Genomic DNA, 55274 nt, shown 5'->3' on the forward strand with positions numbered 1-55274 from the left:
GGCAGGGGCTCGAAGATCGAGGTCCACACCGAGTTGTAGTTGACCGAGGAGGCCATGACGGCCACCAGGGCCTCGCCCGGGCCGAGTTCCGGCACGGGGACGTCGTCGAGGTGGATCGACTTGCGCGGGTCCTTGTCGCGGGTCTGAAGGCCCGCGAACATCTCCGTCTCGTCCTTGTGCACGGTGATCGCGCGGTACGAGTCGGGGAGCGGCAGGGCGGCGAAGTCGGCGGACGTGGCGTCCTTCGACTGGATCGCGTCCAGGATGTCCTTCACGGTCACGGTGTTGCCTCCGGCGGTGAGCGCCCTGAGGGAGGGGCGCTGAGGGTTCGTCGGTGCTGCTGCTTGGGAGTGCTGCTGAGGGTTTTGGGGGAGGTGCCGTCGGTTCGGCCCGGTGGTGCTTCGGCAGCGCTTTGTGGCGCGGGAGGGTGCCTGTGACGCAGGCGTCCGGGCGTGGGGGCCATGGCCCTTGGGGACAGCCGGCGAGCGAACGGTCTCTGCTCGCCGGCCGCCCGGACCCCTTCAACGTATGACACCGCGTGTCAGGTGACAAGGCACTGAGTGCCAGAACTTGAGCTCAGGTGAAATCTTTACGTAACAGATGAGCGATGATCGATCGAACGGCGCTTGAAATCTGCTGGAAAACGGGCCCTGACATGGCAAAACGGCCACCCGGTCGGGTGGCCGTCGTCACAGTGGGGGAGCGAGGCTCGGCGCTCCTTCCGAGCCTCGCTCAGCGCTCTTTCAGCGCCTCCTCGATGGTTCGCATGACCTCGTCCAGCGGGGCGTCGGTGCGGGCGACCGTGACGAGCACCTCGCCGTGCGCGGAGGCCGTCGCCGGGGCGGTGGCGGCCGGCGTGGGGGCCGAGCCGCGTCCGGCGCCGATGCCGGTGCCGAACGTCTTCCGGACGATCGCGAAGGCGTGGTCGAGCTGCGCCTCCACGTCGCCCTGGCCGCCCGCCCGCAGCCAGCGCCTGAGGACGTGGTTGTGGGCGGTGACGACGGCGGAGGCGGCCACCTCGGCCAGCAGCGGGTCGTCGTTGGCGTCGTCGGCGTGCGCGTGCTCGTCGAAGTGGCCCAGGAGATAGCGGGTGAACAGGCGCTCGTACCGGGCCACCGAGGCGATCTCGGCCTCCCTGAGGGTCGGCACCTCGCGGGTGAGCTTGTAGCGGGCGACCGAGATCTCCGGGGCGGCGGCGTACATCCTCATGACTTCCTTGATGCCGCGGCACACCGTGTCGAGCGGGTGCTCGTGCGCGGGGGCGGCGTTCAGGACCGCCTCGGCGCGGATCAGGGTGTCGTCGTGGTCCGGGAAGATCGCCTCTTCCTTGGAGCGGAAGTGGCGGAAGAAGGTGCGGCGGGCGACTCCGGCGGCGGCCGCGATCTCGTCGACGGTGGTCGCCTCGTACCCCTTGGTCGCGAACAGCTCCATCGCTGCGGCCGCCAGTTCTCGGCGCATCTTGAGCCGCTGGGCGGCGGCGCGACTGCCTGCGGCACTTTCCGGCGCGTCGGGCGTAGCTGGTGTACGTGAGGACTTGGCGGGCTGGGACATGACCCGAACGTACTGCATGTGCCCAGTTCGGTGCGCGGGTGAGGGGTTTTCCCCGCCCCGGCGGCCCGCCTCCGCCGGGGAGCCTCCCCCGCCCCAGGAGGGCGGGGGAACGTCCACCGGGCCGAGCAGTCCGCCCCAGTCCGTCTCCGCGTGGGACCAGTCCCCGCCGCCGTCAGCGGCGGGCATACTCGCGGAAGCCGCGGCCGGTCTTGCGGCCGAGGCAGCCCGCGGCCACCAGGTGCTCCAGCAGCGGGGCCGGGGCGAGGCCGGGGTCGCGGAACTCGCGGTGCAGGACCTTCTCGATGGCCAGCGAGACGTCCAGGCCGACCACGTCCAGCAGCTCGAAGGGGCCCATCGGGTAGCCGCCGCCGAGCTTCATCGCCGCGTCGATGTCGTCCAGGGACGCGTAGTGCTCCTCGACCATCTTGATCGCGTTGTTCAGGTACGGGAACAGCAGCGCGTTGACGATGAAGCCGGCACGGTCGCCGCAGTCCACCGCGTGCTTCTTGATCTTGGCGCAGACCTGGCGGACCGTCGCGTGGACGTCGTCGGCGGTCAGCACGGTCCGCACGACCTCGACCAGCTTCATCGCCGGGGCCGGGTTGAAGAAGTGCATGCCGATGACGTCCTGCGGGCGCGAGGTGGCGCGGGCGCAGGCGACGACGGGCAGCGAGGAGGTGGTGGTGGCGAGGACCGCGCCGGGCTTGCAGACCTTGTCCAGCGTGGCGAACAGCTGCCGCTTGATCTCCAGGTCCTCGGCGATCGCCTCGACGGCCAGGTCGACCTCGGCGAAGGCGTCGTAGGACCCGGCCGGGGCGATCCGGTCCAGGATCTGGGCGGCGGCCTCGGCGGTCAGCCGGCCCTTGTCGACAGAGCGCGAAAGCGACTTGCCGATCCGGGCCTTGGCCGCTTGGGCCTTCTCCTCGCTGCGGGCGGCCAGCACGACGTCGTAGCCCGCCTTGGCGAACACCTCGGCGATGCCGGAGGCCATGGTGCCGGAGCCGGCGACGCCGACGGAGCGGACCTCGCGCCCCTGGGCCGTCGCGCCGTCCGCCGCCGGAGTCAGCGCGTCCGGCACGACCGTGGCGCTGCCCGGCGCCTCGTACGTGTAGAAGCCGCGCCCGGACTTGCGGCCGGTCAGGCCCGCCTCGCTGAGCTGCTTCAGGATCGGGGCCGGAGCGTGCAGCCGGTCGCGGGACTCGGCGTACATGGCCTCCAGGACCGTACGCGCGGTGTCGATGCCGATCAGGTCCAGCAGCGCGAGCGGGCCCATCGGCAGGCCGCAGCCGAGCCGCATCGCCGCGTCGATGTCCTCGCGGGAGGCGTAGCTGGCCTCGTACATCGCGGCGGCCTGGTTGAGGTAGCCGAAGAGCAGGCCGTCCGCGACGAAACCGGGGCGGTCGCCGACCGCGACCGGCTCCTTGCCCAGCTCGATCGCGAGATCGGTGACGGCGGCGACGGCGCCCGGCGCGGTCAGCACCGAGGAGACGATCTCGACCAGCTTCATGGCCGGCGCCGGGTTGAAGAAGTGCAGGCCGAGCACGCGCTCGGGGCGGGCCGAGTCGGCGGCGAGGCGGGTGACGGACAGGGCGTTGGTGCCGGTCGCGAGGATCGTCTCCGGGCGGACGACACCGTCCAGCTCGCGGAAGATCTGGTGCTTGGTCTCGTACGACTCCGGGGCCACCTCGATGACGAGGTCGGCCTCGGCGGCCGCCGACAGGTCGGTGGCGGTGCGGACCCGGGCCAGGGCGTCGGCGCGCTCCTGCTCGGTGAGCCGGCCGCGCTCCACGCACTGGGCGGTGCGGGCCTCCAGGGCGGCGACACACCTCGCGGCCTGGGCCTCGCTGATGTCGATGCCGATCACCTCGCGGCCCGCCTTGGCGAGGACCTCGGTGATGCCGGTGCCCATGGTGCCGAGGCCGACGACGGCGATCGTCTTGAGGGGGGACAGGCTTGAGTCGGAAAGGGGAGTGGCCATCGCGGGACTCCAGAAATGAGGGTGACGACGAGGAGCGCGCCGGGTGCGCCGGGAGGGCGCACCGCGGAGCGGAGAGAATTGCGGGTGTTTTCCGGGCTGCGAGCGCACACGCCCGGTGCTGCCGGGTGCCACGGGCGTTGCACACGCCCGCCGACGGCCATCGGCAGGGAATCCGACCGGCCCTGTCCCGGAGCCGGGTCGTACTGCGGTACGTCGTACCGAACCGACAACGCTCACAACGGCTGCGTCACCAAACCGTCGCCAGCGGAAGTGCGAGTGGGTAACTCGCTCGTCTGAGCTTAACCCGCGAGTAACGAGCGCGCCAGAGCTGAGTCCGGGCGGACTTTGTGATGTAGCTCCCTCCGGCCCCGCCACCCGCCTACGCTGGACTTCGTGGACGAAGAGTTGCGATCGCTCACGGAGCGCTTACGGCAGGAGTCGCACGGCTCGGCGGCGTTCGACCGGTTGCTGGCGACCGAGGACCACGACGAACTCGCGGAGGTGCTCACCGCGCCCGGGCAGCCGCTGTGGGCCAGGGAACTGGCCGCGTTCCGGCTCGGCCTCGCCGGCGACCGGCGCGCCTTCGAGTCCCTGGTGCTCCTCCTCAACCACCGCGACGCCCCGCGCTGCGCCTCCGCCGCCCATGCCCTCGCCCGCCTGGGCGACCCCCGCACGGCCCGCGCCGCGGCGGCCCTCGCCACCAACGAACTCCGCGTCGCCTACGCCCTGCACCCGGTGCGGCTGCTGACCGACCTGCGGGCCCCGGAGTCCGTGCCCGCCCTGATCACCACCCTGGAACGCCGGCTGCGGCCGCACGACCCCTACCGCCGCGTCGCCCTCGCCTGCGTGGAGGGCCTCGGCGCCCTCGGTGACCCCCGCGCCCGCCGCGTCCTGAAGGAGGCCCTGGCCCATCCGGCCCTCGCTCAGGCGGCGGTACGGGCGCTGGCCCTCATCCCGCGGCAGAGGGAGGCGAGGTGACGCCCCGCCGACCGGGCAGCTCCCTGACGTACCGCACCTCGGGCACGGACACACCGCCCGCCTCGGACGGCTCCTCGGCGCCGTCCGGCCGGAAACCGGCGCGCTCGTAGAAGCGGCGGGCCGGGGCGTTGCCGCGCACGACCCACAGATACATGCGCGGGTACGACGAGCACCGCTCGACCGCCTCGGCCAGCAAGGCCCGGCCCACGCCCGCGCCGAGGTGTGCGGGATCGACGTAGACGGCGTACAACTCGGCGTCCCGGGTGCGTACTTCACCGTCCCGGTACGGCCCGCACGCCGCCCAGCCGAGAACCTTTCCCTCCTGCTCGGCCACCAGGTTCACCACCGAGCCGTCCCCCTGGGCGAACCAGGCCCGCCGCCGTTCGGCGTCCGCCTCGACGCTGAGCCCGTCCAGGTACGACTGCGGCATCAGCTCCCGATAGGCGTGCTGCCAGCCACGGATGCGGATCTCGGAGACGCGGCCGCAGTCGGCGAGGGCCATCTCCCGGACGTCCACGGAGGTCACCCGGCCACCACCGCGAGCGCCTCGATCTCCATCAGGAACTCCGGGGCCACCAGCGCGGCCACCTGGACCGCGGAGGATGCCGGGAGGCGGTCGTCGGGTATGTGGGCGGCACGGGCCGCGCGGATGGCCGGGAGGTGGGCCGTGTCGGTGACGAAGTAGGTCAGCTTCACCACGTGTTCGAAGCCGGCGCCGGCCGCGGCGAGGCAGCGCCTGAGGTTCTCGAAGACCTGGCGGGCCTGGGCCGCGGGGTCGCCCTCACCGACCAGCTTGCCGTTCTCGTCCAGGGCGAGCTGGCCGGAGACGGCGACGAAGCGGCCGGTCGCCGAGACGACGTGGCTGTACTGGGTCGCGGGGGCCACGCCGTCGGGGGCGGGGATGCGGGTCGGCTCGGTCATGGCTCCATGATGGAGCACGCCGCTGACAACCCCCGACGGGTCCCGGAGCCCTCCTGCCGGCGGACCCCCTTCCTAGCGGCGGAAGCCCAGCAGGCCGTGCAGCGCCGAACCGCGTGCCGACGTCGACGCCGCCTTCGCCGCCAGGGGTTTCGGGTCGGGCGACTTCGCGCAGACGGCGTCGGCGACCCCCTTGCCGCGCGGCACCCTGCCGTCCGTCAGATACGCGGCCAGGTACCTGTCCAGGCAGGCGTTGCCGCTCAGCGTGATGCCGTGGTTGCCGCCGCCCGCCTCGACCACCAGGCTGGACCGGGCGAGCAGCCGGTGCGCCGTGACACCGCCGGCGTACGGCGTGGCCGCGTCGTCCGTCGCCTGGAAGAGAAGCACCGGCGGCAGCGCGGCGTTGGCGATGTTCACCGGCTTGCGCCGCGCGGTCGGCCAGAACGCGCAGGGCGCGTTGTACCAGGTGTTGTTCCAGGCCATGAAGGGCGCCTTGCCGTACACCCGCCAGGTGTCCGCGCGCCACCGGGTCCAGCTGCCGGGCCAGTTGGCGTCACGGCACTGCACCGCCGTGTACACGCTGTAGCCGTTGTCCCCCGAGCCGCCCACGGCACCGAGGTTCTCGTACGCCTCCACCAGCGGCCCGGTGTTCCTGTCGCGCACGTACGCCGCGAACGCCTCGGCCAGGTAGGGCCAGTAACCGTCGTAGTAGCCGCCGGGGATGAAGGTGTCCTCCAGCTCCGAGGCGCCCACCTTGCCGTCGGCCGGCTTCTTCGCCAGGGCCGCCCGCATCGCGTACCACTCGGCCGCGACGTCCTCGGGATTGCTGCCGAGGTGGTACGTGGAGTCGTACCGGGCGATCCAGGCCATCAGCGCGCGATGGCGCTCGTTGAAGGCGTAGTCCTGGCCGAGGTTGTCCTCGTACCAGACGCCGGCCGGGTCGACGACCGAGTCCAGCACCAGGCGCCGGACCCGCTGCGGGTACAGCTTCGCGTAGACCGCGCCGAGGTAGGTGCCGTAGGAGTAGCCGAAGTAGCTGATCCGCGGCGCGCCGAGCGCCCGGCGGACGGAGTCCATGTCGCGCACGGCGCTGACGGTGTCGATGTACGGCAGCACGTCGGCGTACGTGCGCCCGCAGGCGGCGGCGAAGGACCGGGCGCGTGCGAGGTCGGTCCGCTCCAGCGCCGCCGTGGCGGGCACGGTGTCCGGGCGCACCGTCTTGAAGTGGCCCGGGGCGCAGACCAGGGCCGGGCTGCTCCGGCCCACCCCGCGTGGGTCGAAGCCGATGACGTCGTACTGTGCGGCCACGCTCCGGGGCAGTGCCGAGGCGACGAACCCGGCGAGCGTCAGTCCGCTGCCGCCGGGGCCGCCGGGGTTGACCAGCAGCGGTCCCTGGGAGGTCTTCGCGGTGTGCGGGACGCGGGAGAGGGCGAGCGTGATCTGCCGGCCCGACGGGTGCGCGTGGTCCAACGGCACCTTCAGGGAGGCGCACTGGAGCGTCGGATAGTCGCCGGTGGGGCACTTCTTCCAGTTGAGGTGTGGCAACGGGGCGGCCCCCGCGGGGGCGGCGGAGAGCGAGCCCGCCAGCAGGGCGGCGGCTGCGCACAGCACGGCTGCGCGTGTTCTCATGCGTCCTCCCGGGACGGAGGTGTCGGCGGACCGCGAGGGCCACATCTTCCGCCGCATCGTCCCGGAATCGGCGCCCTGAAGAACGCGTTATAGGCATAGTTGACCCGTTTGGGTCGCCCGAAGCCCTCGAACGCCCCGAGTTGGGGGAGACGCCCTCACACCGGGGTGGGCCATGCCCTCACAGGAGGGTGAGCTGGGTCGGTTCGGTCAGGGCCGGGGGCTCGGCGGGCTGCGCCGGGCGGATCCGGCGGGCCAGGCCCGGGCGGGAGGGGCCGATGCCGAACTCCTCGGCCAGCTCGTGCACCTGACGGGTGATCCGGCGCTGGTACCACTTGGGTGCGTACGCACCCTCCGCGTACAGCCGCTCGTAGCGCTGCACCAGGTGCGGATGGTGCTGCCCGAGCCAGGCCATGAACCACTCCCGCGCGCCGGGCCGCAGATGCAGCACCAAGGGGGTGACGGAGGTGGCCCCGGCCGCCGCGATCGCCCGTACCGTGGCCCGCAGCCGGTCCGGATGGTCGCTCAGGAACGGGATGACCGGCGCCATCAGCACCCCGCAGCCGATGCCGTGCTCGCCCAGCGTGCGCACGACGTCCAGGCGGCGCTCCGGCGCGGGCGTGCCCGGCTCCACCGTGCGCCACAGCTCGGTGTCGAGGAAGCCGACGGAGACCGAGATGCCGATGTCCGTCACCTCGGCCGCCCGGACCAGCAGGTCCAGGTCGCGCAGGATCAGGGTGCCCTTGGTGAGGATCGAGAACGGGTTGGCGTGCTCGGTCAGGGCCGAGATGATGCCCGGCATCAGGCGGTAGCGGCCCTCGGCGCGCTGGTAGCAGTCGACGTTCGTGCCCATCGCCACGTGATCGCCCTGCCAGCGGCGGGAGGCGAGCTGGCGGCGCAGCACCTCGGGCGCGTTCACCTTGACGACGATCTGGGTGTCGAAGCCTATGCCGGTGTCGAGGTCCAGATAACCGTGCGTCTTCCTGGCGAAGCAGTAGACGCACGCGTGCGTGCAGCCCCGGTAGGGGTTCACGGTCCACTCGAACGGCATGCGCGAGGCGCCCGGCACCCGGTTGAGCACCGAGCGCGCCCGGACCTCGTGGAAGGTGATCCCGCGGAACTCGGGCGTGTCGAACGTGCGGGTGATGACGGCGTCCGCGCCGAACAGCGCCGCCTCCGCGGCCCGGCCGTGTTCGCTCTCGCCCGTGAGGTTCTCCCAGCGCATGACGCCTCCTCGGTAGCACTGCGGCACACAATAGAACATCTGTTCCCATGATCGTGCGAGCCCTGGTGAGGATCCTTGACGGCGACCCCGGATTTGGCGGCCGGGCACCGGGGTGGTTGGCTTTCCCCAACCCCGAGAAACACGGTCCTGGAGGAACGCAATGGCGCAGGTCGAGGCCACTACGGAGCGGGTCGTCGCGGCGGACGCGGAGAAGGTGTTCGACGCCCTCGCCGACTACCGCGGCACGCGGCAGAAGCTGCTGCCCGAGCACTTCAGCGAGTACGAGGTCCGCGAGGGCGGCGACGGCGAGGGCACCCTCGTGCACTGGAAGCTCCAGGCCACCAGCAAGCGGGTGCGCGACTGCCTCCTGGAGGTCAGCGAGCCCACCGACGGCGAGCTCGTCGAGAAGGACCGCAACTCCTCCATGGTGACCACCTGGCGCGTCACCCCGGCCGGTGAGGGGAAGTCCCGGGTCGTCGTCACCACCACCTGGAAGGGCGCCGGCGGCATCGGCGGCTTCTTCGAGAAGACCTTCGCGCCCAAGGGCCTCGGCCGGATCTACGACGCCGTGCTCGCCAGGCTCGCCGCCGAGGTCGAGAAGTAGACCAAAACCCCGCACGGTGAAGGCGGGTTGCCTCCCGGCCGCCCCCTTCACCGGTTCGAGTGGATCCCCCTCTCTTCCGGAATGATGCCGTAACTCACCGCAGTTGTTCACAGTTGACGCTCAATGCGGGAAATGTGACAGGTGCGACGAGGGGAGCGGTACGTGGGCGGGACGACTCTGGTGCGGGACGAGCCGCTCACGGCGCCCCCCGGGGCGCCCGAGGTCCCACCGGCCGAGAGCGCCGAACTCGGCGCGCGCCGCGTGCGGTTGGTGTTCTTCGGGCTGATGCTCGCCCTGCTCCTCGCGGCGCTCGACCAGATGATCGTCGCGACCGCGCTGCCGAAGATCGTCGGTGAACTGCACGGCCTGGACCGGATGTCCTGGGCGATCACCGCCTATCTGCTCACCTCCACCATCGGCCTGCCGCTGTACGGCAAGCTCGGCGACCTCGTGGGCCGCAAGGGCGTCTTCCAGTTCGCCATCGCCGTCTTCGTCCTCGGCTCCGCGTTCGCCGGCCGGGCCCAGTCCATGGACCAGCTGATCGCCTTCCGAGCGGTCCAGGGAGTCGGCGCCGGCGGGCTCATGATCGGCGTGCAGGCGATCATCGCCGACATCGTGCCGCCCCGGCAGCGCGGCCGCTACATGGGCCTGATCGGCGCCGCCTTCGGCCTCGCGTCCGTCGCCGGGCCGCTGCTCGGCGGCTACTTCACCGACCACCTGTCCTGGCGCTGGTGCTTCTACGTCAACGTCCCCTTCGGCCTGGTGACCCTCGCCGTCGTCACGGTCGTGCTGAAGCTGCCCAAACCCGCCGGGCGCGGGCGCTTCGACGTCGTCGGCGCGCTGCTGCTCGCCGCCGCCTCCACCTGCCTGGTGCTGCTGACCAGCTGGGGCGGCACCGAGTACGCCTGGGGCTCACGGCAGATCATCGGCCTCGGCGCCGGCGCGCTCGCCGCCGCCGTCCTCTTCCTCGTCGTCGAGCGCTTCGCCGCCGAACCCCTCATCCCGCTCCGGCTGTTCCGCGACTCCGTCTTCGACGTCAGCGGTCTGGTGGGCCTCGTGATCGGTGTCGCCCTGTTCGGCGCCGCCAGCTACCTGCCGACCTTCCTGCAGATGGTCGACGGGGCCAGCGCCACCGGGTCCGGGCTGCTGATGCTGCCCATGATGGCCGGGATCGTGGGCGCCTCCATCATCGGCGGTCAGCTCATCAGCCGCACCGGCCGCTACAAGATCTTCCCCGTGCTCGGCGGCGCCGTCTCCGCGGTCGGCATGTGGCTGCTGTCCCGCCTCGAAGCCGACACGCCCCGGCTGCACTACAGCATCTGGATGGCCGTGCTCGGCGCCGGCATCGGCATGGTGATGCCCGTCCTCGTGCTCGCCGTGCAGAACTCCGTACGGCCCGCCGACCTCGGCACCGCCACCAGCGCCAACAACTACTTCCGGCAGATCGGCGGCAGCGTCGGCGCCGCGGTCTTCGGCACCCTCTTCGCGAACCGGCTCACCGACGCCCTGCGCAGGCAACTGCCGCCGCGCACCGGGACACGGCTGCCCGACCCCGAGTCCATCACCCCGCAGCTCGTCCACGCGCTGCCCCCGGCGCTGCGCGACGCCTACATCCGCGCCTACGCCGAGGCGATGCCCCGGATCTTCCTCTACCTCGTGCCGGTGCTCGTCCTCGGCCTGCTCATCGCCTTCTTCCTCAAGGAGAAACCCCTGGTGTCCCACCACACCGCCGAAACCGAGCCAGAGACCATGAACACGCCGATCCCGCAGGCCCGTTCGCCCTACGCCGCCGGAATTCCCGTCTGCGGCACCGTCCAGCACCCCGACGGCACCGTGGTGCCCCGCGCGGCGCTCACCCTGATCGACGTCGCCGGGCAGCAGATCGGGCGCGGCGCGAGCGGCGAGGACGGACGGTACGCGCTCAGCACGCCGGGCTCGGGCTCGTACGTGCTGATCGCCGCCGCCGGCGGCCACCAGCCGCAGGCCGTCTCCGTCACCGTCGGCGAACGGCCCGTCGAGCTCGACGTCGTCCTCGGCGGCGCCGGACGCCTCGCCGGCAGCGTGCTCACGGCCGACGGCACCCCCGTGCGCGACGCCACCGTCACCCTCACCAACGTGCACGGCGAGGTCGTCGCCACCACCCGCAGCGGCCGTGAGGGCGGCTACGTCATCACCGAACTGGTCGCCGGCGAGTACACCCTCGCCGCCAGCGCCCCCGCCTTCCGCCCGGCCGCGCTCCCGGTCACCGTGCAGGCCTCCCGGGAGACCCGCCAGGACGTCGAACTCGCGGGCGGCGCCGTGCTGCGGGGCACGGTCCGGGCGAGCGGCGGACGGCCCGTGGAGGACGCGCGCGTGACGCTCCTCGACGCCGCCGGGAACGTCGTCGACACCCTCACGACCGGAGCGGACGGAACGTTCCGGTTCGTCGACCTCTCCTCCGGCGAGTACACCGTCATCGCCGCCGGCTACCCGCCGGTCGCCACCGTGCTGCAGGTCGCGGGCGGCGGCCGTACCGAACGGGACCTGCAGCTGGGGCACGAGGACTGACGCGAGCGCGGGGGCGGCGGCGCCCGCGGGGCGCTGAGCTGCGCGGCGGTGCGATCCGGTGAAACCAATTCCAGGATTGCCACACATCGCGACCGGCCGTCGCCGTACCGTAGTGGCGGGCGGCACAGATCGTTTGCGTACAGCCGTGGGGAGAGAGGGCCTGGGCCATGGACCGTGGCAGCGAACGGGACACACCTCCCGGCCGCGGCGTCGGCGACGCGGCGGGCCGGATTCCACTGGCCGTGGTCGTCGTCGACCGCGCCGGCCTGGTGTCCCACTGGAGCAGTGGCGCGCGCCGTCTGTTCGGCGTCGGCCGGGAAGAAGCCGTCGGGCGTGCCGCGGCCGACCTGCTGCCCGTCTCCGGCGCCCTTCCCGAGGACCTGCGCGGCGAGATGACACCGGACGCCTGCCAGGAGTACGACGGGCTCGGCCCCGACCTGGAGGCCTCCCTCGGCGGGCACACCGCCTACGCCACCGCCGGCCGCGCCCGGCTCTTCCCGCACGAGCCGGCCCCCGACGGCGAGCGGCTCGACGTGCTCTGGTGGGCCTATCCGCTGGTCGGCCCCGGTCCGGCCCGGCTGCTGGTGCTCGCCGCCGACGCCACCCGGCTGCGCGACGAGCGCGGCTACGACGACGAGACCGCCGAACGCATCTCGCCCGGCTTCGCCCGCCACACCGAACTGCCCGCCTCCGAGGAACTCGAACGCCGGCTGCCCGAGATCCTGCCCAACATGGGCCCGGGGCTGAGCGGCCGTATCGTCTCCCAGGTGCTGGAACTGGGCTATCCGGTCCTGGAGTTCAGCCAGTCCGACCGGGTGCCGGTCACCCCGTACTGGGGCGTGCCCCGCCGCGCGGGACGCACCCGCACCGAGGTCGTCGTACCCCAGCAGCGGGTGACGTCGGTCGTCGTCCCGGCCGGTGCCGAGCAGGAACTGGAGTACGCCGCCGTGCGCGAGCGGCTGGAGTTCCTGAACGAGGTCAGCTCCCGCATCGGCTCCTCCCTCGACCTCGGCGAGACCATCCGCGAGGTCACCAGCGCCGCCGTACCCCGCTTCGCGGACTTCGCCGGCACCCATCTGCGCGCGGCCGTCCTCGCGGGCGAGGGCTTCCCGGACGGGCCGCCGGACGCGCACACCGTGATGTTCCGCGTGTGGGTCGAGCACAACGACGAACCGGGCCGCTGGGACGACACCGTGCCGGTCGGCGAGTCCTTCGCCTTCCCCGAACACACGCCGTTCTACAAGTGCATGGTCACCGGCGAACCGGTGCTCATCCCGCGGGTCACCGAGGAGCTGTCCGAGCGCATCTCCGGCGAGTTCGAGAAGCGCGACCTCAGGCCGCTCATCGGCGGCCGCTCCCTGCTGATCGTCCCGCTCAAGGCGCGCAACGTCGTCCTCGGCTTCATGGTGCTGATGCGCCGCCCCGACCGGCCGGGCTTCGACGACATGGACCGCACCACCGGCGCCGAACTCGCCGCCCGCGCGGGCCTCGTGCTCGACAACGCCCGCATGTACACCTACCAGGAGAACGTCGCCGACACCCTGCAGGACAGCATGCTCCCGCAGGTCAACCCGCGGATGGCCGGCTGTGACGTCGCCACCCGGTATCTGCCGGGCACCCGGCTCGGGCGGATCGGCGGCGACTGGTTCGACACCATCAAACTGCCCGGCTCGCGCACCGCCCTCGTGGTCGGCGACGTGATGGGCCACGGGCTCAACTCTGCGGCGATGATGGGCCAGTTGCGCACCGCCGTGCAGACCATGGCCACCATGGAGACCCCGCCCGCCCAGCTCCTGCGCAACCTCGACGACCTGGCCCGTCGGCTCGGCGACAACTACCTCGCCACCTGTCTGTACGCGGTCTACGACCCGATCCGCGGCGAACTGCACCTGGCCAACGCCGGACACATCCCGCCCGTGCTGGTCCGCGCGGAGGACGGCGGCAGCGAACTCCTCGATCTGCCCACCGGCGCCCCCATCGGCGTCGGCGGCGTACCCTTCGAGGCGACCCGGGTCAAGGTCTCGCCCGGCGACCGGCTGGTGCTGTGCACCGACGGCCTGGTCGAGGTGCGCGGCTCCGACATCGGCGAGGGCCTCGCCGCGCTCTGCGAGTCCGCCGCCCACCCCGCCGCCTCCATGGACGACGCCTGCGACACCATCATCCGCGCCCTGAACACGCGCGGCGGCCGCAAGGACGACGTCGCCCTGCTCATGGCCCGCCTCAACGGCATCCCCGACGACCACGTCGCCGAATGGCGGCTCGACGCCGACCCGCGCGAGGTCGCCCGGGCCCGCCGCCTGGTCCGCGAACGGCTCCTCGCGTGGGGTCTGCCGCAGGCCGTGGAGACCGCCGAGCTGCTGGTCAGCGAGGTCGTCACCAACGCCGTACGGCACGCGGTGAGCGAGCCGGTCGGGCTGCGCGTGGTCCGTACCGACGCCCTGCTGTTCGAGGTCACCGACGACGAACCCGGGCTGCCCGAGATGCTCGCCGCCGAGCCCTACGACGCGTCGGGCCGCGGCCTGCGCGTGGTCAGCCGGCTGGCCCGGGAGTGGGGCGCCAGCGCCAGCGGGCACCGCAAGACGGTCTGGTTCGAACAGGCTCTCACCGGAAGGGGATGACGAAGGGGGCGTGCATGCTGCCGGCGCGCGCCCCCCGCAGGCTGTCCAGGGTCCGTACATCCGGTGAAGGTGGCCTCCGGCCCCTTGCCTCGTTCCAGGCCCGCGCGATATTCCGATCACGGAACCGAACCGTGGGGAGATCGCCATGAACGTCTCGGACAAGTACCGCAGCAACTGGGAGAGTTACTGGAGCCAGACCTCCGACGAGGCGGGCGAGGCGATCTGGGACTGCGATCCCGCCCTGTCCGCCGAACCGCACACCGCCCTCCTCCTGCCCCACGCGGACCCCGCACGCACCATCGTCGACCTCGGCTGCGGCAACGGCACCCAGACCCGCTACCTGGCCACCCGTTTCGCGCGCGCCGTCGGCGTCGACCTCTCGCACGCCGCCGTCGAGCACGCCCGCCGCGCCACGCAGGACGACGCCGTCGAGTTCCAGCAGCTCGACCTCACCGACTCCGAGGCCGTGCGTGCCCTGCACGAGCGCCTCGGCGACGTCAACGTCTACATGCGGGCCGTCATCCACCAGAGCGAACCGGAGGCGCGACCCGCGGTCGCCGCCGCCGTCGCCGAGCTCATCGGCACCGAGGGCCGCGCGTTCGTCGCCGAACTCACCTCCGGCTCCCGGGACGTGCTCAGGCGCGCCGCGTCCCAGGAGGGTGGCCCGGGACCCAAGTTGCAGCGTGTCTTCCACCACGGCCTCAAGCCCGCCGACGCCGACGACCCGGAGATCCCGCGGCTGCTCGGCGAGGCCGGGCTGAAGGTCCTCGCCGAGGGGGAGACCACCCTGCCGCAGACCGAGTACCTGACCGACGGCACCCGCATCGACCTGCCGGCCCACTGGTTCGTCCTCGCCGGGGCGCAGTAAGGGGCTTTTGCGGCTTTCCGGGGCCGAGGAGGCGGTCCGTCAGGAGAGGCGGGGCACTTGGGAGACAGGTCGGCAGGGGAGCGCCCGGTGACCGGGCGCTCCGGGTCGTAGCCCGGCCGCTCCGCGGCGCGTAACGTGACGCAGCATGAAGATCCTCATCAGTGCCGACATGGAGGGGGCCACGGGCGTCACCTGGCCGGCCGACGTGCTGCCGGGGACGCCGCAGTGGGAGCGGTGCCGGTCGATGTTCACCTCGGACGTGAACGCCGCCGTGGAGGGCTTCTTCGACGGCGGCGCCGACCAGGTGCTCGTCAACGAGGCCCACTGGACCATGCGCAACCTGCTGCTGGAGCGGCTCGACGAGCGGGTCGAGATGCTCACCGGGCGGCACAAGGCGCTGTCGATGGTGGAGGGCGTGCAGTACGGCGACGTCGACGGCATCGCGTTCGTCGGCTACCACGCGGGCGCCGGCATGGAGGGCGTCCTCGCCCACACCTACCTCGCCAACCAGATCACCGGTGTGTGGCTGAACGACGCCCGCGCCAGCGAAGGCCTGCTCAACGCGCATGTCGTCGCCGAGTACGGCGTCCCCGTCGTCCTCGTCACCGGGGACGACGTGGCCTGCGAGGACGCGCTCGGCTACGCGCCGGAGGCGCTGAAGGTCGCGGTGAAGGACCATGTGTCCCGGTATGCGGCGGTGTGCCGGACGCCCGCGCGCACCGCCGCCGACATCCGCGCCGCCGCCGAGGAGGCCGCCCGGCTCGCGGTGCGTCATGAACCGGTCGAGGCGGGCCCGTTCACCGTCGCCGTCGAGTTCGACGCCGAACACCTGGCGATGGCGGCCACCGTCGTGCCCGGGGTCGCCCGCATCGCGGAGCGGAAGGTGGCGTACACCAGCGCCACGATGTACGAGGGGATCCGGACGTTCAAGACGGTCACCACGATCGTCTCTGCCGCCGTGGAGGAGCAGTATGGCTGAGAGGCCCGCCGACCAGCAGGCCCTGGACGAGGTCGTGGAGTTCACCTCCGGTCTGATCCGCATCGACACCACCAACCGGGGCGGCGGGGACTGCCGGGAGCGGCCCGCCGCGGAGTACGCGGCCGAGCGGCTGGCCGGGGCCGGACTGGAACCCGTGCTGCTGGAGCGGACGCCGGGCCGCACCAATGTCGTCGCCCGGATCGAGGGCACCGACCCCTGCGCCGACGCGCTCCTGGTCCACGGTCACCTGGACGTGGTGCCCGCGGAGGCCGCCGACTGGAGCGTGCCCCCGTTCTCCGGGGAGATCCGGGACGGGGTGGTGTGGGGGCGGGGCGCCGTCGACATGAAGAACATGGACGCGATGATCCTCGCGGTCGTCCGCTCCTGGGCCCGGCAGGGCGTGCGGCCGCGCCGGGACATCGTCATCGCGTTCACCGCCGACGAGGAGGCCAGCGCCGAGGACGGCTCCGGGTTCCTCGCCGACCAGCACGCCGAGCTGTTCGAGGGCTGCACCGAGGGCATCAGCGAGTCCGGCGCCTTCACCTTCCACGACGGCGCCGGGCGGCAGCTCTACCCCATCGCCGCGGGGGAGCGGGGCACCGGCTGGCTGAAACTCACCGCGCGCGGCCGGGCCGGACACGGCTCCAAGGTGAACAGGGAGAACGCGGTGACCCGGCTCGCCGCCGCCGTCACCCGCATCGGCGAGCACGAGTGGCGCATCCGGCTCACCCCGACCGTGCGGTCCGCGCTCACCGAACTCGCGGCCGTGTACGGCATCGAGCCCGACTTCACGGACGTGGACCTGCTGCTGGAGAAGCTCGGCCCGGCGGCCAAGCTGGTCGAGGCGACCGTCCGCAACAGCGCCAACCCGACCATGCTGGACGCCGGTTACAAGCTGAACGTGATCCCCGGCGAGGCGGTCGCCTATGTCGACGGGCGCTGTCTGCCGGGCGCCGAGGAGGAGTTCACCGCCGCCCTCGACCACCTGACCGGGCCCGACGTGAGCTGGGAGTTCGCGCACCGGGAGGTGGCCCTCGAGGCGCCGGTGGACTCGCCGACCTTCGCGAAGATGCGGGCCGCCGTCGAGGAGTTCGCGCCCGAAGGGCACGTCGTGCCGTACTGCATGTCCGGCGGCACGGACGCCAAGCAGTTCTCCCGGCTCGGCATCACCGGCTATGGTTTTACTCCCTTGAAGCTGCCCGAGGACTTCGACTACCAGGCGCTGTTCCACGGTGTGGACGAGCGCGTGCCGGTCGAGGCGCTGCACTTCGGTGTGCGGGTGCTCGACCGCTTCCTGCGGACGGCCTAGGCAAGGGGGGCGAGATGCGGGCGTCGCCGTACGGATCGTGGCCGTCGCCCATCGACGCGGCGCTGGCCGCCGCGCACGACGGGCACCCGGAGTGGGTGGGTTTCGTCGGGGACGAGGTGTGGTGGACCGAGCCCCGGCCGGCCGAGGGCGGACGCCGGGCACTGGTGCGGCGGACGGCACAGGGCGCGGAGGAGGTCGTACTGCCCGCGCCGTGGAACGTGCGCAACCGGGTGGTGGAGTACGGCGGCCGCCCCTGGGCCGGGGTGCCGCGTGACGGCGGACCGCTCGTGGTGTTCACCGACTTCGCCGACCAGCGGCTGTACCGGTACGAGCCCGGCGGCGAGCCGCGCCCGCTGACTCCGGTGTCCCCGGTGGGCGGGGGACTGCGCTGGGCGGACCCGCACGTGGACCTCGCACGCGGCGAGGTGTGGTGCGTGCTGGAGGAGTTCACCGGGGACGGCCCCTCGGACGTGCGGCGGGTCCTGGCCGCCGTACCGCTGGACGGATCCGCCGCCGGGGACCGGTCCGCCGTGCGTGAACTCACCGGCGGCCGGCACCGGTTCGTCACCGGGCCCCGCGTCTCGCCGGACGGCCGGCGGGCGGCCTGGCTGGCCTGGGACCATCCGCGCATGCCGTGGGACGGGACGGAACTGCTCGTCGGCGACATCGGCGACGACGGCACACTGCACACCGTCCGCACGGTGGCCGGCGGCCCCGAGGAGGCGATCGCGCAGGCCGAATGGTCGGCGGACGGCCGTCTTCTGTACGCGAGCGACCGCAGCGGCTGGTGGAACCTGTACCGGGGCGGCGTCCGGCTGTGCCCGCGCGAGGAGGAGTTCGCCGGCCCGTTGTGGAAGCCGGGCCTGCGCTGGTTCGCGCCGCTGGACAACGGTCTGGTGGCGGTCGTACACGGCCGGGGGGCGACCGTACTCGGGATACTGGACACGGAGTCCGGGGAGATCGTCGACGCCGCCGGACCGTGGACCGAGTTCGGCGCCACCCTCGCGGTCCACGGCGGCCGCGTCGTAGGTGTCGGTGCCAGCCCGCGCACCGGGCCCGAGGTGGTCGAACTGGACACCGCCACCGGCCGGGCCCGCGCGATCGGTGCCCGGCACCGGGACGCCGTCGACCCCGCGTACTACCCGGAGCCGCGGATCCGCGTCTTCGCCGGCCCGGACGGCCGCGAGGTGCACGCCCACGTCTACCCGCCGCACCACCCCGAACGCACCGCCCCCGACGGCGAGTTGCCGCCCTACGTCATCTGGGCGCACGGCGGCCCCACCGGCCGGGTGCCGCTCGTGCTGGACCTGGAGATCGCCTACTTCACCTCGCGCGGCATCGGCGTGGCGGAGGTGAACTACGGCGGCTCCACCGGGTACGGCCGGGCCTACCGCGAGCGGTTGCGTGAACAGTGGGGCGTGGTCGACGTCGAGGACTGCGCGGCCGTCGCCCGCGCCCTCGCCGACGAGGGCACCGCCGATCCCACCCGGCTCGCGATCCGGGGCGGCAGCGCGGGCGGCTGGACCGCCGCCGCCTCCCTGACCACGACCGACGTCTACGCCTGCGGCACCATCATCTACCCGGTCCTGGACCCGGTCACCTGGGGGCCGGGAACCCACGACTTCGAGTCCCGCTACCTGGAGTCGCTGATCGGCCCGCTCGCCGAGGTGCCCACCCGGTACGCCGAGCGCTCGCCGAGCACCCACGCCGACCGGCTCACCGCGCCGTTCCTGCTCCTCCAGGGCCTGGACGACGTGATCTGCCCGCCCGCCCAGTGCGAACGCTTCCTCGCCCGGATCGCCGGCCGGGACGTGCCGCACGCCTACCTCACCTTCGAGGGAGAGGGGCACGGGTTCCGGCGGGCGGAGACCATGGTGCGTGCCCTGGAGGCCGAAATCTCCCTGTACGCCCAGGTGTTCGAACTGGACGTGCCCGATGTCCCGAGACTGGAGCTGCACACGTGAAGGAACTGACGCGCCCGGAGCGGCTGGCTCCGGGCGCCCGTGTGGCCGTCGTCGCCCCCAGCGGGCCGGTGCCTGAGGAACGGCTCCAGGCGGGGCTCGACGTGCTGCGCGGCTGGGACCTGGATCCAATCGTGGCACCCCATGTGCTCGGCCGGCACGAGGAGTTCGGCTACCTGGCCGGCCGGGACGCCGACCGCGCGGCCGACCTCCAGAACGCCTGGTGCGACCCGTCCGTCGCCGCGGTGCTGTGCGCCCGCGGCGGGTACGGCGCCCAGCGCATGGTCGACCTGCTGGACTGGGACGCGATGCGGGCGGCCGGGCCCAAGGTGTTCGTGGGCTTCAGCGACGTCACCGTGCTGCACCAGGCGTTCGCCACCCGGCTGGGCCTGGTCAGCCTGTACGGACCGGCCGCCGCCGGGGTCGACTTCGTCAAGAGCGCCCGCGCACAGGATCATCTGCGCTCCACCCTGTTCGCTCCGGAGAGCGTGCGGACCCTGACCTCGACCGGGGCCGGGCTCGCGCCCGGCCGGGCCCGGGGGATCACGCTCGGCGGCTGTCTGACCCTGCTGGCCGCCGACCTCGGCACCCCGTACACCCGGCCCGGTGCCCGGGGCGGGCTGCTGCTCCTGGAGGACGTGGCCGAAGCGCCCTACCGCGTCGACCGGCTGCTGACCCAGTTGCTGCGCTCCGGCTGGCTCGACGGGGTCGCCGGGATCGGGCTCGGCTCCTGGCGCGACTGCGGCCGTGACGAGGAACTGCGCCCGGTCCTCGCCGACCGGCTCTGCGGACTCGGGGTGCCGGTGGTGGAGGAGCTGGGATTCGGGCACTGCGACGACGCGGTGACCGTCCCGTTCGGTGTGCGGGCCGAACTCGACGCGGACGCGGGCACCTTGACGCTGGAGCAGCCCGCGCTGCGCTGACGGCACGCACTGAATCCCGTGTGCCCCGACCGGCGCCCCGCCGCGCGCGAGCCACGACGCCTACTTCGGGCAACCGGGGGATCAGGCCGGTCACCGTGCTCAGCACCCCGGGGACACCGGGGTGCTGCGACTACCGGTCGTGAGCGGCTGAGCCGGGGATGGCGGGTTCCGGCAGTGGGTCCGGGGGCTTGGGGCAGCGGGACGGGGCCGGTTCCGGGGTCGGCCCGGGGGACTTCGAGCAGCTGGGCCCTGCGGATGCCGGGTGCCGGTTCGGGGGGATCGGCTGGAGTCGGGCCGGGCGGGTTCCGGTGCCGGTTGGGGCGAGCTCGAGGTACTGGCCCACGCTGATCGGCTGGATCCCGACCGGGTGGATGCCAGGAGCAAGCTGGGCGGATTCCATGTGCTGGTCGGGGCGGGTTCGAGGTGCCGGCCCGGGCGGTTTGGCTGGGCAGCCAGGCGGGGCGGGTTCCAGGCGCTGGTGCGGGGGACTTCGGGCAGCCGGGCCGGGAGAATTCCGGGAGCCGGGCCGGGGGGGGGCCAGGAGCAAGCTGGGCGGATTCCATGTGCTGGTCGGGGCGGGTTCGAGGTGCCGGCCCGGGCGGTTTGGCTGGGCAGCCGGGTGGGGCGGGTTCCGGGCGCTGGTGCGGGGGACTTCGGGCAGCCGGGCCGGGAGAATTCCGGGAGCTGGGGCCGATGGGCTGGGGAGCCGGCCGGGTGGACGCCAGGAGCCCGGCCGGGTGGATGTCAGGAGTCGGGGCGGGCGCCTTCGAGGTGTCGGCCCAGGCGGTTCCTGGAGTCGGCGTCGGTGAGTTCCCGGAGACGGCGCGGGCCGGTTTCCGCAGACGGCGTGGGCGGGGACGCCGTACCCTGGCCCGATGCCGCACACCGCGCCCCGTTACCTCGCCGAAGGCCCCCGCGTGGGCATCCGTCACTTCGCCCTCGGAGACGGACCCGAGTTCACCGCGCGGACCCGCGAGAGCAAGGACCTGCACCGGCCCTGGCTGTTCCCGCCGGACAACGACGAGGCCTACGCCGCCTACGTGCGCCCGCTGATCGAGGACCCGACCAAGGCCGGCTTCCTGGTGTGCGAGAAGGACAGCGGGGAGATCGCCGGGTTCATCAACATCAACAACATCGTGCGCGGCGGCTTCCAGTGCGGCGCCCTGGGCTACGGGGCCTTCGCGCACGCCGCCGGGCGCGGCCTGATGCGCGAGGGCCTCGACCTGGTCATCGGATACGCCTTCGGCCCGCTCGGACTGCACCGGCTGGAGATCAACGTGCAGCCCGAGAACACCGCCTCGATCGCGATGGCACGCGGCGCCGGTTTCCGGCTGGAGGGGTTCTCCCCGGCCATGCTCCACATCGACGGCGCCTGGCGCGACCACGAACGCTGGGCACTCACCGCCGAGATGCGCGACCCCACCGCCTGAACACACCCTTTGCGCAATCCTGACCGGCACATCCCCTGGCCGACTCGACGCACGCCGGGTTCCATGGTGATCGTGACGAGGATCCGACGTGAGGTACTGACGCTGCCCGCCGCGCAGTTGGGACCCGACAACCCCCTGCCCCCGCTGCGCCCGCTCGACGAGGTCCACCGCATCGAGGACCGCGACCGGGACGGCATGCCCGGGGACATGGCCCGCCAGCTCGCCTACGAGCCGCTGCACAGCCTGCTCCCGGTCCGCGTCCGCGACGGCTACGACAGAACCCGCGAACCCCGCCCCCTCGACGCCCTGGTGATCGAGAACGACCGGCTGCGCGCCACCGTCCTGCCCGGCCTCGGCGGCCGTGTCGCCTCCCTGATCCACCTGCCCACCGGACGCGAACTCCTCTACCGCAACCCGGTGTTCCAGCCCGCCAACTTCGCCCTCAACGGCGCCTGGTACTCCGGCGGCATCGAATGGAACATCGGCGCCACCGGCCACACCACGCTCTCCTGCGCACCCCTGCACGCCGCCCGCGTCCCCGCCCCGGACGGCGGCGAGATGCTGCGCCTGTGGGAGTGGGAACGACTGCGCGACCTGCCCTTCCAGGTCGACCTGTGGCTGCCCGACGGCTGCGACTTCCTCTACGTCGGCGTCCGCGTCCGCAACCCGCACGAGCGCCCGGTGCCGACCTACTGGTGGTCCAACATCGCGGTGCCGGAGGAGTGCCGGGTCCTCGTCCCCGCCGAGGAGGCCTGGCACTTCGGCTACGAGCGCCGCCTGCGCCGCGTGCCCGTCCCGTCGTACGACGGCATCGACCGCACCCACCCCCTCGACAGCCCCTACGCCGCCGACTACTTCTACGACGTGCCGGACGGCAGCCGCCGCTGGATCGCCGCGCTGGACGCCGACGGGCACGGCCTGGTGCAGACCTCCACCGACACCCTGCGCGGCCGCAAGCTCTTCGTCTGGGGCCATCTGCCCGGCGGCCGGCGCTGGCAGGAGTGGCTCACCGAACCCGGCACCGGCGGCTACTGCGAGATCCAGGCCGGGCTCGCCCGCACCCAGCTGGAACACGTCCGGCTGGACGCCGAGAGCGAGGTGTCCTGGCTGGAGGCGTACGGCCCGCTCGACGCACCCCCGGAAGGGGAGTGGACCGGGGCCGTCCAGGGCGCCGGGGAACGGCTGGAGTCCGCCCTGCCGCGCGCCCGGGTCGAGGAGGCGTACGCGGCCTGGCGGCCGTGCGCCGACACCGAACCCGGCGAGATCCTGGCCGCCGGATCCGGCTGGGGCGCCCTCGAAGTGCTGCGCGGCGACTGGAAACTGCCCGGCACCCCGTTCCCCGAGTCCACCCTCGGCGAGGCACAGGCGCCCTGGCGGGAACTGCTGCTCACCGGCTCCCTGCCCGAGCCGCGCCGGGTACGGCCGCCCGGCGAGACCCTCGTCGCCCCGCACTGGCGGGACATGCTGGAGACCGCGCCCGCCGGCCCGCACACCGAGTACCACCTCGGTGTCGCCCAGTGGCACGCCGGCGACCGCGCCCAGGCCGTCCGCAGCTGGGAACGCGCCCTCGAACTCGCCCCGTCCCTCTGGCCGTCGCTGCGCTGCCTGGCCGTCGCCGACCAGGAGTCCGGCCACCACGAACGGGCCGCCGAGCGGTACGCGGACGCCTTCGACGACCTGTGCCGCGAGCGCCGCGACGACAAAGAGACGTGGACCGCCGCCGTGGCCGCGCTCGGCCGGGAGACCCTGCAGGCACTGCTCCGGGTGCGGCGGACGGCGGACGCCCGGGCGGTCTGGGACCGGTTGCTGCCCGCCGTGCGCCGGCGCGGCCGGTTCCGGCTGCTGGAGGCCGAACTGCTGCTCGCCGAGGGACGGCCCGAGGAGGCCCGCGCGGTCCTCGACACGGGCTTCGAGGTCGCCGACCTGCGGGAGGGCGAGGAGGTGCTCGGCCGGCTGTGGTCCCGGCTCACCGACGAGCCCCTGCCCGCCCGCCACGACTTCCGGATGCGGCCCGACGCGTTCTGACCGGCTCAGGCCCGCTGGTCGACGTACTCGAACACCGACCCGTCCGGATGCATCGCGATCAGGTTCCGGCCCGCCGGCGTCGGCAGCGGCCCCGCGATGATCCGGGCGCCGAGGCCGGTCAGCAGCCGGTGCGCCTCGTCCACGTCCTCGACGGCGATGGTCGCCGCCACCTTGCGCAGGATCTCCAGTTCCGCCTCCGGGCCGCTCATCAGCAGAAAGGAGCCGATCGCGGCGACCTGGACCCCGCCGCGCTCGAAGCGCAGCGCTCTGCCGCCCGCCAGACGCTCGTAGAAGGGGATCGCGGTCTCGAGGTCGTCGACGCAGATGCGCAACGAGGCGCCCAGAATCTCCATGCGCCCGAGCCTAGTTGCGGCGGCCCGGGCCGTGCAGGGCGCCCGCGTTACCCGCTGTGCCCGCCGGGTACCCGCAGGGTATGGACCGTTCGGAACGCCTGGATCACCTGGAACATCTCGACAAGCACCTGGTCGAAGAGCTGGCACAGGTGGCACGCGAGACGGTACGCGACGAGCTGCGCGAGCAGACCCGCAAGCAGCGCCGCACCGCCCTGCTCTACGCCGCGTCCGGCGCCGCCGCCCTGTACGCGGGCGCCGCGCTGGCCCTCGCCGTCGGCCTGGCCCTGGCGACCGGCCTGCCCGGCTGGGGCGCAGCCCTGATCACCGCGGCGATCATGGGCGCGGTGGCCTACGCCCTGCGGGGTGCCGCCCACCCGAGGCACAGCCACCCCTCGCCGCCGGCTCCTGCCATCGGCGGCACCCCACCGGCGGGTCCGCCGAGCGGCCTGGGCCTGCCGTACCCGCCGATGCCGAAGGAGCCCCCGGACACCGGCCACCACAGGGCCTGAGCGCAGCGAACCGAACCACCGCCCACTCAGCCGCCGAGCCGCGGCAGCACCTTCGTCCGGTAGAAGTCGAAGAACCCCTTCTGATCGGCCCCGATCTGGTTCACGTACACCCGGTCGAACCCGGCGTCGGCGAACGCCCTCAGCGCGGACACGTGCTGGTCGGCATCGTCCCCGCACACGACCTTCTCGCGCACCATGTCCTCGGTGACCAGCTCCCGCAGCTGCTCGAAGTGGCGCGGCGAGGGCAGCACCTGCCCCATCTCCCCGGGCAGCAGCTCGTTGTACCAGAGCCGGTGCACGGTACGGACGCACTCCTCGCGATCGGTGCCGTAACAGACCTTCGTACCGCCGCTCACCGGCTTCGTCCCGCCCCCGCCCTTGCGGAACTGAGTGACCATCTCCTCCTCCGGCATCATCGTGATGTACCCGTCGCCCACCCGGGCGGCGAGCGACGTCGCCTTCGGCCCGAAGCCGGAGATGTCGATGGGCACGGGTTCGTCGGGAACGGTGTAGAGGCGGGCGTTCTCCACGGTGTAGTGCGTGCCCTGGTGGTTGACCTCCTCGCCGCTGAACAGCCGGCGCATCACCTGCACGGCCTCCTCCAGCATCTCCAGGCGCACGTGCAGCGGCGGCCAGCGGTCGCCGAGGATGTGCTCGTTCAGCGCCTCGCCGGTGCCGATGCCCAGCCGGAAACGTCCCTCGGTCAGCACCGCGCTCGTCGCCGCGGCCTGCGCCGTCACCGCCGGGTGCATCCGCACGGTCGGACAGGTCACCGCCGTCTCGATGGGCAGCGACACCGCCTCCGACAGGGCGCCGATCACCGACCACACGAACGCGCTCTGCCCCTGCGCGTCGTTCCACGGATGGAAGTGGTCGGAGATCCACAGCGCCCGGAATCCGGCCTGCTCGGCCATCCGAGCCTGCTCGACGAGGTGGGCGGGGGTGTGTTCCTCGCTCGCCAGGAAACAGCCGTATTCGGGCATGGGGAAACCTCCGCGCGGGCGACGCTGCTGCGGTGTCATGCGGTCCCGGGCCGGGTAACCGGCGCCCGGTGGGCGAAACGCCGGGGGCGCGGCGCGGCGTTCGGGTGCTCCGACCGGCGTACGGGTGACCCGCGCGGCGTTTGGGTGCCCCGGCCTCGGTTACGCGGAAAACCTCGGACGAGCCACACCGCCGGAGGCGCACCGTGAGCCGACCTCACGTCGTGATCGTCGGAGCCGGTTTCGCCGGGTACCGGGCTGCCCGCACGCTGGCCCGGCTGACCCGGAACCGGGCCGACATCACTTTGCTGAACCCGACCGACTACTTCCTGTACCTGCCGCTGCTGCCCCAGGTCGCCGCCGGCATCCTGGAGGCCCGCAGGGTCACCGTGTCGCTGCCGGGCACCCTGCACGGGGTGCGGATGGTGCTCGGCGAGGCGGACCATGTCGACCTCGACGGCCGTACGGTCCACTACTCCGACCCCGAGGGCGGTATCGGCACCCTCACCTACGACCGGCTGGTGCTGTGTGTCGGCAGCGTCAACAAGCTGCTGCCCATCCCCGGGGTCGCCGAGCACGCGCACGGCTTCCGGGGGCTGCCCGAGGCGCTGTACCTGCGCGACCACGTGACCCGGCAGGTGGAGCTGGCGGCCACGGAGGACGATCCGAAGGCCTGCGCGGCCCGCTGCACCTTCGTCGTGGTCGGCGCCGGCTACACCGGCACCGAGGTGGCCGCGCAGATGCAGCTGCTCACCGACCGGCTGGCCCGCCGGCATCCGCTGTGCGCCGGGTTCCGGCCGCGCTGGATCCTGCTGGACGTGGCGCCGCGCGTGCTGCCGGAGATGGCCGAGCGGCTGTCCCGGACGGCCGACCGGGTGCTGCGGGCGCGGGGCGTCGAGGTCCGGATGGGTACGTCGGTGAAGGAGGCCACCCACGACGGGGTGCTGCTCACCGACGGCGAGTTCGTCGCGTCCCGGACGCTGGTGTGGTGTGTCGGGGTACGGCCCGATCCGCTGGTGGAGGCGGTCGGGCAGCCGCTGGAGCGGGGCCGGCTGATCGTTGACCCCCATCTGCAGGTGCCGGGCCGGCCGGAGGTGTTCTGCTGCGGGGACGCGGCCGCCGTACCGGACCTGGAGAAGCCGGGGTCCTTCACGCCGATGACGGCCCAGCACGCGTGGCGCCAGGGCCGGGTGGCCGGGGAGAACGTGGCCGCCTCGCTCGGTGTCGGCCGGCGCCGGCGGGCCTACCGCCATCGCGACCTGGGTTTCGCCGTCGACCTCGGCGGGATCCAGGCCGCCGCGAACCCGTTCGGCGTCCCGCTGTCCGGCCCGGCGGCCGGTGCGGTCACCCGCGGCTACCACCTGGCCGCGCTGCCCGGCAACCGCGTCCGGGTGGCCGCCGACTGGCTGCTGGACGCCGTACTGCCGCGCCAGGGCGTCCAGTTGGGCCTCGTACGGTCCTGGTCGGTTCCCCTGGACACGGCCTCTCCGGAGCTGGCACGCGTGCCGGGGGGAACGGAGCGGGCGGGAGGGCCGGAGCAGGCCGAAGAAGCGGTGCGGCCCCGGGAAGCGGAACGTGACGCCCATCCGCCGGCCGCCGGGCGCGGGGACCACCCCGCCCCCGGCCCGGTCAAGCGCACCGACCCGCCGGACCCCGCTGCCGAGTGACCCCGCTGCCGAGTGGCCCCCGGCCGTATCCCTCGACTCACCGCAAGGAGACCCATGAACACCGCCGAACTCGCCGAGCTGGGACAGCAGTTGCGCGTGGACAGCGTGCGGGCGTCCGCCGCCGCGGGATCCGGGCACCCCACGTCCTCGATGTCCGCCGCGGATCTGATGGCCGTACTCCTCGCCAACCATCTGCGCTACGACTTCGAACGCCCCGAGCACCCCGCGAACGACCGCTTCGTGCTGTCCAAGGGACACGCCTCGCCCCTGCTGTACGCCGCGTACAAGGCGGCCGGTGCCGTCGAGGACGGCGAGCTGCTCACCTTCCGCAAGCTCGGCAGCCGGCTCGAAGGACATCCGACGCCCCGGCGGCTGCCCTGGGTGGAGACGGCCACCGGATCCCTCGGCCAGGGCCTGCCGGTCGGGGTGGGCATCGCCCTCGCCGGCAAGCGCCTGGAGCGCACCGGCTACCGGGTGTGGGTGCTGTGCGGCGACAGCGAGCTGGCGGAGGGCTCGGTGTGGGAGGCCGCCGAACACGCCGGGCACGAGCACCTGGACAACCTGATCGCGATCGTGGACGTCAACCGGCTCGGCCAGCGCGGCCCCACCCGGCACGGTCACGACCTGGACGCCTACGCCCGCCGCTTCCAGGCCTTCGGCTGGCACACCGTCGAGATCGACGGCCACGACGTCGACAAGATCGACCGGGCCTACGGCGAGGCGCTGTCCACGGCAGGGCAGCCCGTGGTGATCCTCGCCCGCACCCTCAAGGGCAAGGGCGTCGCCGCCGTCGAGGACCTGGAGGGCCATCACGGAAAGCCGGTGCCGGACGCGGAGGAGGCCGTCGCCGAGCTCGGCGGACCGCGCTCGCTGCACGTCCGGGTCCACGAGCCGCCGGCCGCCGCCGCGCTGCGCGACCTGACGACCGAGGTGCTGCAGCTTCCGCGCTACGACGAGGGTGACGAGGTCGCGACCCGGGACGCCTTCGGCGCGGCCCTCGCCGCGCTCGGCAGCGCGCGGGGCGATGTCGTCGCCCTGGACGGCGAGGTCGGCGACTCCACCCGCACCGAGGAGTTCGCCAAGGCCCACCCCGACCGGTTCTTCGAGTGCTACATCGCCGAGCAGCAGATGGTCGCCGCGGCCGTCGGCATGGCCGCGCGGGGCTGGCTGCCGTACGCCTCGACGTTCGCCGCGTTCCTCACCCGCGCCCATGATTTCGTGCGGATGGCGTCCATCAGCGGCTCCGGCATCAACCTGGTGGGCTCGCACGCCGGTGTCGCGATCGGCCAGGACGGGCCCTCCCAGATGGGCCTGGAGGACCTGGCGATGTTCCGCGCCCTGTACGGCTCGACCGTGCTGTATCCGTGCGACGCCAACCAGACCGCCCGGCTGGTCGCCACCATGGCCGGACTCGACGGGATCCGCTATCTGCGCACCTCGCGCGGCAAGACGCCGGTCATCTACGGCCCCGACGAGGAGTTCCCGGTGGGCGGCAGCAAGACGCTCGTCTCCAGCGAGGAGGACCGGCTGACGGTCGTCGCCGCCGGGGTCACCGTGCCCGAGGCGCTCGCCGCGGCCGACCGGCTCGCCGCGGACGGCATCCGGGTACGGGTGATCGACCTGTACTCCGTCAAGCCCGTCGACGCCGAGACGCTGCACCGGGCCGCCGAGGAGACCGGCTGTCTGCTCACCGTGGAGGACCACCATGCCGAGGGCGGCCTCGGTGACGCCGTCGCGGAGGCCTTCTGCGACGGCCGGCCCGTGCCCCGGCTGGTCCGGCTCGCGGTGCGCACCATGCCGGGCTCGGCCGCGCCCGACGAGCAGCTGAACGCGGCCGGCATCGACGCCGTGGGCATCGCGGCGGCGGCCAGGCTGCTGGTGGAGGAGGCGGTCGTGCGATGAACGACGAGGACGCCCGGACCGTACGGGCGGGGCGCCGCACGGTGCGGATCCAGCGGCCCGGGAAGGTCCTCTTCCCGGGCGGCGCCGGCGCCGAGGAGTACACCAAGGGCGACCTCGCCGACTACTACCGGGCCGTCGCGCCGTACCTGCTGCCGCACCTGCGGGGCCGTCCGCTGATGCTGGAGCGCTATCCGGACGGCCTGGACGGGCAGCGGTTCATGCAGAAGAACATCCCGGAGCACTACCCGGACTGGATCACCCGCGCCGAAGTCCCCAAGGAGGGCGGCACGGTCACCCATGCCGTGTGCGACGACACCGCCACCCTCCTCTACCTCGCCGACCAGGCCTGCCTCACCCTGCACCGCTGGCTCTCCCGCACCGACCGCGCCGCCGGCCCGGACCACCCCGACCAGCTGGTCTTCGACCTCGATCCACCCGGCGACGACTTCGCTCCGGTGCGCGAGGCGGCCGGACTGCTGCGGGAGCTGCTGGACGAACTGGGGCTGCCCGCCGCCCCCATGACCACCGGGTCGCGCGGTCTCCACCTCGTCGTCCGTCTCGACGGCCGCCAGGACTTCGACGAGGTCCGCGAATTCGCCCGTGACGTGGCCGAGTTGCTGGCCTCCCGGCATCCGGACCGGCTCACCACAGCGGCCCGGAAACAGGACCGCGGCGACCGCCTCTACCTCGACGTGCAGCGCAACGCCTACGCGCAGACCGCCGTCGCCCCCTACACCGTGCGCGCCCGCCCCGGCGCCCCCGTCGCCGTTCCTCTCGCCTGGGAGCAGGTGGACGGACCCGGGCTCGACGCCCGCCGCTGGACCATCGCCGACGCCGTCGACCAGGCCGGCACCGACCCCTGGGCCGGCCTGCCCAGCCGAGGCCGCGCCCTGGGCCCGGCCCGGCGGCGTCTCGCGGACCATCGTTCCTGAATGTTTGACCAGGGATGACCGGGCCACCCGCAGGGGGAGGTGGCCATGTCGAACACAAATAACACACCCCAGTCACAAAATTCACAGAAAGCACATGACTCACAGGAGTCACACAGCGACGACAAGCGCGGCAAGGCGGAGGAGTCTCGGCCGGCGCCCATCGAGGTGCTGCGCCAGGCGCGTGCCCAGCTCGCCGAACTCACCGGGCTTGCGCCCGAGTCGGTGACCTCCTTCGAGCAGACCGAGGACGGATGGGTGCTCGAAGTGGAGGTTCTCGAACTCGCGCGGGTCCCGGACACCATGAGCCTGATGGCGAGCTACCAGATCGATCTCGACCAGGAGGCGCGGCTCACCGGCTACCGGCGCGTTCACCGATATGAACGCGGACGGTCCGACGCGCGCCGACCCGGCGGCCGCTAGGCCGCCCCCCGCCCACCGCGCCCACGGAGCGACCGTGACACCGACCACTCACGAGGAGGAAGAGGCGGCATGACTGTTGTCCCGGCACAGCAGACCGCAGGTGGAGGCGGCAGCAGCGGTCTCTACGACGTACTGGAACTGGTCCTGGACAGGGGACTCGTGATCGACGCGTTCGTGCGGGTCTCCCTGGTCGGTATCGAGATCCTGAAGATCGACGTCCGGGTCGTCGTGGCCAGCGTCGACACATATCTGCGCTTCGCCGAGGCGTGCAACCGTCTCGACCTGGAGGCAGGCCCGCACAAGAGCCCCGGGCTTCCCGACCTCGTCGGCGAGGTCACGGAGTCCGGCGCCCGCGGCAAGTCCAAGGGGGCCCTGTCCGGTGCTGCGGAGACCATCTCCGACGCCTTCAAGCAGGCCCGCGAGGAGGGTGCCGAGGCCCGGCCCCGCGCACGTAAGGACACAGCCCGCAGGAAGGAGGACAGGGAGTGAGTACGTACGTCTACGGGATCACCGCCCGGTCGCACCCCTCGCTGCCCGAGGGCATGACGGGCGTGGGCGAGCCGCCCCGCCCGGTACGGGTCGTCACGGCCGGTGAGCTGGCCGCCCTGGTCAGTGACGCCCCCGAGGGGCTGCGGCCCAAGCGCCGCGACCTGCTCGCACACCAGAACGTCCTCGCCGAGACCGGCGCGGCCGGCTGTGTGCTGCCGATGCGGTTCGGGAACCTGGCCCCCGACGACGAGACCGTCACCCAGGTGCTCGACGAGCGCGCCGACCACTACCGGGAGCGGCTGAAGGCCCTGGACGGCAAGGTCGAGTACAACGTCAAGGCGAACCACGTGGAGGACGCCGTCCTGCAGCGTGTGATGGCCGAGGACGCGGAGCTGCGCTCGTTCGCCGAGACCACCCGACGTGCGGGCGGCGGCACTTACGACGACAGGCTGCGCCTCGGCGAGATGGTCGCGGCCGCCGTCAAGGCCAAGGAGGCAGAGGACGCCGCCTCGGTGCAGGCCGCTCTCGAGCCGGCCGCCGCCGCGGTCAGCGCCGGCCCGCAGTCCACGGGCTGGCTGCTCAACGTCTCGTTCCTGGTTCCCCGGGACGGGGCCGAGGGCTTCATCAAAACCGTCGAGCAGGTCCGCGCCGGTCTTCCCCACCTCGAACTGCGCGTCAACGGCCCGCTGCCGCCGTACAGCTTCGTCGAGCCCGGCCCCGCCGAGCCGGCGGCCGACACGGCCGGCACGGATGCCGGGGCGCGGTGAGACGACGGGCCCGGAAGGAGGAGGCGATGGGGCTGATCGGTGAGGTGCTGCTGCTGCCGTTCGCACCGGTGCGTGGCGCCGGGTGGGTGGTCGGCCAGGTGCTCCGCGAGGCGGAACGGATCTACTACGACCCCGCCACCGTGCGGGCCGAACTCGCCCGCCTCGAAGAGCGGCTGGAGGCGGGCGAGATCACCGAGGAGGAGTTCGACCGGCGCGAGGACGAGCTGCTCGACCGGCTGGAGACCGGTATGCGCTCCGGCCACGCAACAGGCGAGGGGACGGGATGATGAACCGAACGGCACTGGGCCTCGCCATAGGGGCCGGATATCTCCTGGGACGCACGAAGAAGCTGAAAATGGCCGTCGCGGTCGGCTCCCTGGTCGCGGGCAAGAAGCTGAACCTCGGCCCCGGAGCACTCGCCGCCGTCGCGCGGCAGCAACTGCGTGACAACCCGCAGTTCAAGGAGATCGGCGATCAGCTGCGCGAGGATCTTCGGGGCGTCGGCAGGGCGGCGTCCGGGGCCATGGTCGAGCGGCAGATGAGCGCACTCGCCGACCGGCTGCACGACCGGACCGCCCAGGTCCGCGACGGGCTGTCCGGGGCGCTGCCCGCCGTGGGCTCCGACGAGGAGCAGGAGGAGGACGACGACCGCGAGGCGCGCGGGGACGACGGACGCACGGCGCGCGAGGAAGGCGACCGCGAGGGCCGCCGGCGGCAGCCGTCCGGCAGGAAGGCGGGCAAGAAGCCGTCGGCGAAGAAGCCCTCCGCGGGCCGGCAGGCCGCGGCGGAGAAGACGGCCCCCGCGAAGAAGGCCGCAGCCAGGAAGACCGGCACAGCCGGGAAGAGGACGGCCGGCAGCCGTGGCGCCGGCTCGCCGAAGGGCGGTGACGACCGATGACCGAGACCCTGGGATCCGCGGCCTCCACGGCCGGCCGGGCCACGAAGGCCGCGCAGGACAACCCGCTCGCCGACCTCGCCCACAGCGAGGCCGCCGACCGGCTGAAGGACGAGGCACAGGAATACCTGGCCGCCCAGGCCGAACGGCTGCTCAGCGGCCTCGGGCGCAAGCTCGGCGAGACCACCGTCAAGCTCAACGACATCGCCGAGGGCAACAGCCCCGGCTTCGCCAAGCTGGCGCTCGACGCAGGCCGCAAGGTCGCCGAGGGCAAGGGGCCGCTGCGCTCCGCCCTGGAGCTGGGGGCCTCGAGAGTCAAGGACAACGTCACGGAGGCGGTCAAGAACCTCGGGGGCGGCAAGGGCAGGAAGAAGGGCGGGGGCGGCAACAAGCCCACGGTCATCATGGAGTCGGTGGACGTCGGCGTGCCGCTGCGCACCGCCTACGACCAGTGGACCCAGTACCAGGACTTCTCCACCTTCGCCAAGGGCGTCAAGAGCGCGAGCCGCGCCGACGACACCCACAGCGACTGGCAGGCGAAGATCTTCTGGTCCAGCCGCAGCTGGAAGGCGCACACCACCGAGCAGTTGCCCGACCAGCGCATCCAGTGGACCTCGGAGGGCGCCAAGGGCACCACGAAGGGGGTCGTGACCTTCCACGCCCTGGGCGAGAACCTCACCCGGATCCTGCTGGTCATGGAGTACTACCCGACCGGCCTGTTCGAGAAGACCGGCAATCTGTGGCGCGCCCAGGGCCGCAGGGCCAGGCTGGATCTGAAGAACTTCGCCCGGTTCATCACCCTGAAGGGAGAGGCGGAAGACGGCTGGCGCGGCGAGATCAGCGACGGCGAGGTCGTCCGCAGCCACGAGGACGCGGTGGCGGAGGAGGAGTCCGAGGAGGCCCGCGCCGAGGACGAGGGCGAGGAGGCGTCCGAGGACGAGGAAGAGCCGGAGGAGTACGAGGACCGGCAGGAGGACGAGGAGGACGAGGAGGACGAGGAGGCGCCCGAGGAGGAGCCTGAGGAGGAGGAAGAAGGGCCGTACGAGGACGAAGCCGAGGACGGTGAGGAATACGAGGAAGAGGAGCCCGAGTACGCCGAGCGCGGGAGCCGTCGATGACGACGCCCAGCAGGCTCCCCGAGCCGTACGGCCAGGGCAGTGGAGCCAACCTCGCCGACATCCTGGAGCGCGTGCTCGACAAGGGTGTGGTGATCGCGGGTGACATCCGGATCAATCTGCTCGACATCGAACTGCTGACCGTCAAGCTGCGGCTCATCGTCGCCTCGGTGGACAAAGCCAAGGAGATGGGCATCGACTGGTGGGAGAGCGATCCCGCGCTCTCCTCCCGGGCCCGCCGCGACGAGCTGACCCGGGAGAACGCCGCGCTCAGAGAACGGGTGGCCCGCCTGGAGGAGCTGGAGCCGGGCCGCGCGCCGAAGGAGGCACCATGACCGGACTGCGTTACGTCTACGCCGTGTGCCGCCCCTTCGGGACGCCCCTGCAGTCCCAGCTCACCGGCGTCGGGGGCGCCCCGCCGGCGTTGCTGCGCCACCACGGGCTGGTCGCGGTCGTCAGCCAGGTCCCGGCGGCCGACTTCTGCGAGGAGGCCCTGAAGGCGCACCTGGAGGACCTGGACTGGCTGTCCGTGACCGCCCGCGCGCACCAGGGCGTGATCGACGCCCTCACCACGGTCACCACTCCGCTGCCGCTCCGGCTCGCGACCGTCTTCCAGGACGACAGTGGGGTGCGCACCATGATCGAGGCCCGCGAGGACGACTTCCTGCGCGCCCTCGACCGGCTGGAGGGCCGGGTGGAGTGGGGGGTCAAGGTGTACCTGGAGCCCGAGCCCGCCGCCGAGCCTGCCCCCGCCGCGCAGCCCGCGAGCGGCCGGGACTATCTGCGCCGGCGGCGCCAGAGCACCCACGCGACCGAGGAGCGGTGGCAGCGGGCCGAGGCCTTCGCCCGCTCGCTGCACGAGGGCCTTTCCCGGTACGCCGAGGATTCCCGGCTGCACGCCCCACAGAATTCCGCGCTTTCCGCCGAGCCCGGCCGGAACGTGCTCAACGCGGCCTATCTGGTGCCCCGCGCACATTCCGAGGAATTCGTGGAACTGGTGGACCGTACGAAGGACGAGGCACCCGGAATCCGGGTGGAACTCACCGGACCCTGGGCGGCCTATTCGTTCGTCGGGGAGGCGACGCCGTGACCGTGGTCGAACGACGCGAGATAGCCCTCGTCGACCTGCTCGACCGGCTGCTGGCCGGCGGAGTGGTGATCACGGGTGACCTCACCCTGCGGATCGCGGACGTCGACCTGGTCCGCATCGATCTGAACGCGCTGATCAGCTCGGTGAACGCGTCCGTGCCCTCGCCTTTCGAGGAGATCCTGTGAGCCCGCGCAACCGCCTGGACCTGGAACCCGACACGGTCGAGCGCGACCTGGTGAAACTGGTGCTCACCGTGGTGGAACTGCTCCGGCAGCTGATGGAACGGCAGGCCGTGCGGCGCTTCGACACCGGCGAGCTGACCGAGGAGCAGGAGGAGCGCATCGGGCTCACCCTGATGCTCCTGGAGGACCGCATGGCCGAGCTGCGCGAACGCTACGGACTGCGGCCCGAGGACCTGAATCTGGACCTCGGGCCGCTCGGACCGCTGCTTCCCCGCGACTAGCTCACGTCACCACCGGTACCAGCGGCCCCTGCCGCCACCGGCGGTGGTGCTGCGGACCAGGAAACCCAACAGCCAGATGACCAGCACTATCAGTGCAATCCACCAGAGAATCTTCACCGCGAATCCGACACCGAAAAGGAGCAGCGCCAGAAGCAGTACCAGCAGGATGGGAACCATAGTGTGAACCTCCTGCAATCCGGGTTGCCCGGAATACGCGGATCAGGCTTCTTTACGGCACAGAATCTCGCCGTGCAGGACCGCGAACCAGCCGTCCTCCCGCCGGCCCCATTCCCGCCACGCCTCGGACACGGCCCGCAGGTCCTCCTCGGTCGCGTGACCGCCCTGCGTGGCCCGTTCGGCGTAGGAGGAGGCCAGCGTGCGGTCCGCCCACAGGCCGCTCCACCAGGCCCGCTCCTCGGGCGTGGTGAAGGTCCAGGTGCTGGAGGTGGCGGTGATGTCGGTCAGCCCGGCGGCCAGCGCCCACGCCTTCAGCCGGCGCCCGGCGTCGGGTTCGCCGCCGTTGGCCCGGGCCACCCGCTCGTACAGGTCCAGCCAGTCCCGCAGACCGTCCGCCGCCGGGTACCAGGTCATCGCCCCGTAGTCCCCGTCGCGTACGGCGATGAACCCGCCCGGCTTCGTCACCCGGTGCATCTCCCGCAGCGCCTGCACCGGGTCGCCGACGTGCTGCAGTACCTGGTGGGCGTGGACCACGCAGAAGGTGTCGTCCGGGTGGTCCAGCGCGTGCACGTCGGCGACCGCGAAGTCCACGTTGGTCAGGCCGCGCCCGGCGGCGGTGGCCCGGGCCTGCTCCAGGATGCCCGGCGCGTGGTCGACGCCGGTGACGTGGCCGTCCGGGACCCGCTCCGCGAGGTCGGCGGTGATGGTGCCGGGCCCGCAGCCGATGTCCAGGATCTTCATGTGGGGCTTCAGGGAGCCGAGCAGATAGGCCGCGGAGTTCTCGGCCGTCCGCCAGGTGTGCGACCGCAGTACCGACTCGTGGTGCCCGTGCGTGTAGACGGCGGTCTCCTGCGCCTTCGGCATGGCTGTTGCCCTTCTTCACCCTCGTGTCCGCTGGTACGCATCACCGTACGCGCGCATGCCGAATGATGAGACCCGTGTTTCACATCCTGGACGCCTCAGGAATCCTGACCGCCCGTCAACAGGCGGCGGTCGACGGCCGGTACACCGTCAGGGCCCCGGGCAGCTTCTCCAGCGTCACCTCGCCCGACACGGCCGTCACCTCGCCGTCGTACGCCATCGGGGTGCCCGGCGTGATGCCGGTCAGCCGGAGCCGGTGCACCTGGACCGCCGCGTGGGCGGGGGAGCGGGTCAGCGGGCCTGCGGCAGCGGCCGCCAGCAGCCGCAGCGCGGGCCGGCGGCCGCCGTGCACCACCCGCACGTCCAGCAGTCCGTCCGCGAGATCGGTACGGCGGCCGGGCGCGAGCCCCATGCGGTGGTAGACGCCGTTGCCGACGAACAGCAGCCACAGCGGCCGCCGTTCACCGCCCAGTTCCACCTCCAGCGGATGCCCGTCCGCGCGCAGCACCCGCAGCGCGCCCAGCACCCCGGCGGGCCACCCGCCGATCCGGCGCGACCACCGGTCCCGCACACGCACCAGTTCCGGATAGACGCCCAGGCTCAGCGTGTTCAGGAACAGGCCCTCGCCGTCGCCGGTGACATACCGGGCCGCGTCCACCCGCACCGCCTCGCCGCGCCGGACCGCACGGGCCAGATCGCGTTCGTCCTCCACGCCCAGGTCGAGGGCGAAGTGGTTGAGGGTGCCGCCCGGCAGCACCGCGAGCGGCAGCCCGTGCCCGAGCGCGATCCTCGCCGCCGTGTTCACGGTGCCGTCGCCGCCGCACACACCCAGCACCCGGGCGCGGGCCGCCGCCTTCGCCAGTTCGTCGCCGATCTCCTCGGGCGCGCACTCGACGATCTCCGCCAGCGGCAGCGCGGCGTGCAGCGCACGCACCCGGTCGGCCGTCCCCGAGGCCCGGTTGGCGACCACCACCAGCCCGGCGCCCTCCGGCAGCGCCGGCGCCTCGGCGCGCGGCCGGCACCGTCGCCGCACCTGGGCGCGGGTCGGCATCAGCCGCCGTACCAGGAAGGCCGCGCCCGCGCCGAGGGCCGCCCCGGCCAGCACGTCGCTCGGGAAGTGCACACCCGTGTACACCCGTGAGGCCGCCACCGAGAACGCCACCGGCGCCACCGCCGCGCCCCACGCCGGGGACTCCAGCGCGACCCCGGTCGCGAACGCGGCGGCCGACGCGGCGTGCCCGGACGGGAACGACGTGGTGATCGGCTGCCGCTTGAGCTGCCGCACCAGCGGCACCGGGTCCAGTACCGGCCGGGCCCGGCGCACCGAGCGCTTGCCGATCGTGTTGATGGCCAGCGAGGCCACGCTGAGGGAGGCCAGGCCCCGGGCTGCCGCCCGGCGGGCCCTCGGGGTGCGGCTCGCGGCCATCGCGGCGGCCGTCGCGAACCACAGCACGCCGTGGTTCGCGCCGCGGCTGAGGCGGGGCAGCACCCGCTCGGCGCCGGGCCAGTGCCAGGCGGCGGCCGCCTCGAACAGCCGGCCGTCCAGATCCAGCAGCCGGCACAGCGGGTTCCGGCCGGCCGGGCGGGCGGTCAGGTCCAGGTCTGTCAGGTCCAGGTCCGGGCTCATGGGGTCCGGTTACCCTGAAGTGCCCGTTTCTTGTGCCTGTCTGCGCCGGGCGCCCGCCGGCGCGTGAGGAGATTCCCCCGGATGCGCCTCCTGCTCGTCCGCCACGGCGAGACCCCGTCCAACGTGCACCACCTGCTGGACACCGACGTACCGGGACCCGCGCTGACCCCGCTGGGCGAGGCGCAGGCGGCCGCACTGCCCGCGGCGCTCGCCGACGAGGACATCGAGGCCGTCTACGCCTCCACGCTGCTGCGCGCCCAGCTCACCGCCGCCCCGCTGGCCGCCGCCCGGGGCCTGGAGGTGATCGTCCGCGAGGGCATCCGCGAGGTGTCCGCCGGCGACCTGGAGATGCTGCCCGGCGAGTCCGCCGAGGGCCGGGAGTACATGCGGGCGATCTTCGCCTGGGCGGCCGGCGACACCGCGTCGCGCATCCCCGGCGGGGAGAGCGGCGAGGAGGCCCTGGCCCGGTACGACGCCGTGATCGCCGAGGCTGCCGCGAGCGGCGCCGGCACGGTCGCCCTGGTCAGCCACGGCGCCGCGATCCGCATGTGGACCGCCGCCCGCGCCCACAACGTCGACGTTCCCTTCGCCGCCGCCCGCCCCCTGGGCAACACCGGCGTGATCGCCCTGGAGGGCTCCCCGTGCGACGGCTGGAAGGCCCTGTCCTGGGAGGGCAGCACGGTGGCACCGACGGGAGAGGCCGGGCCGACGGGGGAGCCGGTGGATACGGCGGGGTAGGTGGCCGGCAGACGGGGCGGCTGGGCGGCGCAGGCCTGCGCGGGGCGGACCGGTGGCTGGGTCCTGCGGAGGATCCCGTGCGGGGACGAGCCGGGTGCGTTCGATACCCGGTTGCCCGTGGCCGAGGGAAGACCGGAGAATGCCTCCCCATGGGACATCTGGAAGCCGCGCACCTCGAGTACCACCTCCCCGACGGGAGGACCCTGCTCGGGGACGTGTCCTTCCGGGTCGGCGAGGGCGCCGCCGTCGCCCTGGTCGGCCCGAACGGCGCCGGCAAGACGACCCTGCTCCGGCTGGTCTCCGGCGAGCTCAAGCCGCACGCCGGCACCGTCACCGTCAGCGGCGGCCTCGGCGTGATGCGCCAGTTCGTGGGCTCCGTACGGGACGACACGACCGTACGGGACCTGCTCGTGTCCGTCGCCCCGCCCCGCATCCGCGAGGCGGCCAGGGCGGTCGACGAGGCCGAGCACGCCATCATGACCGTCGACGACGAGGCCGCCCAGCTGGCCTACGCACAGGCCCTCGCCGACTGGGCCGAGGCACGCGGCTACGAGGCCGAGACCCTCTGGGACATGTGCACCACCGCGGCCCTCGGCATGCCCTACGAGCGCGCCCAGTGGCGCCAGGTGCGCACCCTCTCCGGCGGCGAGCAGAAACGCCTCGTGCTGGAGGCGCTGCTGCGCGGCACCGACGAGGTGCTGCTGCTGGACGAGCCGGACAACTACCTCGACGTGCCCGGCAAGCGGTGGCTGGAGGAGCAGCTCAGGGAGACCCGCAAGACCGTCCTGTTCGTCTCCCACGACCGTGAACTCCTCGCCCGCGCAGCCGAGAAGATCGTGTCCGTGGAGCCCGGCCCCGCCGGCGCCGACGCCTGGGTGCACGGCGGCGGCTTCGCCACCTACCACGAGGCCCGCCGTGAACGCTTCGCCCGCTTCGAGGAGTTGCGCCGCCGCTGGGACGAGAAGCACGCGCAGCTGAAGAAGCTGGTCCTCAACCTCCGCCAGGCAGCCGCCGTCAGCCATGAGATGGCCTCCCGGTACGCGGCCGCCCAGACCCGCCTGCGCAAGTTCGAGGAGGCCGGGCCGCCCCCGGAGCCGCCGCGCGAGCAGGACATCACCATGCGCCTGAAGGGCGGCCGCACGGGCGTAAGGTCCGTCACCTGCAAGGGACTTGAGCTGACCGGCCTGATGCGGCCGTTCGACCTGGAGGTCTTCTACGGCGAACGGGTCGCCGTCCTCGGCTCCAACGGCTCCGGCAAGTCGCACTTCCTGCGCCTGCTCGCCGGCGAGGACGTGGCGCACACGGGGGAGTGGAAGCTCGGCGCGCGCGTCGTACCCGGGCACTTCGCGCAGACCCACGCGCACCCCGAACTCCACGGCCGCACCCTGCTCGACATCCTGTGGAAGGAGCACTCCCAGGACCGCGGTGCCGCCATGTCCCGGCTGCGCCGCTACGAGCTGACCCTGCAGGCCGAGCAGCCCTTCGACCGGCTCTCCGGCGGCCAGCAGGCCCGCTTCCAGATCCTGCTGCTGGAGCTGGCCGGTGCCACCGCGCTGCTCCTGGACGAGCCCACCGACAACCTCGACCTGGAGTCGGCCGAAGCCCTCCAGGAGGGCCTGGAGGCCTTCGACGGCACGGTGCTCGCGGTCACCCACGACCGCTGGTTCGCCCGCTCCTTCGACCGCTACCTGGTCTTCGGCGCCGACGGCCGCGTGCGCGAGACGCCGGAACCGGTCTGGGACGAGCGCCGCGTGGAGCGCGTCCGCTAGGGGCACGCGGCGGAGCCGCATGTCGATACGGCCTCACGCCCCTGGAGGAGCTGTCCCTTCACGTCCAGCGCAGCAGCGCGCCCATGCCGCCCGGAGCGACCTCCTCACCCGTGTCCTTCAGCACCGGAGTCAGTGACACCACCGGTGCGTCGGTCACCACGGCCGCCCGTACCAGCGCGTCGTCGGCGCGGGCCGGCCACGCCTGCCGCTCGCCGAGGGTCCTCAGCTCGTCGCGGCGGGCCGCCAGCTGGTCCGGGTCCTCGCCGATCCACACCTCGCGCTGCGTGTCGGGCGCGTCCGGGCGGATCAGCAGCTCGGCCAGCCGGTGTTCGCGCGCCGCCTCGATCAGCTGCGGCACTCCCTCGACGGCCGCCGCCCGCCGCTCCTCGTCCGGCGTCCGCGCCTCCCGGAAGCGATTCACCTCCGACAGGATCCGCTGCCGTACGTGCTCGGCGCGTATCTCCTCCACTTCCTGCGGCAGCAAGTTGCTGTCCTTGCCGCGCGACGTCTCCACCGCGCGGTCCTGCAGCGCCTTCGGCAACTGCTCGTGCACCGACCTGCGCTCGCGGTCGTCCCCGCACAGGATCAGCAGGTCGGCACCGGTCTCCTCCTGGCAGGCGGCCAGCGCTTGGGCGACCTCACGCGCATTGTGCTCCCAGGTGTCCTCCACCTTCAGCTGGAAGTGCCGCTCGGACCAGTCGGAGGCCTTCGACCGGTGCATCGGCCACTGCCGGCCCGTCACCTGCCTGGCCTCCTCGTGCAGCAGCGCGCTGCGCAGTTCGATGCGGGCTCCGGTCCGGTCGATGTAGGCCACCAGCGACAGCGGGTCCTCACCGGCGAGGTCCAGCAGCGGTGTCACTCGGGGCAGCGCGCCCCAGTACGCCTCGCCGTCCTGCGGCCCCCGTGTCAGCGGCACCTCCAGGACCACCTCGCCGTCCCGGGCGAACACGGCCCGGCCGTAGGGCTCCGGCGCGTGCCGCAGACCCTCCAGGGCGTCGTGCACCGCCCGGCGGGTGGGCTCGTCCGCTCCCTGCCGGGCCAGCTCCCGGGTGACCGCTTCCGCGGTCAGATGACGGCGTTGCTGCTGGTCCTCCGTGTGGATCGAGGTGTCGACGTATGCGGAGGCCCAGGACCCCGGATGTTCGTACAGTGGATTCAGGAACGCGAGCTCCATGGATTCCTCCGGAAACTCCTCGGGGGCAGTGCCTGCCGGGCGGGTACCCGGGCCGGGACCCACGGACACGGATACGACGAGCGGGGCACCACATGACCGGAGTCGAGCCCAGCCGACTGGACGACCAGCAGCTCATGAAGGAGCTGGAGACGATCCACCGCACGCGCCACGACACCCTGCTGTACGGCTCGAACGACGCGCTGCGGACCCACAACGAGCGCATGGCACAGCTGGAGGGCGAGTATCTGCGCCGCAACCCGCGCCGCCTGGTCAGCGCGGGCCGCACCCGCGAGGGGGCCCGGGAACGGCGGTGCGGCGAGGCGGCGACTCCGGAGGCGTCCGGCACCTGAGCGGCCGGACCGGCCCAGGGGCCGGCACACGAACAGGGCCGGCCCGCGCGGGGCCGGCCCTCACGGTCGGGCCTTCGCCCTCGGGCGGCGGCTCAGCCGGCCTCGCCGGCGAACACGTGCAGGAACGCGTCGCAGAACGCCTTCAGATCGTCCGGCTTGCGGCTGGTCACCAGCTGGTTGGAGCCGTGGTCGCAGATCTTCACCCGCTCGTCCACCCAGGTGCCGCCCGCGTTGCGGATGTCCGTACGCAGACTCGGCCAGGACGTCAGCACCCGGCCCCGTACGACGTCCGCCTCCACCAGCGTCCACGGTGCGTGGCAGATCGCGGCGACCGGACGGCCCTGGTCGAAGAAGTCCTTCACGAACGCCACGGCCTTGTCGTCCATCCGCAGAAAGTCCGGGTTGGCCACCCCGCCGGGCAGCACGAGACCGCCGAACGACCCCGCCGACGACTCGCCCACCACCTCGTCCACGTCGAACGTGTCCGCCTTGTCGAGATGGTCGAACGCCTGGATCCTCCCCGGTTTGGTGGACACCAGCACCGGTTCGTGCCCGGCCTCGGAGGCCGCCTTCCACGGCTCGGTCAGCTCGACCTGCTCCACACCCTGGGGCGCCGCGAGAAACGCGATGCGCATGACGTGTCACTCTCCTTCCGTCCCTCGGGCCGTCACGTCGGCGTCGACGCCACGGCCGGCACCCGCGGCGATGCCGGCCGCCCGGCAACGGCTCATGCGCCGCCCGTCAGCGCCTCGGCGAGCTGCTGCACGTTCTCGTAGCGCGCCGAGTGGGGCAGGCCGGCCACCCCGTCGACCAGTGCGGTCGGCGCGTTGTGCCGGCGCAGCATCCGGGCCAGGTCACGGGCGGTCGCCGGGAACGAACCCCGGTTCAGGGCGCGGGCCAGCTCCGACCGCACCCGCTCCAGCGACGCCGGCGAACCCAGGCCGCCCACAGGCCCGCTCCACACCTCAGGGTCGTCGTCCGCGGCCGGTTCCGGATCGTGCCACTCCTCCACGCGCGTCGGATGCCCGGACCTCAGCAGGCCCTTCAGCTCGTGTTTCATCTCGTCGTCCCGGTGGACGTTCAGCCGGTCACTGCCTCGCTGCATGGCAACCTCCAGGGTGCTAGCCCTTGTCCCTGCCGGGCAGGAACTCCTGCACCTTCGCCTTGAAGCCCTGCTTGACCACCGACCCGCGGTCGGCATCCCCCTTCAGGATCGACGCCGCCGTCGCCTCCATCTGCTCCCAGGTCGCGTGCGGCGGGATCGGCGGTACGGCGGGATCGGTGAGGAACTCGATCACGCACGGCCCGTCGGCCTCCAGCGCCGCGCGCCAGCCCGCCTCCACGTCCTCCGGCTTCTCCACCCGGACGCCGGTCAGACCCAGCGAGCGGGCGAACGCCGCGTACTGCACGTCGGGGATCGCCTGCGACGGCAGGAACGACGGGGCACCTTCCATGGCGCGCATCTCCCAGGTCACCTGGTTCAGGTCCTGGTTGTTCCACACGCCCACCACCAGCCGCGGATCCGACCAGCGGTCCCGGTACTTCGCCGCCGTGATCATCTCCGCCAGGCCGTTCATCTGCATCGCGCCATCGCCGACCAGCGCGAACACCGGCCGGTCCGGATGCGCGAACTTCGCGCCGATCGCGTACGGCACACCCGGCCCCATCGTCGCCAGCGTCCCGGACAGCGAACCGCGCATGCCCGGCCGCATCGTGATGTGCCGCGCGTACCAGTTGGCGACCGAACCGGAGTCGGAGGTGAGGATCGCGTTCTCCGGCAGCAGCGGATCCAGCGCCCGGGCCACGTACTCGGGATTGATCGGATCGGCCGACAGACCGGCCCGCCGCTCCATCGTCTCGTGCCAGCGCCGTACGTTCGCGCACACCGTGTCGTACCACTCGCGCCCGCCCCGGTCGCTGTTCAGCAGCGGGATAAGCCGGCGCAGCGTCGCCTGCGCGTCACCGACGAGGTTCACCTCGTACGGGTAGCGCATTCCGATCATGTGCGGGTCGATCTCGATCTGCACGCCGCGCGCCCTGCCGAAGTCCGGCATGAACTGCGTGTAGGGGAACGACGAACCGATCGTCAGCAGGGTGTCGCAGTCCCGCATCATCTCGTACGAAGGCCGGCTGCCCAGCAGCCCGATCGGCCCGGTGACGTACGGCAGTTCGTCGCTGAGGACGTCCTTGCCGAGCAGCGCCTTGGCCACGCCCGCGCCGAGCAGCTCGGCGATCTCCTGCACCTCCGGGACCGCACCGGCCGCGCCCTGGCCCACCAGGATCGCCACCTTGCGCCCCGCGTTCAGCACGTCCGCCGCCCGGCGCAGCGCCTCGTCCGTCGGGGTCATGGTGTACTCGCTCATGCCCATGCTGGAGGGCACCATCTTGAACTCGTGCGTCGGCGGGGCGTAGTCCAGTTCCTGCACGTCACCGGGGATGATCAGGGCGGTCGGGCAGCGCCGGGCGCAGGCGGTGCGGATCGCCCGGTCCAGCACGTTCGGCAACTGCTCGGGCACGGTCACCGTCTCCACGAAGTCCGAGGCGACGTCCTTGTACAGCGTGTGCAGATCGACTTCCTGCTGGTAGGAGCCGCCCATCGCGGTCCGGTCGGTCTGGCCGACGATCGCCAGCACGGGCACGTGGTCGAGCTTGGCGTCGTACAGACCGTTGAGCAGATGGATGGCGCCGGGTCCCGACGTCGCCGCGCACACTCCGATACGGCCGCTGAACTTGGCGTATCCGACTGCCTCGAACGCGGACATCTCCTCGTGCCGGGACTGGATGAACCGCGGCCGGTCCTCGGCCCGGCCCCATGCGGCCAGCAGTCCGTTGATGCCGTCGCCCGGATAGCCGAAGACCTGTTCCACGCCCCAGGCGCGCAGGCGCTCGAGGATCTGGTCGGCGACCTTGGTGCTCATGGATGACCTCCCCGGTGCGGGTGAGTGCGAAGCGGACGATCCGGTCAGCGCATACCGAGTCACCGGCACAAGGGACGGAAAACCTCTCCGGGCACGGACACGGGACGCTCGGGCCCGTCGGCGCGGGCGCGGAGCCGGAAACCGCGGCGGCCGCCGTTTGTCACCCGGCCGGGCGTGCCCGTCCCGCGAATGGGGTCCGGCCGCGCGCGCCGCGCCGCCGGGCGGGCTGTCATGGCAGCGAGGGCACGCCCGTGCCCCGTACCCGAGACGCCGTGGGGCAGCGCCCCCGCGCCGCCGTACCGGTGCCCGACGTGACCGCGTCCCGCCAGTACGCACCGGCGTCCGGCGTACCACCACCGCCGACCGATCCGCCGTGTCAGGAGCCCGTCCCATGCGCCGCACCGCCCGTGCCCTGTCCGTCGCCTTCGTCGCCGGGGCCGTGCTAGCCCTGGCCGGGCCCGCCGCCTCCGCCGCCGACGCGGTCCCCGGCACCCCGTTCCCGACCCTCACCACCGCTCCGATGGGCGTCGGCTCCACCGCTCCGGTGGGCGTCGGCTCCACCGTCCCGGTGGGCGTCGGCCCCGACGCTCCGGTGGGCGTCGGCTCCACCGTCCCGATGGGCGTCGGCTCCACCGCTCCGGTGGGCGTCGGCTCCACCGTCCCGATGGGCGTCGGCTCCGACGCCCCGTGCAGGGCCGGCGAGCCCTGCCAGGACGCCACCGCCTGCCACAGCCCGGAGTCCTGCCCGAGCCCGAGCGGTGCGGGCTCGGGGTGTAAGCCGGGGGAGGCGTGCGCGGGTGGTGCGGGCTCGGGGTGTAAGCCGGGAGAGGCGTGCGCGGGTGGTGCGGCGTGCAAGCCGGGGGAGGCTTGTGCGGCTGGTGCGAGCTGTAAGCCGGGGGAGGCGTGCTCGGGTGGTACGGGTTCGGGGTGCAAGCCGGGGGAGGTCTGCTCGGACGACGGCCACCGGTGCGCGCAGGGCCACGACGAACCCTGCCTCCCCGGTCACGTCTGCGGCGACTCCGACGGGCGGCAGGGCCCCGGTGCCGACGACTGCGGCCCGCCCACCGTGCAGCACGGAGTCGAGGCGGGCACGGGAGGCAGCTTCACCGACTCGGTCCCGGCCCTCGCCGCCGGCGCCGCCCTCATCGCCGCGGCCTGCGGCGGAGCCGGCTACCGGCTGTACGGTCGTTGGCGCGTCGCGGGAGGCCGGTCCACGGACGAGTGACCGGGGCGACGCCCGTCACCCCCATGGAGTGCCGCCCGGCGGGTACACACCCTCCCGTGGACGCCGGCAGGCGGCCCCCACCCATCGCAAGCGACAAGGCAGGCCACGGACGCACCCACCCCACGACCCACCACCCACGCCCCAACCAGCAGCCCACGACGACCCAGTCCGCCCGTCCCGGCCGCCCGGCCCGGACCGGCGGCACACGGCACCAGGACCGCGCGGAGGCGGACATGCGGCGGACGGACCCCGAGGGCCACGGCCCGGTCCGCTACGGCCCGCCCCTGCCCGGCGACGGCCTCCCCGTGCTGCCCGAACTCATGGCCGTGCTCGCCGCGGCGGCGAGCCGCGCCGACGCCCAGCCCGTCGGCGGCGCCCCCGTCCTCCTGGAAGCGGCCTGCGGCTACTGGACCCGGCGCGGACTGCCCACCGTCCCCGACCAGGTGGCCGCCGGCCCCGGCGCCCCGGCCCTGCTGCTCGCCCTCACCGCCGCGCTCGCCGGAGACGGCGCCGACGTGCTCGTACCGCGCCCCTGCGCCGCCTGGTGGGCGCCGTACGCCCGGGTGCTCGGCCGGCCCGCCTACCACGTGCCCACCCCCGCCGAGAGCGGCGGCGTCCCCGACCCCTACGCGCTGCTGGAGACCGTCCGCCGGGTCCGCGCCGAGGGAGGTGACCCGCGGCTGCTCGTGCTGTCCGTCGCCGACGACCCGACCGCCACCGTCGCCCCGCCCGAACTGCTGCACGAGACCGTCGAGGCCGCCACCGCCGAAGGACTGCACCTGGTCAGCGACGAGACCTGGCGCGACACCCTGCACGACCCGCACGACACCGTGCTGCTCAGCCCCGCCGAGATGCGGCCCGACCGGGTCACCGTCGTCACCGACCTCGCCGGATCGCTGCTGCCGGCCGGCTGGCCCGCGGCCGTCGCCCGCTTCCCGGCCACCGGACCCGGCGGGCAGCTCCACGCGCGCGTGCTCGACATCCTCACCGGGCTCGGCGCCCACATCGCCGCACCCGTCGCCGCCGCGGCCGGCTACGCCCTCGACGAACCCCCGCCCGTCACCGAGCGCCGCGAGGCCGCCGTACGGCTGCACGCACGCGTGGCCGCCGCCGCGCACGCCGCCGTCGTCGCGGCCGGCGCGCTCGCCCGCCCCCCGCAGGCCGGCCGCCACCTGTACGCCGACCTCGGCCCGCTGCGCGAACCCCTCGCCGAACAAGGCGTCGGCGACGCACAGGAGTTGGAGGACCTCCTGACCGCCCGGCTCGGCATGCCCGCGCCCGGCGGTCACCGCTTCGGCGACGACCTCGGGGCGCTGCGCGTACGACTCGCCACCGGCCCCCTGCTGGGCGGCGACGACGAGGAACGCGCGGAATGCCTCACCGCGCCCGCGCCGTTGGAACTGCCGCATGTGCAACGCGCGTTGATCTCCTTGACGTCGGTCCTCGACGATCTCCGCGACGACGCTCAGCGATGGGAGTCCCCTCGATGACGCAGCAGACGCACGATCCCGAGACGAACGAGCCCGGATCGGCCACGACGGCCACGACGACCACGACGACCACGACGACCACGGCTGCGAGGGCAACGGCGACCGCACGGACCCCACCGACGCGCCCCACCGGCACCCCGGCCCCCCTGGCACCCCCGTTCCCCCCGCTGGCCGAGCCCCGCCCCCTCGGCGAACACCGTGTGTGGCCACGCACCTTCCACGACCGGCTCACCGCCCCCCTGCCCGGCCTCAAGGCGCTCGCCCGCTTCGCCCGCGAAGGCGCCGTGCGCCCCGGCGCCGCAGGTCTCGCGGACATCCCCCGGCTCCCCTGCGCTCCCGCCCCGCTGCCCCGCGTCGACACCCGCACCCTCGCCGTCACCTGGGCCGGACACGCCAGCTGGGTCCTGCGGATCGGCGGTCTGACCGTGCTCACCGACCCCGTCTGGTCCCGCCGCATCCTCGGCACCCCGGCCCGTATCACCCCCGTCGGCGTCCCCTGGGACACCCTGCCCCGCGTCGACGCCGTCGTCATCAGCCACAACCACTACGACCACCTGGACGCCCCGACCCTGCGCCGGCTCCCGCGGGACACCCCGGTGTTCGTGCCGGCCGGCCTCGGCCGCTGGTTCCGCCGCCGCCGCTTCACCCGCGTCACCGAGCTGGACTGGTGGGAGGGCGCCGAACTGTCCGGTGTCCGCTTCGACTTCGTCCCCGCCCACCACTGGTCCAAGCGCACCCTCACCGACACCTGCCACAGCCTCTGGGGCGGGTGGGTGCTCACCGACGCCGACGGACAGCGTCTCTACTTCGCCGGCGACACCGGTTACGGCCACTGGTTCTCCCGCATCGGCCGCCGCTATCCCGGCATCGACCTCGCCCTCATGCCCATCGGCGCCTACGACCCCCGCTGGTGGCTCAGCGACGTCCACTGCGACCCCGAGGAAGCGGTCCAGGCCACCCTCGACGCCGGCGCCCGCCGCATGGCCCCCATGCACTGGGGCACCTTCATCCTCTCGGCAGAGCCCGTCCTGGAACCGCTCCGGAGGATACGGGCGGCGTGGGAGAAGGCGGGGCTGGACCGGGAAGACCTGTGGGACCTGCCGGTGGGGGCGTCGAGGGTGCTGGACTGAAGCGCCCGCGGACGCACCCGCGGTCCCCGCACAACCGCTCTGAGACGGCGCTACCGAACCCGCCGCACCACACCCGGCAGCGCGCTGATCAAGACGGTCAGCGCGACCGCGACCGCAACCCCCTCCCACGGCTCCCTGAACAACGAACCCCCCAGAACACCGATGACCTGATACGTGGCCGCCCACGCCAGACACGCCGGAAAGTTCCCCCGCACGAACCGCCGCAACGGCCAGTCGGCCATCAGGCAGGCCGACATCACCGGTATCCGCCCGGCAGGGACGAGCCGGGACAACACCAGTACGGCAATCCCATGCCCGGCCAACTTCTCCCTCGCCGACGCCAGCCGCGCCTCCGGCGCCCGCGACCGTATCGCCTCCAGCCACCGTGACCCGTTGCGCGACCGCATCCCGCGCCGCCCCAGCCAGTACAGCGCCGCATCCCCCAGGAACGCCGCCAGCGACGCCGTCACGAACACCAGCGCCAGCGAGAACGGCGCCGTCTGATGGAACGCCACCACCGCGGCCGAACTCACCAGCGCCCCGGTCGGCACCACCGGCACCAGCGCCCCGATCAGCACCAGCAGGAACAGTGACGGATACCCGATCGCCTGCTGCGTCGACTCTGGTGGCACCGTCGACGTGGTGGAGGCGGCGGCCAGCACCGCCATGGAGGCCGGCCACCTCACCGAGCGACCTCCAGCCGCACACTCTCGCCGTGCCCCAGCCGGTGCACCGCCACCCCCGGCGCCGTGACCGCCGCCAGCCGCACGAACTCGTCGCCCGGCGCATGGAACTCGTGCGGGCGCACCGCGTCCATCCCGATCGGCCAGTACGTCCCGTAGTGCACCGGCACCGCCGCCCGCGGCGCCAGCCGCGCCAGCGCCCGCGCCGCCCGTCCCGCGTCCAGATGCCCCTCACCGAGATACGGCCCCCAGCCGCCCACCGGCAGCAGCGCCACGTCCACCGGCCCGACCCGCTCGGCCATCGCGTCGAACAGCCCGGTGTCCCCGGCGAAGTACGTCCGCGCCTCTCCCTCCACGACATAGCCGAGCGCGGGCGAGCGGTGCGGGCCCACCGGCAGCCGCCGTCCGTCGTGCAGCGCCGGAACCACCCGTACCAGCAGCTCGTCGATCCGCACCACGTCTCCGGGCACCACTTCCACGACCCGCAGCCGGCGCAGCCGGCGCAGACCGGGCACCGCGTGTGGTGCGCCCCGGGGTACGAGCAGGCGCGTGCCCGGGGCGAGGTCCGCCAGCGAGGGCAGATGCAGATGGTCGGCGTGCAGATGCGAGACCAGCACCACGTCCGCGTGCCGGGCCTCCGCCGGCGGCACGGCACCCCGGCGCCGCCGCAGATGCGCGAGCCGGCGGGCGAACAGAGGATCGGTGAGCACCCGTGTGTTCGCGTCCTGGACGGTGCAGGTGGCGTGGCCCCACCAGGTGATCTCCACCGGCACCCTCTTCGCCTCCTTCACGCGACTCCCCGAAGCCTACGGGCAGGAGTAGGGTCGGCGGCGAAACCCGGAGGTGAGGGGGACGCCATGGGACAGCTGCGGGGTACCTCCGAGACGCCCGCGCCCGCGCTGGTGCGGGTCATCGCGATCGCCAGCCTGACCCCGCTGGAGGAACTGGAAGCGGACCCCTTCCTCGTCGACTCCCGCAGCCAGCACGCCATGTGCGCCCGCTGGGCCGCCGAACGCGGGTACGTGATCGCCCGGGAACTGCTCGTCGGCGGGCTGCGCTTCGACCACGGCGCACTGTGGGACGGCGTCCGGCCGGGAGTGGACGTGTTCGTCGCGCCCAGCCTGCGTGTGCTCCGGCGCGCTCTCTCCTCGGTCGAGGCGTTCACCGCCGAGTGCGCGCGCCGGGGCGTGCGCGTGGAGACCGTCGGGCGGGCCGAGCCGTCGTACGACGCGCAGATGAAAGCCCGCGTGCACCGCCGGCTGTCCATGCCGACGGCCGGCTACGACGGCCGCTAGGGTCCGCCGGGTTCCGCCGGGTTCAGCGCCCTGCCCTTCAGCCGCCGACGAGGGCGACGAGCTTGATGAAGACCAGGTCGGGATCAGCCGTGAGATCCACGACCTCGTCGAGATCCTCGACCTGGCGGTCGCCGGCCAGCACGAAGAACCCGTTGGCCAGGAAGGCGCGCTCGGCGATCTCGGCCTGGCGTTCCCAGTCGATACGGCGGGGCTCGCGCAGGCGGTAGCCGTTGAGCTCGATCTCGGCGTCGGTGGGGCGCACGAGGCCGGTGAACCGGTTGCCGGGACGGGCGTTGTACCGGGCGACCTCCTCCTGGACCCGGAGTCCGATCAGCTCCCGTACGGTCATCCGGTCCGGCAGCCCGGCCACCTCCCACTCGCTGAGCGCCCTGCCCGCCGCGGTCTCGTCCCGGAATGTCACTGTGGCCATCGGGCACCTCGCTCGATCTGCGTGAGAATGGTCCGGTCGGTGATCTTCGTGTCGGCGGCGAGCAGGAACGCCTTGCTGAGGATCAGGGAGAGCCGGTCGTCCTCGAACGGCAGGAACACCGTGCCGTCCTTCGGAGGCCGGGCCGGGACGATGCACAGGTAGCTGTCGTCCGGTTCCATCAGGATGTTGGACGAGCCCAGATGGATTCTGTAGGTGCGCAGATCGCCTCGGACGCTCAGGAAGCGGCCGTCGAGCGTGCACCGGTCGGCGATCTTCAGGCGGGGCAGGATTCGTTCCAGGGCGTCCCGGCGCGCCTCGGCGCTCTCCGTCAGCGCGCCGAAGGAGGCCCGCTCCCAGTAGGTGCGTCCCGGGCCGCCGTCGGTCCAGTCGGGGTCGGCGGCGATCGAGGTCACGCCGACGAAGAGATCCACGTCCCGCATCGCCTCGCTGAAGACCAGCGGGGGCACGTCGGCGAGCGGGGCCTCACGCCAGGCGCCCGCCACCAGGCGGTCGAAGCACACCCGGTCGGTGGAGGCCAGTTCGTCGTCGCCCGCCCAGTCGGCCCAGCTGTGGAAGAAGCGGACCCGCCACTGTCCACCCGCGAGGGTGCGCTCGGCCTCGTCGCCGTCCCCGCCGTCCCACGGGCCGAGCAGGTCGCTCTTCCAGCCCCGGGCCCGGAACAGGGCGAACATCCTGCGGTAGCGGACCAGGTGGGCGGCGAAGCGGTTGGAGTGGACGCGGGTCTGCTCCTCGGCCGGCGTCAGGAGGTAGATCTCGCGGAACGCCTGCTTGAAGGGCTGCCGTATGCGCCGCTCGGTGAGCAGGTCCCGCCAGGCCCGTACGGCGGGCGGGTCGGAGCGCAGCGGGTGCCACAGCCGTACGGAGGCGTCCTCGGGCGCGTCGGGAAGGCGCTCCTGCGTCTCGGGCAGCACGGCCTGCCACTCGCCCGGGGCGACCTCGATCTCCCAGATCAGCCGGCGCACCAGGGTCCCGGCGAGCGGGTGCCCTGCCAGTCCGGTGCGCCACCAGCCGTAGGGATGAACGGCGTCGACGGTGAAGCCACCCTCCAACGCGCGTACGAGAGTGACGAGTTGGGCGTTCACCCGCTTCACCAGGTCGCGCAGTTCCCTGACCAGGGGGGCGTGGTCGCGGCGGACCGGCGCCGGGAGGCTGCGCAGCGGGCGGCCGTCCTTCTCCCAGGTCAGCGTGGCGGATTCGGCGACCGTGATGACGGCCTGGTGGTCGCCGGCCGTGCGGCGCAGGACGCCGACCGGGGCAGAACCGCCGACGGATGCGGTCTCGAAGCCCAGTCCCGGCAGCCGGAGCGCCACATCGGTGCGTTCCGCCAGGGCCGTGTCGACCTTCTTGAGCATCTTGTCGAGCTGCTTGGGCACCCCGGCGTGCCGGACGGTCCGGCGCACCGTGCGGATCGCGGTCACCAGCTCGGGCGTCGGGAAGTCCTGCGCGGCGCGGACCACCTCGTACAGCAGGGCCTGCGAGGGAAGCGTCCTCGCCGCCGTCGGGGCGAGGGAGATGCCGGGCAGCAGCCGCTCGAACAGCTCCGGCAGCCAGGGCTCGTCGCGCAGCAGCGCCACGCGCAGGGCCTGGCCCAGCGTGGTGATCTCCCGGTCCGTGAACGCCTTGTCCGCCCGGTAGGGGATCTCGCCGCGCCGGATGGCGTCGGTGCGGTCGGCCGCCGCCTCCAGCGCGCGGCGCGTGAACGCCACGTAGGCGGGGTTGTCCGCCGATCTGCGCCACGCGTGCGCGACCGGCGACACGAACCTGTGGTCCCGGTCGATCCCGGACAGCAGCGTCTGTTCGGCCGGGGGAAGCCCGGCGACGACGGCGATCTCGTCCGCGACGATGGGGCCCACGTCACGCAAGAGGCGCTCCACGGCCGTGCGCAGGGTGTCGTCGCCGCCGTGCCCCGCGATCGCGAGGAGCGCGTACGGCTGCCGCGCGGTGTCCTTCTCCAGCCAGAACGCGACCAGGGCGCGGGCCTGTTCGGAGATGTCGGGCAGCGGCTCGGTGCAGTGCTCCAGCGCGTCCAGGGCCTGGTTCAGGTTCGCCCATCCGCGCTCCTCGTACTGCTCGACGAGTACCTCGAACATGCGCCGGCACGCGTCCGGCGTGTAGCGCGGACGCCGTTCCCGGGCCGCGTCCTCGACCGCGAAGCGGACCGACGCCACTCCCCGCGGGGCCGTGGCGGCCACCCGGTGGGCGGCCACCAGCAGGCTGCCGAGCTCCTCGTCGGAGACCTGCGACAGATCCGGGCTCGTGTCCCCGTCCTCCAGGGGGAACTCCGGGTCGGTCAGCGCGCACATCAGCCGTGCCGCGAGCTCCATCAGGCACCCCTCCTGACCTGCTCGTGCCCCATGGCCCGCCGGAACCCGGGCCGCTGACACCCCGGCAGGCCGACGGGCCGGCGGACAGGGGCGAGGGCGGCGGATCGCGCGTCGTCGGGCGGGGCGTTCCGGCGGGATGCGGTCATCGAGGCTTCGTAGAGCATGCCGGGATGATGACAGGGGGGTCTGACAACGCGATCAGCCCGGCACCGGGCGGTCGGCGGCCCGCAACCCGTCGGAAAACCCTGGCATCGGGCCCGTGTGACAAGGTGGAGCGAGGCCCCGGCGTCGAACGGGCCGGGACGTGAGGTGTGCGGGGCGTGCGAGGCGTGCGGTGGCGGCGGATCGCCAGTCAGATCGGCCGGAGCACCGCCGTATGGGCGGTCTCCACCCTCACCATGCTGGTCCTCGCCGCACTCCTGCCCGACTTCCGGCTCCAGTCCGCCGACGGCGACAGCGCGACCCGCATAGCCGTCACCGCCGCCTGCGGCGCGGGCGCCTTCGGCGTGCTGTCGGCCGTGGTGTGGCCGCTCCTGGTCCGGCTCCTGCTGCTCGTACCCGCCCTCGTGCTGGGCCTGTTGGTCTTCTTCCTCAACGGCTCCCTGCTGCTGCTCGCCCTGCGCATCAACCCCTCCGGCCGCGGCGAGGCCGCCCCCGAGACCGCCGTCATCGTGGCCGCGGTGATGTCCGCCGTGGCCTCCGCCACCGGCGCCGCCCTCGCCGTACGCGACGACGAGACCTACCGGCGCCGTCTGCACCGACTCGCCGCCCGCCGCCGCAGATCCGACCCGCCCTGCCCCACCACCCCCGGACTGCTCCTCGTCCAGCTCGACGGCGTCGGCCACGACGTCCTCGAGGACGCGGTCCGCAAGGGGGTGATGCCCACGGTCGCGGGCTGGCTGGGGTTGGGCGGCCTGCGGCCGACCGGCGACGACGTCCCCCGGCCCACCCACCGCCTCACCCCCTGGCGCACCGACTGGTCCAGCCAGACCGGTGCCAGCCAGCTCGGCATACTCCACGGCAGCACCTTCGACGTGCCTGCCTTCCGCTGGTACGAGAAGGACCGCGGGGAGGTGATGGTGTGCAACCGCCCCACGAGCGCCGCCGAGTTGCAGCGCCGCGCCATCCGGCACACCCGTGACGGCGGACTGCTCACCGTCGACGGCGCCAGCCGCGGCAACCTCTTCAGCGGCGGCGCCGGCGAACAGGCCCTCGTGCTGTCCATCGCGGCCCGCCGCCGGGGCCGGGAGAACCGTTCCCGCGCAGGCTACTTCGCGTACTTCTCCGATCCCGCGGGTGCCGTCCGCACCGCCCTGTCCTTCGTCGCCGAGGTGGTCCGCGAGATCGGCCAGTCCACCCGCGCCCGGATCCGCAGGCAGCGCCCCCGGGTGAGCCGCGGCGGGCTCTACCCGCTCGTCCGCGCCTTCGCCACCGTCGTCGAACGGGACGTCGTCGTCGCCGCGGTGATGGGCGACATGCTCGCCGGGCGCACCGCCGTCTACGCCGACCTCGTCGCCTACGACGAGGTCGCCCACCACTCCGGACCGCGCAGCCGGGACGCCGAGAAGGTGCTGCAGCGCCTCGACCGCGCCCTCGCCCTCCTGCAGCGGGTCGCCGAGCACGCGCCCCGCCCGTACCGCATCGTCGTCCTCTCCGACCACGGGCAGAGCCCGGGTGAGACCTTTCGCTCCCGCTACGGACTCACCCTCGGCGACCTGGTGCGGGCCGGGTGCGGGCTGCCCGTGCCGCGCCGGGCCGAGGGCACGCACAGCGGTGCCGAGGCCCGTGCCGCCGTCCGGGCCGCGCTGCGCCGGCCCGTGGAGGAGAAGGAGGGGCAGCGGCGCCCCGGCCGCGGCTCCGAGCCGATCGTGCTGGCCTCCGGCAACCTCGGCCTGGTCTCCTTCCCGGACGTGCCCCACCGCATGACCAAGGAGGAGATC

The 55274-nt window shown here is 73.1% G+C and carries 52 protein-coding genes and 1 pseudogene (1 of these 53 running past the window's edge); 33 read left to right on the forward strand and 20 right to left on the reverse strand.

Going from position 1 to position 55274, the window contains the following annotated elements:
- From ACWDEN_RS12310 to ACWDEN_RS12320, 3 genes and pseudogenes are all read right to left on the reverse strand, one after another.
- Positions 1-275: pseudogene (locus ACWDEN_RS12310) on the reverse strand (crotonyl-CoA carboxylase/reductase); the annotation flags it as partial.
- Positions 276-732: 457 nt separating this feature from the next.
- Positions 733-1551: a TetR family transcriptional regulator gene (locus ACWDEN_RS12315; protein ID WP_351606446.1), complete on the reverse strand. Its 819-nt coding sequence runs from the start codon at positions 1549-1551 to the stop codon at positions 733-735.
- 172 nt (positions 1552-1723) lie between these two features.
- A complete protein-coding gene (locus ACWDEN_RS12320; RefSeq protein ID WP_351606447.1) occupies positions 1724-3529 on the reverse strand; it encodes a 3-hydroxyacyl-CoA dehydrogenase family protein in 1806 nt (601 codons plus the stop codon).
- Positions 3530-3922: 393 nt separating this feature from the next.
- On the opposite strand from ACWDEN_RS12320, the gene ACWDEN_RS12325 reads away from it, so the two are divergent.
- Positions 3923-4507: an adenylosuccinate lyase gene (locus ACWDEN_RS12325; RefSeq protein WP_351606450.1), complete on the forward strand. Its 585-nt coding sequence runs from the start codon at positions 3923-3925 to the stop codon at positions 4505-4507.
- On the opposite strand, the gene ACWDEN_RS12330 is transcribed toward ACWDEN_RS12325, so the two are convergent.
- The 4 genes from ACWDEN_RS12330 to ACWDEN_RS12345 form a co-directional block, all read right to left on the reverse strand.
- Positions 4479-5009 carry an N-acetyltransferase family protein gene (locus ACWDEN_RS12330; RefSeq protein WP_450858911.1) on the reverse strand — a complete coding sequence of 177 codons (531 nt, stop codon included), beginning with the start codon at positions 5007-5009 and terminating at the stop codon, positions 4479-4481. The genes ACWDEN_RS12325 and ACWDEN_RS12330 overlap by 29 nt on opposite strands.
- 20 nt (positions 5010-5029) lie before the next feature.
- Positions 5030-5428 carry a RidA family protein gene (locus ACWDEN_RS12335; protein WP_351606455.1) on the reverse strand — a complete coding sequence of 133 codons (399 nt, stop codon included), beginning with the start codon at positions 5426-5428 and terminating at the stop codon, positions 5030-5032.
- A 72-nt stretch (positions 5429-5500) separates the two neighbouring features.
- The gene (locus ACWDEN_RS12340; RefSeq protein ID WP_450858676.1) at positions 5501-7054 is read right to left on the reverse strand and encodes an alpha/beta hydrolase; all 1554 of its coding nucleotides are present in this window, start codon (positions 7052-7054) and stop codon (positions 5501-5503) included.
- Between the two features lie 178 nt (positions 7055-7232).
- The gene (locus ACWDEN_RS12345) at positions 7233-8276 is read right to left on the reverse strand and encodes an Rv2578c family radical SAM protein (protein ID WP_450858678.1); all 1044 of its coding nucleotides are present in this window, start codon (positions 8274-8276) and stop codon (positions 7233-7235) included.
- A 160-nt stretch (positions 8277-8436) separates the two neighbouring features.
- On the opposite strand from ACWDEN_RS12345, the gene ACWDEN_RS12350 reads away from it, so the two are divergent.
- The 10 genes from ACWDEN_RS12350 (at position 8437) to ACWDEN_RS12395 (ending at position 23540) form a co-directional block, all read left to right on the forward strand.
- On the forward strand, positions 8437-8880 hold the full coding sequence (locus tag ACWDEN_RS12350) for an SRPBCC family protein (protein ID WP_153545860.1): 444 nt from the start codon (positions 8437-8439) through the stop codon (positions 8878-8880).
- Between the two features lie 162 nt (positions 8881-9042).
- Positions 9043-11427, forward strand: coding sequence for an MFS transporter (locus ACWDEN_RS12355; protein ID WP_450858681.1), 2385 nt, complete (start codon positions 9043-9045; stop codon positions 11425-11427).
- 167 nt (positions 11428-11594) lie between these two features.
- Entirely contained in the window at positions 11595-14045 is a 2451-nt protein-coding gene (locus tag ACWDEN_RS12360; RefSeq protein ID WP_351606466.1) for an ATP-binding SpoIIE family protein phosphatase, read from the forward strand.
- A 145-nt stretch (positions 14046-14190) separates the two neighbouring features.
- Positions 14191-14913 (forward strand): class I SAM-dependent methyltransferase, encoded by a 723-nt coding sequence (locus tag ACWDEN_RS12365; protein ID WP_450858683.1) that lies wholly within the window; start codon positions 14191-14193, stop codon positions 14911-14913.
- A 145-nt stretch (positions 14914-15058) separates the two neighbouring features.
- A complete protein-coding gene (locus ACWDEN_RS12370; protein ID WP_450858685.1) occupies positions 15059-15892 on the forward strand; it encodes a M55 family metallopeptidase in 834 nt (277 codons plus the stop codon).
- The gene (locus tag ACWDEN_RS12375; protein ID WP_450858687.1) at positions 15885-17201 is read left to right on the forward strand and encodes a M20/M25/M40 family metallo-hydrolase; all 1317 of its coding nucleotides are present in this window, start codon (positions 15885-15887) and stop codon (positions 17199-17201) included. The genes ACWDEN_RS12370 and ACWDEN_RS12375 overlap by 8 nt, the downstream gene beginning before the upstream one ends.
- Before the next feature lie 14 nt (positions 17202-17215).
- Positions 17216-19165 (forward strand): prolyl oligopeptidase family serine peptidase, encoded by a 1950-nt coding sequence (locus ACWDEN_RS12380; RefSeq protein ID WP_450858689.1) that lies wholly within the window; start codon positions 17216-17218, stop codon positions 19163-19165.
- Positions 19162-20085, forward strand: coding sequence for a S66 peptidase family protein (locus tag ACWDEN_RS12385; RefSeq protein WP_450858691.1), 924 nt, complete (start codon positions 19162-19164; stop codon positions 20083-20085). Before ACWDEN_RS12380 ends, ACWDEN_RS12385 begins: the two co-directional genes overlap by 4 nt.
- Before the next feature lie 875 nt (positions 20086-20960).
- Positions 20961-21515 (forward strand): GNAT family N-acetyltransferase, encoded by a 555-nt coding sequence (locus ACWDEN_RS12390; RefSeq protein WP_450858693.1) that lies wholly within the window; start codon positions 20961-20963, stop codon positions 21513-21515.
- Positions 21516-21578: 63 nt separating this feature from the next.
- Positions 21579-23540: a DUF5107 domain-containing protein gene (locus ACWDEN_RS12395; protein WP_450858695.1), complete on the forward strand. Its 1962-nt coding sequence runs from the start codon at positions 21579-21581 to the stop codon at positions 23538-23540.
- A gap of 5 nt (positions 23541-23545) precedes the next feature.
- Here the strand turns inward: ACWDEN_RS12395 and ACWDEN_RS12400 are convergent, their stop codons facing one another.
- A complete protein-coding gene (locus ACWDEN_RS12400) occupies positions 23546-23893 on the reverse strand; it encodes a VOC family protein (RefSeq protein ID WP_351606489.1) in 348 nt (115 codons plus the stop codon).
- An 80-nt stretch (positions 23894-23973) separates the two neighbouring features.
- Here ACWDEN_RS12400 and ACWDEN_RS12405 point away from each other — a divergent pair, with 80 nt between their 5' ends.
- Positions 23974-24402: a phage holin family protein gene (locus ACWDEN_RS12405; RefSeq protein WP_351606492.1), complete on the forward strand. Its 429-nt coding sequence runs from the start codon at positions 23974-23976 to the stop codon at positions 24400-24402.
- 26 nt (positions 24403-24428) lie between these two features.
- Here the strand turns inward: ACWDEN_RS12405 and ACWDEN_RS12410 are convergent, their stop codons facing one another.
- A complete protein-coding gene (locus tag ACWDEN_RS12410; protein WP_450858698.1) occupies positions 24429-25385 on the reverse strand; it encodes an LLM class F420-dependent oxidoreductase in 957 nt (318 codons plus the stop codon).
- A 203-nt stretch (positions 25386-25588) separates the two neighbouring features.
- Here ACWDEN_RS12410 and ACWDEN_RS12415 point away from each other — a divergent pair, with 203 nt between their 5' ends.
- The 13 genes from ACWDEN_RS12415 (at position 25589) to ACWDEN_RS12475 (ending at position 35122) form a co-directional block, all read left to right on the forward strand.
- Positions 25589-27049, forward strand: a complete 1461-nt coding sequence (locus ACWDEN_RS12415; protein ID WP_450858700.1) for an NAD(P)/FAD-dependent oxidoreductase — start codon at positions 25589-25591, stop codon at positions 27047-27049.
- Between the two features lie 54 nt (positions 27050-27103).
- On the forward strand, positions 27104-28951 hold the full coding sequence (locus tag ACWDEN_RS12420) for a transketolase (RefSeq protein ID WP_450858702.1): 1848 nt from the start codon (positions 27104-27106) through the stop codon (positions 28949-28951).
- Positions 28948-29883, forward strand: coding sequence for a non-homologous end-joining DNA ligase (gene ligD / locus ACWDEN_RS12425; RefSeq protein WP_450858704.1), 936 nt, complete (start codon positions 28948-28950; stop codon positions 29881-29883). The genes ACWDEN_RS12420 and ligD overlap by 4 nt, the downstream gene beginning before the upstream one ends.
- A 45-nt stretch (positions 29884-29928) precedes the next feature.
- Positions 29929-30303: a gas vesicle protein GvpO gene (locus ACWDEN_RS12430; RefSeq protein ID WP_450858706.1), complete on the forward strand. Its 375-nt coding sequence runs from the start codon at positions 29929-29931 to the stop codon at positions 30301-30303.
- Positions 30304-30372: 69 nt separating this feature from the next.
- Positions 30373-30792, forward strand: a complete 420-nt coding sequence (locus tag ACWDEN_RS12435) for a gas vesicle structural protein GvpA (protein ID WP_450858708.1) — start codon at positions 30373-30375, stop codon at positions 30790-30792.
- Positions 30789-31559: a GvpL/GvpF family gas vesicle protein gene (locus tag ACWDEN_RS12440; RefSeq protein WP_450858710.1), complete on the forward strand. Its 771-nt coding sequence runs from the start codon at positions 30789-30791 to the stop codon at positions 31557-31559. The genes ACWDEN_RS12435 and ACWDEN_RS12440 overlap by 4 nt, the downstream gene beginning before the upstream one ends.
- A gap of 26 nt (positions 31560-31585) precedes the next feature.
- Complete coding sequence (locus ACWDEN_RS12445; protein ID WP_228620699.1) at positions 31586-31846, forward strand: gas vesicle protein GvpG; 261 nt, start codon at positions 31586-31588, stop codon at positions 31844-31846.
- Positions 31846-32457, forward strand: a complete 612-nt coding sequence (locus ACWDEN_RS12450) for a DNA primase (protein WP_450858913.1) — start codon at positions 31846-31848, stop codon at positions 32455-32457. Before ACWDEN_RS12445 ends, ACWDEN_RS12450 begins: the two co-directional genes overlap by 1 nt.
- Positions 32454-33572, forward strand: a complete 1119-nt coding sequence (locus ACWDEN_RS12455; RefSeq protein WP_450858712.1) for an SRPBCC family protein — start codon at positions 32454-32456, stop codon at positions 33570-33572. Before ACWDEN_RS12450 ends, ACWDEN_RS12455 begins: the two co-directional genes overlap by 4 nt.
- A complete protein-coding gene (locus ACWDEN_RS12460; protein ID WP_228620702.1) occupies positions 33569-33904 on the forward strand; it encodes a gas vesicle protein in 336 nt (111 codons plus the stop codon). The genes ACWDEN_RS12455 and ACWDEN_RS12460 overlap by 4 nt, the downstream gene beginning before the upstream one ends.
- Positions 33901-34659 (forward strand): GvpL/GvpF family gas vesicle protein, encoded by a 759-nt coding sequence (locus tag ACWDEN_RS12465; RefSeq protein WP_450858715.1) that lies wholly within the window; start codon positions 33901-33903, stop codon positions 34657-34659. The genes ACWDEN_RS12460 and ACWDEN_RS12465 overlap by 4 nt, the downstream gene beginning before the upstream one ends.
- Positions 34656-34844, forward strand: a complete 189-nt coding sequence (locus ACWDEN_RS12470; protein WP_228620704.1) for a gas vesicle protein — start codon at positions 34656-34658, stop codon at positions 34842-34844. Before ACWDEN_RS12465 ends, ACWDEN_RS12470 begins: the two co-directional genes overlap by 4 nt.
- The gene (locus ACWDEN_RS12475) at positions 34841-35122 is read left to right on the forward strand and encodes a gas vesicle protein K (protein ID WP_228620705.1); all 282 of its coding nucleotides are present in this window, start codon (positions 34841-34843) and stop codon (positions 35120-35122) included. The genes ACWDEN_RS12470 and ACWDEN_RS12475 overlap by 4 nt, the downstream gene beginning before the upstream one ends.
- A gap of 6 nt (positions 35123-35128) precedes the next feature.
- Here the strand turns inward: ACWDEN_RS12475 and ACWDEN_RS12480 are convergent, their stop codons facing one another.
- The 3 genes from ACWDEN_RS12480 to ACWDEN_RS12490 all read right to left on the reverse strand — a co-directional run bounded on the left by ACWDEN_RS12480 (position 35129) and on the right by ACWDEN_RS12490 (position 37787).
- On the reverse strand, positions 35129-35299 hold the full coding sequence (locus ACWDEN_RS12480; protein WP_351606532.1) for a hydrophobic protein: 171 nt from the start codon (positions 35297-35299) through the stop codon (positions 35129-35131).
- Between the two features lie 42 nt (positions 35300-35341).
- Positions 35342-36163 (reverse strand): class I SAM-dependent methyltransferase, encoded by an 822-nt coding sequence (locus ACWDEN_RS12485; protein WP_450858718.1) that lies wholly within the window; start codon positions 36161-36163, stop codon positions 35342-35344.
- A gap of 115 nt (positions 36164-36278) precedes the next feature.
- Positions 36279-37787, reverse strand: a complete 1509-nt coding sequence (locus tag ACWDEN_RS12490) for a phosphatase PAP2 family protein (protein WP_450858720.1) — start codon at positions 37785-37787, stop codon at positions 36279-36281.
- A gap of 81 nt (positions 37788-37868) precedes the next feature.
- On the opposite strand from ACWDEN_RS12490, the gene ACWDEN_RS12495 reads away from it, so the two are divergent.
- The gene (locus tag ACWDEN_RS12495) at positions 37869-38525 is read left to right on the forward strand and encodes a histidine phosphatase family protein (protein ID WP_351606540.1); all 657 of its coding nucleotides are present in this window, start codon (positions 37869-37871) and stop codon (positions 38523-38525) included.
- Positions 38526-38674: 149 nt separating this feature from the next.
- Positions 38675-40294 (forward strand): ABC-F family ATP-binding cassette domain-containing protein, encoded by a 1620-nt coding sequence (locus tag ACWDEN_RS12500; RefSeq protein WP_450858722.1) that lies wholly within the window; start codon positions 38675-38677, stop codon positions 40292-40294.
- 58 nt (positions 40295-40352) lie between these two features.
- Here ACWDEN_RS12500 and ACWDEN_RS12505 read toward each other — a convergent pair whose 3' ends face one another.
- Positions 40353-41468 (reverse strand): baeRF2 domain-containing protein, encoded by a 1116-nt coding sequence (locus tag ACWDEN_RS12505; RefSeq protein WP_450858724.1) that lies wholly within the window; start codon positions 41466-41468, stop codon positions 40353-40355.
- A 92-nt stretch (positions 41469-41560) separates the two neighbouring features.
- Here ACWDEN_RS12505 and ACWDEN_RS12510 point away from each other — a divergent pair, with 92 nt between their 5' ends.
- Entirely contained in the window at positions 41561-41818 is a 258-nt protein-coding gene (locus ACWDEN_RS12510; RefSeq protein ID WP_351606549.1) for a DUF6158 family protein, read from the forward strand.
- Positions 41819-41910: 92 nt separating this feature from the next.
- Here ACWDEN_RS12510 and ACWDEN_RS12515 read toward each other — a convergent pair whose 3' ends face one another.
- From ACWDEN_RS12515 to ACWDEN_RS12525, 3 genes are all read right to left on the reverse strand, one after another.
- The gene (locus tag ACWDEN_RS12515; RefSeq protein ID WP_450858726.1) at positions 41911-42453 is read right to left on the reverse strand and encodes a type 1 glutamine amidotransferase domain-containing protein; all 543 of its coding nucleotides are present in this window, start codon (positions 42451-42453) and stop codon (positions 41911-41913) included.
- Positions 42454-42545: 92 nt separating this feature from the next.
- On the reverse strand, positions 42546-42923 hold the full coding sequence (locus ACWDEN_RS12520) for a DUF2795 domain-containing protein (RefSeq protein ID WP_450858728.1): 378 nt from the start codon (positions 42921-42923) through the stop codon (positions 42546-42548).
- Between the two features lie 16 nt (positions 42924-42939).
- Complete coding sequence (locus ACWDEN_RS12525) at positions 42940-44736, reverse strand: thiamine pyrophosphate-requiring protein (protein ID WP_450858730.1); 1797 nt, start codon at positions 44734-44736, stop codon at positions 42940-42942.
- 391 nt (positions 44737-45127) lie between these two features.
- Between ACWDEN_RS12525 and ACWDEN_RS12530 the strand changes: the two genes are divergently transcribed.
- From ACWDEN_RS12530 to ACWDEN_RS12540, 3 genes are all read left to right on the forward strand, one after another.
- Positions 45128-45961 (forward strand): hypothetical protein, encoded by an 834-nt coding sequence (locus ACWDEN_RS12530; protein ID WP_351606561.1) that lies wholly within the window; start codon positions 45128-45130, stop codon positions 45959-45961.
- Positions 45962-46194: 233 nt separating this feature from the next.
- The gene (locus ACWDEN_RS12535; protein ID WP_450858915.1) at positions 46195-47451 is read left to right on the forward strand and encodes an aminotransferase class I/II-fold pyridoxal phosphate-dependent enzyme; all 1257 of its coding nucleotides are present in this window, start codon (positions 46195-46197) and stop codon (positions 47449-47451) included.
- A complete protein-coding gene (locus ACWDEN_RS12540) occupies positions 47448-48581 on the forward strand; it encodes an MBL fold metallo-hydrolase (RefSeq protein ID WP_450858732.1) in 1134 nt (377 codons plus the stop codon). Before ACWDEN_RS12535 ends, ACWDEN_RS12540 begins: the two co-directional genes overlap by 4 nt.
- Positions 48582-48631: 50 nt before the next feature.
- Here the strand turns inward: ACWDEN_RS12540 and ACWDEN_RS12545 are convergent, their stop codons facing one another.
- On the reverse strand, positions 48632-49249 hold the full coding sequence (locus tag ACWDEN_RS12545) for a DedA family protein (protein ID WP_351606567.1): 618 nt from the start codon (positions 49247-49249) through the stop codon (positions 48632-48634).
- Positions 49250-49263: 14 nt separating this feature from the next.
- Positions 49264-50037 (reverse strand): MBL fold metallo-hydrolase, encoded by a 774-nt coding sequence (locus ACWDEN_RS12550; RefSeq protein ID WP_450858917.1) that lies wholly within the window; start codon positions 50035-50037, stop codon positions 49264-49266.
- A gap of 84 nt (positions 50038-50121) precedes the next feature.
- Here ACWDEN_RS12550 and ACWDEN_RS12555 point away from each other — a divergent pair, with 84 nt between their 5' ends.
- On the forward strand, positions 50122-50559 hold the full coding sequence (locus ACWDEN_RS12555; RefSeq protein WP_351606569.1) for a hypothetical protein: 438 nt from the start codon (positions 50122-50124) through the stop codon (positions 50557-50559).
- A 37-nt stretch (positions 50560-50596) separates the two neighbouring features.
- Here the strand turns inward: ACWDEN_RS12555 and ACWDEN_RS12560 are convergent, their stop codons facing one another.
- Positions 50597-50989: a hypothetical protein gene (locus ACWDEN_RS12560; RefSeq protein ID WP_351606571.1), complete on the reverse strand. Its 393-nt coding sequence runs from the start codon at positions 50987-50989 to the stop codon at positions 50597-50599.
- Positions 50977-53334, reverse strand: a complete 2358-nt coding sequence (locus ACWDEN_RS12565) for a DUF4132 domain-containing protein (protein WP_450858735.1) — start codon at positions 53332-53334, stop codon at positions 50977-50979. Before ACWDEN_RS12565 ends, ACWDEN_RS12560 begins: the two co-directional genes overlap by 13 nt.
- Before the next feature lie 320 nt (positions 53335-53654).
- On the opposite strand from ACWDEN_RS12565, the gene ACWDEN_RS12570 reads away from it, so the two are divergent.
- Positions 53655-55274, forward strand: the 5' portion of a protein-coding gene (locus ACWDEN_RS12570) for a phage holin family protein (protein ID WP_450858737.1). Its footprint extends 540 nt past the window's final position; only the first 1620 of its 2160 coding nucleotides appear in the window; it begins with the start codon at positions 53655-53657; its stop codon lies off the right edge, out of view.

Source organism: Streptomyces sp. NPDC001153 (genome assembly GCF_053598315.1).

Excerpts from the sequence above, each read along its gene's own strand:
- ACWDEN_RS12315 (WP_351606446.1), bottom strand. The coding sequence starts at position 1,551 with ATGTCCCAGCCCGCCAAGTCCTCACGTACACCAGCTACGCCCGACGCG.
- ACWDEN_RS12320 (WP_351606447.1), bottom strand. The coding sequence starts at position 3,529 with ATGGCCACTCCCCTTTCCGACTCAAGCCTGTCCCCCCTCAAGACGATC.
- ACWDEN_RS12330 (WP_450858911.1), bottom strand. The coding sequence starts at position 5,009 with ATGGCCCTCGCCGACTGCGGCCGCGTCTCCGAGATCCGCATCCGTGGC.
- ACWDEN_RS12335 (WP_351606455.1), bottom strand. The coding sequence starts at position 5,428 with ATGACCGAGCCGACCCGCATCCCCGCCCCCGACGGCGTGGCCCCCGCG.
- ACWDEN_RS12340 (WP_450858676.1), bottom strand. The coding sequence starts at position 7,054 with ATGAGAACACGCGCAGCCGTGCTGTGCGCAGCCGCCGCCCTGCTGGCG.
- ACWDEN_RS12345 (WP_450858678.1), bottom strand. The coding sequence starts at position 8,276 with ATGCGCTGGGAGAACCTCACGGGCGAGAGCGAACACGGCCGGGCCGCG.
- ACWDEN_RS12350 (WP_153545860.1), top strand. The coding sequence starts at position 8,437 with ATGGCGCAGGTCGAGGCCACTACGGAGCGGGTCGTCGCGGCGGACGCG.
- ACWDEN_RS12360 (WP_351606466.1), top strand. The coding sequence starts at position 11,595 with ATGGACCGTGGCAGCGAACGGGACACACCTCCCGGCCGCGGCGTCGGC.
- ACWDEN_RS12365 (WP_450858683.1), top strand. The coding sequence starts at position 14,191 with ATGAACGTCTCGGACAAGTACCGCAGCAACTGGGAGAGTTACTGGAGC.
- ACWDEN_RS12370 (WP_450858685.1), top strand. The coding sequence starts at position 15,059 with ATGAAGATCCTCATCAGTGCCGACATGGAGGGGGCCACGGGCGTCACC.
- ACWDEN_RS12375 (WP_450858687.1), top strand. The coding sequence starts at position 15,885 with ATGGCTGAGAGGCCCGCCGACCAGCAGGCCCTGGACGAGGTCGTGGAG.
- ACWDEN_RS12380 (WP_450858689.1), top strand. The coding sequence starts at position 17,216 with ATGCGGGCGTCGCCGTACGGATCGTGGCCGTCGCCCATCGACGCGGCG.
- ACWDEN_RS12390 (WP_450858693.1), top strand. The coding sequence starts at position 20,961 with ATGCCGCACACCGCGCCCCGTTACCTCGCCGAAGGCCCCCGCGTGGGC.
- ACWDEN_RS12395 (WP_450858695.1), top strand. The coding sequence starts at position 21,579 with ATGGTGATCGTGACGAGGATCCGACGTGAGGTACTGACGCTGCCCGCC.
- ACWDEN_RS12400 (WP_351606489.1), bottom strand. The coding sequence starts at position 23,893 with ATGGAGATTCTGGGCGCCTCGTTGCGCATCTGCGTCGACGACCTCGAG.
- ACWDEN_RS12405 (WP_351606492.1), top strand. The coding sequence starts at position 23,974 with ATGGACCGTTCGGAACGCCTGGATCACCTGGAACATCTCGACAAGCAC.
- ACWDEN_RS12410 (WP_450858698.1), bottom strand. The coding sequence starts at position 25,385 with ATGCCCGAATACGGCTGTTTCCTGGCGAGCGAGGAACACACCCCCGCC.
- ACWDEN_RS12420 (WP_450858702.1), top strand. The coding sequence starts at position 27,104 with ATGAACACCGCCGAACTCGCCGAGCTGGGACAGCAGTTGCGCGTGGAC.
- ligD (WP_450858704.1), top strand. The coding sequence starts at position 28,948 with ATGAACGACGAGGACGCCCGGACCGTACGGGCGGGGCGCCGCACGGTG.
- ACWDEN_RS12430 (WP_450858706.1), top strand. The coding sequence starts at position 29,929 with ATGTCGAACACAAATAACACACCCCAGTCACAAAATTCACAGAAAGCA.
- ACWDEN_RS12435 (WP_450858708.1), top strand. The coding sequence starts at position 30,373 with ATGACTGTTGTCCCGGCACAGCAGACCGCAGGTGGAGGCGGCAGCAGC.
- ACWDEN_RS12445 (WP_228620699.1), top strand. The coding sequence starts at position 31,586 with ATGGGGCTGATCGGTGAGGTGCTGCTGCTGCCGTTCGCACCGGTGCGT.
- ACWDEN_RS12450 (WP_450858913.1), top strand. The coding sequence starts at position 31,846 with ATGAACCGAACGGCACTGGGCCTCGCCATAGGGGCCGGATATCTCCTG.
- ACWDEN_RS12455 (WP_450858712.1), top strand. The coding sequence starts at position 32,454 with ATGACCGAGACCCTGGGATCCGCGGCCTCCACGGCCGGCCGGGCCACG.
- ACWDEN_RS12460 (WP_228620702.1), top strand. The coding sequence starts at position 33,569 with ATGACGACGCCCAGCAGGCTCCCCGAGCCGTACGGCCAGGGCAGTGGA.
- ACWDEN_RS12465 (WP_450858715.1), top strand. The coding sequence starts at position 33,901 with ATGACCGGACTGCGTTACGTCTACGCCGTGTGCCGCCCCTTCGGGACG.
- ACWDEN_RS12480 (WP_351606532.1), bottom strand. The coding sequence starts at position 35,299 with ATGGTTCCCATCCTGCTGGTACTGCTTCTGGCGCTGCTCCTTTTCGGT.
- ACWDEN_RS12485 (WP_450858718.1), bottom strand. The coding sequence starts at position 36,163 with ATGCCGAAGGCGCAGGAGACCGCCGTCTACACGCACGGGCACCACGAG.
- ACWDEN_RS12490 (WP_450858720.1), bottom strand. The coding sequence starts at position 37,787 with ATGAGCCCGGACCTGGACCTGACAGACCTGGACCTGACCGCCCGCCCG.
- ACWDEN_RS12495 (WP_351606540.1), top strand. The coding sequence starts at position 37,869 with ATGCGCCTCCTGCTCGTCCGCCACGGCGAGACCCCGTCCAACGTGCAC.
- ACWDEN_RS12500 (WP_450858722.1), top strand. The coding sequence starts at position 38,675 with ATGGGACATCTGGAAGCCGCGCACCTCGAGTACCACCTCCCCGACGGG.
- ACWDEN_RS12505 (WP_450858724.1), bottom strand. The coding sequence starts at position 41,468 with ATGGAGCTCGCGTTCCTGAATCCACTGTACGAACATCCGGGGTCCTGG.
- ACWDEN_RS12510 (WP_351606549.1), top strand. The coding sequence starts at position 41,561 with ATGACCGGAGTCGAGCCCAGCCGACTGGACGACCAGCAGCTCATGAAG.
- ACWDEN_RS12515 (WP_450858726.1), bottom strand. The coding sequence starts at position 42,453 with ATGCGCATCGCGTTTCTCGCGGCGCCCCAGGGTGTGGAGCAGGTCGAG.
- ACWDEN_RS12520 (WP_450858728.1), bottom strand. The coding sequence starts at position 42,923 with ATGCAGCGAGGCAGTGACCGGCTGAACGTCCACCGGGACGACGAGATG.
- ACWDEN_RS12525 (WP_450858730.1), bottom strand. The coding sequence starts at position 44,736 with ATGAGCACCAAGGTCGCCGACCAGATCCTCGAGCGCCTGCGCGCCTGG.
- ACWDEN_RS12530 (WP_351606561.1), top strand. The coding sequence starts at position 45,128 with ATGCGCCGCACCGCCCGTGCCCTGTCCGTCGCCTTCGTCGCCGGGGCC.
- ACWDEN_RS12535 (WP_450858915.1), top strand. The coding sequence starts at position 46,195 with ATGCGGCGGACGGACCCCGAGGGCCACGGCCCGGTCCGCTACGGCCCG.
- ACWDEN_RS12540 (WP_450858732.1), top strand. The coding sequence starts at position 47,448 with ATGACGCAGCAGACGCACGATCCCGAGACGAACGAGCCCGGATCGGCC.
- ACWDEN_RS12545 (WP_351606567.1), bottom strand. The coding sequence starts at position 49,249 with ATGGCGGTGCTGGCCGCCGCCTCCACCACGTCGACGGTGCCACCAGAG.
- ACWDEN_RS12555 (WP_351606569.1), top strand. The coding sequence starts at position 50,122 with ATGGGACAGCTGCGGGGTACCTCCGAGACGCCCGCGCCCGCGCTGGTG.
- ACWDEN_RS12560 (WP_351606571.1), bottom strand. The coding sequence starts at position 50,989 with ATGGCCACAGTGACATTCCGGGACGAGACCGCGGCGGGCAGGGCGCTC.
- ACWDEN_RS12565 (WP_450858735.1), bottom strand. The coding sequence starts at position 53,334 with ATGGAGCTCGCGGCACGGCTGATGTGCGCGCTGACCGACCCGGAGTTC.